This is a genomic window from Streptomyces albidicamelliae, assembly GCF_025642175.1.
In the GTDB taxonomy this organism is placed as follows: domain Bacteria; phylum Actinomycetota; class Actinomycetes; order Streptomycetales; family Streptomycetaceae; genus Streptomyces; species Streptomyces albidocamelliae.
The window spans coordinates 3,883,417-3,940,856 of sequence record NZ_CP106795.1 but is presented as its reverse complement, the minus strand read 5'-3'; the positions used below and the strand labels follow the sequence as shown (position 1 = coordinate 3,940,856).

Genomic DNA, 57,440 nt, shown 5'->3' with positions numbered 1-57,440 from the left:
GCGCCGCCACAGCAGGGGCTCCACGATCCGCACGGTCTGCACCCGGCCGGGCGGCACCGTCTCGTGCGCGCGGTCGAGCAGCCCGTGGTCGATGCGCAGCCCGTCCGGGGACTCGCTCACCGTCCAGTCGAACTCGGTGACGAACCGCCCCACGCTGCTCGCGCCGGCCGCGCCGAGCAGGGGCAGAGCACTGGCGAGCACGCTCCACGGGTTGTGCGTGGTGAACCACAGCACGGCCGGCACCACGAGCGCGGCGCACAGCGAGCCCCAGGTGGCGCCGGTCAGCAGCAGGGCGCGCACCAGCTCGCGAGGAGGCACGTGCACCAGCGCGCGGGCCGGTGCCTCACCGACCTCGGCGGCGCTCTCGGGCGCGAAACCGGCCGCGCGCGCGAGCAGTTCCGCGCGCAGGGCGCGCGCGTCCCGCTCGCCCAGGAAAGCGAGCTCGTCCTTGTCGTCGGTGCCGACGACGTCGATCCGCAGCTTCGCGACGCCCGCCACGCGCGCGAGGAGGGGGCGGGAGACGTCCACGGCCTGGATGCGTTCCAGCCGGATGTGCGCGGTGCGCCGGAACAGCAGCCCGGTGCGGATGCGCAGTTCGGTGCCGGTCACGGCGTAGTGCGTGAACCACCAGGACAAAAAGCCGTACAGGCCGGCCACCGGCACCAGTACGGCCAGGCCCACCAGGAGCATGGTGGAGGTCAGCCGCGCCAGCTGCTCCTGGGTGCCGTTCGGGTCGTGCACCACCCAGCCGGCCAGGACGGTGACCGGCGCCCACGCCCGGCGGAAGGGCGTGACCGGGTGCAGCCGGTGCTCGGTGACGGCCGGGTGCTCCGGTATGCCGCCGGCGCCGTCCGGGGAGCTCACAGCCCCGCCGATCGGGCCTCGCCCAGCTCGGTGAGCCGGTCGCGCAGCCGCTCCGCCTCGGCCGGGTCGAGACCGGGGATGGTCGCGTCGGTCGCGGCCGCCGCCGTGTGCAGCTGCACGGTGGCCAGCCCGAAGCGCCGTTCCAGGGGCCCAGAGGTCACCTCCACCAGCTGCATCCGCCCGTACGGCACGACCGTCTCCTCGTGCCACAGCACACCGCGGCTGATCAGCAGGTCGTCGGCGCGCTCGGCGTACCGCCAGGAGCGCCAGTTGCGCTCCACCAGCCGCCAGCACCAGGCGCCGAGGGCCAGTGGCAGCAGGGCGAGGGACGCCCACGCGGGGCCCGCGAACAGGTTCAGCAGTACCGCCGTCGCGAGCGCGAGCACCCCCGCCCACAGCGCCAGCAGCAGCCGGCGCACCCGCACCAGGGCGGGCCGCAGCCCCCGCCACACCAACTCGTCCCCCGGTATTCCGGTCCCGTCAGGGCTCCCCGTCTCCATGGGGCCAGCGTACGTAGGGGAAACTGGGGCCATGACTCCTACGACGGAGACCACGGTCGGGATCGGCGGCGCCGCGGAGAGCACCGACATGGTGCTGAACATCGGGCCCCAGCACCCGTCCACGCACGGCGTGCTGCGGCTCAGGCTCGTGCTGGACGGGGAGCGCATCGTGCACGCGGAGCCGGTGATCGGCTACATGCACCGCGGTGCCGAGAAGCTCTTCGAGGCGCGCGACTACCGGCAGATCATCATGCTGGCCAACCGCCACGACTGGCTGTCGGCGTTCTCGAACGAGCTGGGCGTGGTCCTCGCCGTGGAGCGCATGCTCGGCATGGAGGTCCCAGAGCGCGCGGTGTGGACGCGCACCCTGCTCGCCGAGCTGAACCGGGTGCTGAACCATCTGATGTTCCTCGGTTCCTACCCGCTGGAGCTGGGCGGGATCACGCCGGTGTTCTACGCGTTCCGGGAGCGCGAGGTGCTCCAGAACGTCATGGAGGAGGTCTCCGGCGGGCGCATGCACTACATGTTCAACCGCGTCGGCGGCCTCAAGGAGGATCTGCCGGCCGGATGGACGGCACGCGCGCGTGAGGCCGTCGCCGCCGTCCGGTCCCGCATGGACGTCTTCGACGACCTGGTGCTCGGCAACGAGATCTTCCGGGGCCGCACGCGCGGGGTGGGGGTGCTCTCGCCCGAGGCCGTGCACGCCTACGGCGTGAGCGGGCCCATCGCGCGCGGCTCGGGCGTCGACTTCGACCTGCGCCGCGACGAGCCGTACCTGGCCTACGGCGACCTCCAGGACACCCTGAAGGTCGTCACCCGGAGCGAGGGCGACTGCCTCGCGCGGTTCGAGGTGCTGCTGGAGCAGACCCACAACGCGCTGGACCTCGCCGACGCCTGCCTGGACCGGTTCGCGCAGCTCCCGCCGGGTCCGATCAACCAGCGGCTGCCGAAGGTGCTGAAGGCGCCCGAGGGGCACACGTACGCGTGGACCGAGAATCCGCTCGGGATCAACGGCTACTACCTGGTCAGCAAGGGCGAGAAGACGCCGTACCGGCTGAAGCTGCGCTCGGCGTCGTACAACAACATCCAGGCGCTGACCGAGCTGCTGCCGGGGACGCTGGTGGCGGACATGGTGGCGATTCTGGGCTCGATGTTCTTCGTGGTCGGGGACATCGACAAGTGATCGACACGTGGGCGACGGCGGCGGGCGCGCCGGCCGGCCTCAGGCGAGCGGATCGGGGACGCCGACCGGCTGGAGCAGCCAGCCGAAGTCGCCGAGGCCGCCCGGGGCGGTGAGCTCGGCGGCCTCGCCGGCACCGGCCAGCGCGCGCACGTAGGCGGCCGGGTCCGTCGAGGCCAGCGCCAGCGGGGGCGTGCGCCGGTGATCTCCAGCGCGCGCAGGGCGTCGCGTTGCGTGAGAAGGCGCGCGGCGGGCAGCCCGCGCGCCGCTTCCGTGTCGCTCCGCGGCTCTCGCGGACTCTGCGGCCCGCCAGGGCCGGCTCGGCGAGGCCGTGCGACGCGCCGGCCGCCGCGCACGCGTCCAGGGCCACGTGCGCGGTGATGTCGCAGGAGCCGTCCGGCACGGGCGCCGTCTCGCGGCCCTCCCGGAAGCCGGTGAGCGTGCCGAACGGGGGGCGCGTGTCCAGGGTGTGCGCGTAGTCCACGGCCACCGCGAGCCCGCGCGCCACCGTGGCGACGGCGTCCGCCCAGGCCCGGTCCCGGGGCAGTCCGATCTCCGCCCGCAGCCCCTCCTCGGCCGGCAGCGGCCACCACCGCGCCAGCCAGTCCGCGTCCGCGCCGTCCACGGGCGCCCCGAGGCGTTCGGAGCCGTCGTCCGCGACCAGCACCAGCCGGGGCACGCCCGCGGAGTCCACCTCGGCGACGTCCACGGGGACGTTGTCCAGCCACTCGTTGGCGAACAGCAGCCCGGTGACGCTCTCCGGGGGCTCGCTCAGCCAGGTGATCCGTCCGTCCGGGCGGGCCGGACGGTGGGCGATCTCGACGGCGTACCCGCGCGCGCGGGCGGCCACCTCGGCGGGCAGGGCGGCCAGCACCCCGGCGACCAGCTCCCCCGCCCGGCCCCCATGTCGACGAAGTCCAGCACCGGGGGCCGGCCCAGCGCCTCGTCGACCCGGCACAGCAGCCGGGCCACGGCACCCGCGAACAGCGGGGAGGCGTGCACGGACGTACGGAAGTGCCCGGCCGGGCCCTCCGGGCGCCGGTAGAAGCCGCCGGGCCCGTACAGCGCCGTACCGGCAGCCGCCCGCCAGCCGCGCGGGCCGTCGCCCGCGCGGGGGCCCTGCGCTCCCGCGGTCGTCCCATCCGTCACCGGAACAGACTAGGCGCACAGATGATCACGTCCTCCACCTTGCGGAGTACACGTGCGGGGTACGGATCGGTCCTCCGGTTGACCCCTGCACACATCTGGTTTCCCTACTCTGGGTTACGTGCAGCGCCTCTACGACTTCCTCCGCCGCCACCCGACCTGGGTCGACACCTTCTGGGCCGTCGTCCTGCTCGGGCTGTCCGGCCTGAGCGTGGTCAATCAGCACGGGGTGGCCGGCCGGCACGGCACGATCGCCGAGGGGATGGCCGTGTCGGCAGTCCTGTGCGTCGTCGTCGCGCTGCGCCGCCGCCACCCCGAGCCGATGCTGCTGCTCGCCCTCGCGACCGGACTGGCCCAGCTGGTCCTGGACGTCGAGACGACCGCCGCGGACTTCGCGATGCTGGTGATCACCTACACGGTCGCGGCGATCGGGGCCCGCTGGGCCTCCCGGCTCGCCCTGGCCGCCGGTCTCTGCGCGGCGGTCCTCGCGCAGATCCGCTGGCCGGACGAGCACAGCAGTTTCGCCGGGCAGATCGCGATAGCCGTCTTCCAGACGGTGCCGTTCGCCCTGGCCTGGGTGCTCGGCGACTCCATGCGCACCAGGCGGGCCTATTTCGCCCAGCTGGAGGAGCGCGCGGCCCGGCTGGAGAAGGAGCGCGAGGCGCAGTCGAAGGTGGCGGTCGCCGCCGAACGTGCCCGCATCGCGCGCGAGCTGCACGACGTCGTCGCACACAACGTGTCGGTGATGGTCGTGCAGGCCGACGGCGCCGCCTACGTCCTCGACGCCGCCCCCGACCAGGCCAGGAAGGCCTTGGAGACGATCTCCTCCACCGGCCGCCAGGCCCTCGCCGAGATGCGCCGCCTGCTGGGCGTGCTGCGCACCGGGGAGCACCAGGAGAGCGGGGAGTACGTCCCGCAGCCCGACGTCGAGCAGATCGACGACCTCGTCGACCAGTGCCGCACCTCCGGCCTGCCCGTCGACTTCAAGGTCGAGGGCACCCCGCGTCCGCTGCCCAGCGGCGTGGAGCTGACCGCCTACCGGATCGTGCAGGAGGCGCTCACCAACACCCGCAAGCACGGCGGCCCCAACGCCGGCGCGAGCGTCCGGCTGGTCTACTTCGACGACGGGCTCGGCCTCCTCGTGGAGGACGACGGCAAGGGCGCCCCGCACGAGCTGTACGAGGAGGGCGGCGCGGACGGCCAGGGGCACGGCCTGATCGGCATGCGCGAGCGGGTCGGGATGGTCGGCGGCACCCTGGACGCCGGCCCGCGCCCGGGCGGAGGATTCCGCATCAGCGTCCTGCTGCCGCTCAAACCCGCCTCCTGACGCGCTCGCGCCGCCGAACGAACGCCCGCCCCGAACGAAAGAGACCCGATGACGATCCGCGTGATGCTCGTCGACGACCAGGTGCTGCTGCGCACCGGGTTCCGGATGGTGCTCGCCGCCCAGCCGGACATGGAGGTCGTCGCGGAGGCGGGCGACGGCGTCGAGGCCCTCCAGGTGCTGCGTGCCGCCGCCGGCGCCGTCGACGTCGTCCTGATGGACGTCCGCATGCCGAAGCTCGACGGCGTGGAGACCACCCGGCGCATCTGCGTCGAGCCCGACCCGCCCAAGGTGCTCATCCTGACCACCTTCGACCTGGACGAGTACGCCTTCTCCGGGCTCAAGGCGGGCGCCTCCGGGTTCATGCTCAAGGACGTGCCGCCCGGCGAGCTGCTGGCCGCCATCCGCGCCGTGCACAGCGGTGACGCGGTGGTGGCGCCCTCCACCACCAGGCGCCTGCTCGACCGCTTCGCGCCGATGCTGCCCTCCAGCGGAAAGCAGCCCCAGCACAAGGAGCTGGAGCGGCTCACCGACCGGGAGCGCGAGGTGATGGTGCTGGTGGCGCAGGGCCTGTCCAACGGCGAGATCGCGGCCCGGCTGGTGCTGAGCGAGGCGACGGTGAAGACCCATGTGGGCCGCATCCTGACCAAGCTCGGTCTGCGCGACCGGGTCCAGGTCGTGGTGCTGGCGTACGAGACGGGTCTGGTGCGCGCGGGCGGCCACGGCTGACGGCCGCCGCCGGCGACCACGCGCGTGGGGGCGTCCGTCAGCGCAGGACGCCCTCGATGAAGTCGCTGCCCAGCCGGGCCACCGCGGACAGGTCCAGCTGGTGCTGCACGTACCGGCCCTGGCGGCAGTCGGTGATCAGGCCCGCCTTCTTCAGCACCGCGAGGTGCCGGGAGATCTCCGGGGCCGACATGCCGTGCGCGTCGGCCAGTTCGCCCGTGGTGTGCGGCCCGCGCGCGAGGTGCCGGCACAGCCGTATCCGCACCGGGTGGGCCAGCGCCTCCAGACGGCGCGTCAGCTGTTCCACGGACGGCGCCTGCGGGCGGACGCCGTGCACCGGATAGGTGATCGAGGGCTGCCAGCCGTAGCGGTGCAGGACCAGCAGGTGCGGGCGCCCGAGGCTGGTGGGCACCAGGACCAGGCCGCCGTCGCCGGTGGCCGTGCGGCCCGCCAGGAGCTTGTCCACCGTGACGAGGCCGGCCTCCTCGTCCACCGAGACGGCCGCCGAAAGCGAGGTCAGCGCCTCGCCGAGGCCCTTGCGGCGGAGCAGTTCGGTCCGGTGCCGGGCGTCCGCGGCGAGCTGCGGCTGGATCCGTGCCCAGGTGTCGGCGAAGAACGCCTCGTCGCAGTCGAGCATCAGCTGCCGGAACCAGGCGCGGACGGCCGGCGGGTCCTCCAGCAGGCGGCGGGTGAACCGCTCCTGCACGGCGCCCCGCGCGGCGGCCAGTTCCAGGGAGCGTCTGCGCAGCCCGGGGTCCTCCAGCGGGCCGTCCGCCCGGAGGTGGTACCGGGGGTGGCAGGTGAACTCCAGTGCCGCGGCGACGAACTGGCCGTCGGTCAGCTTGTCCAGCTGGTCGAGTTCCTCGGCGAGCGTGGCACCCGGGATCTCGCGGCCGCCGGGGATGCCGGCGAATGGGGCGAACACGTCCGAGAACGTCGTACGCCACAGGAAGTCCGCCTCGCACAGCCGGTCGGCCAGGCAGGGTCCCAGCCGCGACGAGACGGCCGTCGCCCAGCCCTGCAGCTCGGGGTGGTGGCCGGGCTCGCTGAGCGCGTGCAGGGCCATCCCGAGCTCCGCGAGCGGGGAGGGCACGACGGACACCCGCCGCCACCTCTCGGCCGTGCTCCCGCCGGCCGCGCCCGTGTCGGCGGCCAGCCCGGTGATGTCGATGGTCACGCTCATGCCCCCATCGTGCACCGGCCCACCGACACCGCCCGCACGGATTGACGGCAGCCGTCAATCCACGGGACATCCGCCCGGTGCGGGAGCAGGCTGATCCGCCATGAGCATCACCCAGCAATACCTCCTCGACACCCACCGCGCCCGTCTGCACGGCGAGCCGGAACCGCCCGCGCCGGGCCGTCACGACCTCGACGTGCTGCGCGCCCTGCGCGACCGCCGCCGCTTCCGCGCGGTGATCGCCGGACGCCCCGCGGGCAAGCGCGTGCGGTACGCGCTGCGTCGTCTGCTGCGTCCGCGCACGCCATAGCGGCGCACGCGGGACCGGTTCGGCGCGCCGCGCGCGGACTACGTGCCGGGCAGCCGGCGCGCGAAGTCGGCGACGGCCGCCCGCACGTCCTCGGCACTCCACTCCAGGCCCTCGGCGCGCACGGACACCTCCGTGCGGGACAGCCCCGGCCCGCTCCGCTCCCAGTGGCCGCCGAAGAGGTACGTCCCCGTCTCCTCGGCCTGGCACAGCGCCGCCTCCGTCAGGACCTCGGAGTCGTACGGCAGCCACACCTGGAACTCGTGCGTGTGCGGCTCCCCGGGGTGCACACGCGCCCACGGCACGCCCGCTGCGGCGAAGCCGTCCCGCAGCGCGCCGGCGACCACGCGCGCGTGCCGGACGTAGTCCGGCAGCCGGGGCAGCTCGCGCTCCAGGCCGATGAGCGCCGACAGCACGGTGGGGAACTGCTGGAAGACCATGCCGCCGTAGCGGTGCCGCCAGGTCTTCGCCTCTTCCACCAGGCTCGCCGGGCCGGCCAGCGCGGCGCCGCCGAAGCCGTCGAGCGACTTGTAGAACGACACGTAGACGCTGTCCGCCAGTGCGGCGATCTCTGCCAGCGGGCGCCCGAAGTGGACCGTGGTCTCCCACAGGCGCGCGCCGTCGAAGTGCACCACCGCGTCGCGCTCCCGCGCGGCCTCGACGGCACCGGTCAGCTCGTCCCAGGTGGGCAGCACGTAGCCGGCGTCCCGGAGCGGCAGCTCCAGCATCAGCGTCCCGAAGGGCTCCTCGAAGTCCCGGATCTCGGCGGCCGTGGGGAGCCGGGGTTCGCTCGTCAACCGGACCGGGTGCAGCCCGCTGACCCGGCTGAAGGCCTGCCGTTCGTGCACCTCGGGGTGGGCGAGGGCGTGCAGGGCGACGGTGTGGTTGCCGGTGCGGTCCGCCCAGCAGCGCAGCGCCACCTGCTGGGCCATGGTGCCGGTCGGGAAGAACGCGGCGGCCTCGGCGCCGAGCAGGGCCGCGACCCGCTCCTCCAGGTCGGCCACGATCCGGTTGCCGTACACGTCCACGAGCCGGTCCGTGTCGTACACCTCACCGGCCGTCTGCTGGAGGTGCGTCAGACGCTCGCCGACCGTGCGGTAGGCACCGGGGCGCGCCAGCACGCGCTCCGCCTTCGCGATCGCGGTGAGGCGCCGCTCCCGCCTGTGCTCCTGCCCGGCCTGCCCGGTCCGCTGTTCCCCGCCCTGTGCCGCCGTATCAGTCATGTACGGATCATGCCTTCGCCGGTGCCCGGCGCACAGCCGGATTTCCCGTGGCGAGCGGCGCCGCGCGCGTGGGGGAGCGGTGCCGTACGCGTGTGCAGAAACCCACAGCCTGTGGACAACCGGCCGCCGTCCGACCCGATAGCGTTAACATGACGAGAAATCGTTCGGTACATCGTCCGGTACCCGAAGCGGACTGGAACGGGAAGGCCGCCGTCGCGTGAGTACAGTCCACCAGCAAGACCTCAAGGACCGCCCCGCTCGGCTCAGCGTAGGCGTCGTGGGCGCCGGACGCGTGGGCCCCGCGCTGGCCGCGTCCCTCCAGCTCGCCGGGCACCGCCCGGTGGCCGTCTCCGGGGTCTCCGACGCCTCCCGCAGGCGTGCCGAGACGATGCTCCCGGGCGTGCCCCTGGTGCCGCCCGCCGAGGTGCTCGTACGCGCCGACCTGGTACTGCTCACCGTCCCCGACGACGCCCTGCCCGGCCTGGTCGCCGGGCTCGCCGACACCGGCGCCGTACGGCCGGGACAGCTGCTGGTGCACACCTCCGGCCGGTACGGCGCGCGGGTCCTCGACCCCGCCCTGCGCGCGGGCGCGCTGCCGCTGGCCCTGCACCCGGCTATGACCTTCACCGGCACCCCCGTCGACGTGCAGCGCCTGGCCGGCTGCTCCTTCGGCGTCACCGCGCCCGAGGAACTGCGCCTGGCCGCCGAGGCCCTGGTCATCGAGATGGGCGGCGAACCGGAGTGGATCAGCGAGGAGAACCGCCCGCTGTACCACGCGGCCCTCGCCCTCGGCGCCAACCACCTGATCACCCTGGTCGCCCAGTCCATGGAGCTGCTGCGCACGGCCGGGGTGGAGGCACCCGACCGGATGCTCGGCCCGCTGCTCGGCGCCGCCCTGGACAACGCCCTGCGCTCGGGGGACGCGGCTCTCACCGGGCCGGTCGCGCGCGGGGACGCCGGCACGGTCGCCGCGCACGTCACGGAGCTGCGCAAACACGCCCCGCAGGCCGTGGCGGGCTATCTGGCGATGGCCCGCGCGACCGCCGACCGCGCGCTCGCGCACGGGCTGCTGAAGCCGGAGCTCGCCGAGGACCTGCTCGGGGTGCTCGCCCACGGCGGCGGCACGAACGGCCCCAGCGGCACGAACGGCACCGACGGCACCGACGGCACCGAGGGGAACGACCGATGACCACCGTCCTGCTCAGCACCGCCGACGAACTGCACGCGCGCGTGCGCCGCGGGCGCCGGGCCGTCGTGATGACCATGGGCGCCCTCCACGAGGGCCACGCCACCCTGATCCGCACCGCGCGGGAGATCGCCGGGCCGGACGGCGAGGTCGTCGTCACGGTGTTCGTCAATCCGCTGCAGTTCGGCGCGGGCGAGGACCTGGACCGCTACCCGCGCACCCTCGACGCCGACCTGAAGCTCGCCGAGCAGGCGGGCGCCGACGCCGTGTTCGCGCCGTCCGTGGACGAGGTCTACCCGGGCGGCGAACCCCAGGTGCGCGTCTCCGCCGGCCCCATGGGCGAACGTCTGGAGGGCGCCTCGCGGCCCGGCCACTTCGACGGCGTGCTCACCGTCGTCGCCAAGCTGCTGCACCTCACCCGCCCCGACGTCGCCCTCTACGGGCAGAAGGACGCCCAGCAGCTGGCCCTGATCCGGCGCATGGCGCGGGACCTGAACTTCGGCGTGGAGATCCTCGGCGTGCCCACCGTGCGCGAGGAGGACGGGCTCGCCCTGTCCAGCCGCAACCGCTACCTCTCGCCCGACGAGCGCCTCACCGCGCTCGCGCTGTCCCGCGCGCTCTTCGCGGGCCGCGACCGGCACGCCGCCCAGGAGGCCCTGCGCGCGCGTGCCAGGGAAGTGCCCTCCACGCACGCGCGTGCCGAGGCGCTCAGCGCCATAGGGGAGTCCCGGGCGGCCGCCGACGCGCACGCGGTGGCCACCGCCGCGCCCGGCGGCCCGGCGGCCGTCCGCGCCGCCGCCCGCCAGGTCCTGGACGAGGCCGTGCGCTTCGACCCGCCGCTCAAGCTGGACTACCTCGCCCTGGTCGACCCCTCCGACTTCACCGACATCGACGACGGCTTCACCGGCGAGGCCGTGCTCGCCGTCGCCGCCCGGGTCGGCTCGACCCGGCTGATCGACAACCTCCCCCTCACCTTCGGATCCCTCGGAGCCGCCTCGTGACCAGCACAGGCATACGACTGCACGCGCCCGCACCCGGGTGGGCCATCTCCGCGGACGTGGTCGTCGTCGGCTCCGGGGTGGCCGGCCTGACCGCGGCGCTGCGCTGCGAGGCCGCCGGACTCACCACGGTCGTGGTGACCAAGGCCCGCCTGGACGACGGCTCCACACGCTGGGCGCAGGGCGGCATCGCCGCCGCCCTCGGCGAGGGCGACACCCCCGAACAGCACCTGGAGGACACCCTCGTGGCGGGTGCGGGCCTGTGCGACGAGGAGGCCGTGCGGATCCTCGTCACCGAGGGCCCCGACGCGGTACGGCGGCTCATCGACACCGGCGCCCACTTCGACGAGTCCTCCGAGGGCCGGCTCGAACTCACCCGTGAGGGCGGCCACCACCGCCGCCGGATCGCGCACGCGGGCGGCGACGCGACCGGCGCCGAGATCTCCCGCGCGCTCGTCGAGGCCGTACGCGCGCGGGGACTGCGCACCGTCGAGAACGCGCTCGTGCTCGACCTCCTCACCGACGCCGAGGGCCGCACGGCCGGTGTCACGCTGCACGTGATGGGCGAGGGCCAGCACGACGGCGTGGGCGCCGTGCACGCCCCCGCGGTGGTTCTCGCCACCGGCGGCATGGGCCAGGTGTTCTCCGCCACCACCAACCCGTCCGTGTCGACCGGCGACGGCGTGGCGCTGGCGCTGCGCGCCGGCGCGGAGGTCAGCGACCTGGAGTTCGTGCAGTTCCACCCGACCGTGCTGTTCCTCGGCACGGACGCCGAGGGACAGCAGCCGCTGGTCTCCGAGGCGGTGCGCGGCGAGGGCGCCCACCTGGTCGACGGCGACGGGGTGCGCTTCATGACCGGACAGCACGAGCTGGCCGAGCTGGCGCCCCGGGACATCGTCGCCAAGGGCATCATGCGGCGCATGCAGGAGCAGGACGCCGAGCACATGTTCCTCGACGCCCGGCACTTCGGCGCCGACATGTGGGAGCACCGCTTCCCGACCATCCTGGCCGCCTGCCGCGCCAACGGCATCGACCCGGTCACCGAGCCCATCCCGATCGCCCCGGCCGCCCACTACGCCTCCGGAGGCGTGCGCACCGACGCGCGGGGCCGTACGACCGTCCCCGGGCTGTACGCGTGCGGGGAGGTCGCGTGCACCGGCGTGCACGGGGCGAACCGGCTCGCCTCCAACTCGCTCCTCGAAGGGCTCGTCTACGCCGAGCGCATCGCCGCGGACATCGCCGCCTCCCACGCGGGGAACGGCCTCCACGCGCGCGTGCCGGAGCCCGTACCGGACCCGGAGCGGCCCGCGCACCCGCTGCTCGCCCCCGAGGCCCGGTTCGCCATCCAGCGGATCATGACCGAGGGCGCCGGCGTGCTGCGCTCCGAGGAGTCACTGGCAAGGGCCGCGGACCAGCTCCAGCGGCTGCACAGCGAGGCCCGCGACGCGCTCGACGAGAACGGCAAGACCGCCGAGCCCGGAGTCGACACCTGGGAGGCCACCAACCTCCTGTGCGTGGGCCGGGTCCTGGTCGCCGCCGCCCGGCTGCGCGAGGAGACCCGCGGCTGCCACTGGCGCGAGGACCGCGCCGGGCGCGACGACACCCGCTGGCGCCGCCACATCGTCGTACGGCTCAACCCGGACCGCTCGTTGGCCGTAGGCACCACCGACACCGCAGACTTCCCCCCTACCCGGACCGACCAGCGCCCCCAGGAGCAGTGACAGACGTGAGCACCGACGACCTTCCCCTCGCCCCGACCGGCGGCTGCGGCGACGGCTGCGCCTGCGGGGCGGAGGGTGACGAGGAGTACCTGGAGTGCGGGCTCGACCCCGCGCTCGCCGAGCTGCTGGCCGCTGCCGGACTCGACCCGATCGAGGTCGAGGACGTCGCCAACGTCGCCATCCAGGAGGACCTGGCCGGCGGCGTCGACGTGACGACCGTGTCGACCATCCCCGAGGACGCGGTGGCCACCGCCGACTTCACCGCGCGCGAGGCGGGCGTCGTGGCCGGCCTGCGGGTCGCCGAGGCCGTGCTCTCCGTGGTGTGCACGGACGAGTTCGAGGTCGAGCGGCACGTCGAGGACGGCGACCGGATCGAGGCCGGGCAGAAGCTGCTGTCGGTCACCACGCGGACGCGCGACCTGCTCACCGCCGAGCGCAGCGCCCTGAACCTCCTGTGCCGCCTGTCCGGCATCGCGACCGCCACGCGCGCGTGGGCGGACGCGCTGGAGGGCACCGGGACGCGGGTGCGGGACACCCGGAAGACGACGCCCGGCCTGCGCTCGCTGGAGAAGTTCGCGGTGCGCTGCGGCGGCGGCGTCAACCACCGCATGTCGCTCTCCGACGCCGCGCTGGTGAAGGACAACCACGTGGTCGCGGCCGGCGGCGTCGCGCAGGCCTTCAAGGCCGTACGGGAGGCCTTCCCCGAGGTCCCGATCGAGGTCGAGGTCGACACCCTGCACCAGCTGCGCGAGGTCGTGGAGGCCGGCGCCGACCTGATCCTGCTCGACAACTTCACGCCCGTCGAGTGCGCGGAGGCCGTCGGCATCGTCGACGGCCGGGCACTGCTGGAGGCGTCCGGACGGCTCACGCTCGCCACCGCGCGCGCGTACGCCGACACCGGTGTGGACTTCCTGGCCGTAGGCGCCCTCACCCACTCCTCGCCGATCCTGGACATCGGCCTGGACCTGCGCGAGGCGGAGTAACGGCCATGCTGCTCACGATCGACGTCGGCAACACCCACACCGTCCTCGGTCTGTTCGACGGCGAGGACATCGTCGAGCACTGGCGCATCTCCACGGACGCCCGTCGCACCGCCGACGAACTGGCGGTCCTCCTCCAGGGCCTCATGGGCATGCACCCGCTGCTCGGCGACGAGCTGGGCGACGGCATCGACGGCATCGCGATCTGCGCGACCGTCCCGTCGGTGCTGCACGAGTTGCGCGAGGTCACCCGGCGCTACTACGGCGACGTGCCCGCCGTCCTCGTGGAGCCGGGGGTGAAGACGGGCGTGCCGATCCTCACCGACAACCCCAAGGAGGTCGGCGCCGACCGGATCATCAACGCGGTCGCGGCCGTCGAGCTGTACGGCGGCCCGGCGATCGTCGTCGACTTCGGTACGGCGACCACGTTCGACGCGGTCTCCGCGCGCGGGGAGTACGTCGGCGGCGTCATCGCGCCCGGCATCGAGATCTCCGTGGAGGCGCTCGGCGTCAAGGGCGCGCAGCTGCGGAAGATCGAGGTGGCCCGGCCGCGCAGCGTGATCGGCAAGAACACCGTCGAGGCCATGCAGGCGGGCATCGTGTACGGGTTCGCCGGACAGGTCGACGGGGTCGTCAGCCGGATGGCGCGCGAGCTGGCCGACGACCCGGACGACGTCACCGTGATCGCCACGGGCGGTCTTGCGCCGATGGTGCTGGGCGAGTCCTCCGTGATCGACGAGCACCAGCCCTGGCTGACGCTGATCGGCCTGCGCCTGGTGTACGAGCGGAACGTCTCGCGGCTGTGACGTGACCGGCGCCCCCTCGGGGGCGCCGGTGCGCCGGGTGGCCCCGGCCGAGGGAAAGCGCGGGCGACACGCCTCGACACAACATCCCGATCCGTAACTTTTGTCCGATTAGCGATAGCGTCGCCGCATGCCCACGCCATACGGATCCCGCGGCGGCATGGCGTTCGGCGTGGAGGAGCTGCGTGTGCTCCGCCGCGCCCTCGCCCTCGCCCTTCACCCCGGCCAGGCGTCCGCCGAGGACGTCCAGGACTGCTTCCGACTCGCCGAGTCCCTCGACGAGGCGACGCGCGAGGGCGTCAGACTGCGCGCCTTCCTGGTGGCCGACCTCGACCGGTACCGCGCCGCCCTGCCGGGCGCGGTCTCCGGCTATCTCGCCCTCCTGGAGGAGGTGCTGGGCACCGGGCACCGGCCGACACCGGACGACCTCGCCGCGCTGCGGGCGCTGCGCGGGAATCCCGCGGCGGCCGCCCTGCTGGACCGCTGCCGCGCGCTGGCCGAGCGGGACGTACGGGCCAGGTTCGCCCAGGGCCCGCGCAAGGTCCCCGCACCGGCCGTACCGGCCGCACGCACCCGTCTGCTGGCCCTCGCGGGCGGTGGAGGAGAGTGCGGGGCCCCTGGGGTCTCCGTCGTCCGGCAGGGCGAGGAACGGCCCGCGGAGCCCCCTCAGGAACCGAAGCCCGCGCCCAAGCCGGCCCCTGCCCCCCGGGAGCGGCCCGCCGGGGAACCGGCCGCCCCGAAGCGCCCCATCCCGACCCCGGGCGAGGTCTTCCCGCGCCGCAAGCCGAACCCCCGTCGGGCGCGACCGCCACCGACCACCTGGCAGCCGGCTGACCCCCTGCGGTCCCGGCCACCGGCCACCTGCCCCGGCGGCCGGGGCGCGCCGAGGGGTGGTTCGGCGTACCCCGCCCCTTTCGTGCCGCCCCGCGTGGCTACCCTGGTCGCATGGACTACGTCTCCGCGCTCGTGCCCCCCATCGTCATGGCCGCCTTCTTCATCGGTGTGGTCAGGGTGATCGTGAAGACCCAGGGCGGGGCCGCCAAGGCCAAGGAGGACGCCGCCGTCGACGCCGCGCTCGCGCGCGCGGAGGGTGCGCGCCAGACACCCGCGGGCAGCGGCGGGGCCTGAGCCCGCGGCGCCCGCGGGCGCCCCTCACCGGCGTACGACTCCGTGCCGCCGTGCCCTCGGCACCTCCGGCACCCTTCGAGTCGTGCGCCCTTTTTGTTCGCATTCGCCGGATTGGTGCACGTCCGGCACGCCATTGCCCGGATCTCCCACTATTGTTCTGAGCGTGCCTCGCCCATTGGGAGAACTCGAAGACGCGGTCATGACGCGGGTGTGGAAGTGGAACCGCCCGGTGACCGTTCGAGAAGTCCTTGAAGACCTCCAGCAGGAACGGTCCATCGCGTACACCACCGTCATGACCGTTTTGGACAATCTCCATCAGAAGGGCTGGGTGCGCCGCGAGGCCGAAGGACGGGCCTATCGATATGAGGCCGTCTCCACACGGGCCGCGTACGCCGCCGCCCTGATGAACGACGCGTGGTCGCAGAGCGACAACCCGGCGGCCGCTCTCGTCGCCTTCTTCGGGATGATGAGCGAGGAACAGCGCCAGGCCCTCCGGGACGCCGTACGGATCGTCCAGGGACCGGAAGAAACCCAGGAAGCGCCCGAAGTCCGGCAAGAGGAGAACCCCGGCTCGGCCGAGGACGGCACCGGGCGATAGCGTCCGCTCATGTCCGCAGAGCGTCCCGAAGTCTCCGCAAATGCCATCACCGTCCGGCGGGCCAGGACCAGCGATGTCCCGGCCGTACGCGACCTCCTCGACGCCTACGTCCGCGGCCGCATCCTGCTCGACAAAGCCACGGTCACCCTTTACGAGGACATCCAGGAGTTCTGGGTCGCGGAACGCGACGACAACGCCGAGGTGGTCGGCTGCGGAGCCCTGCACGTCATGTGGGAGGACCTGGCGGAAGTCCGCACTCTGGCCGTGAAGCCAGGGCTCAAGGGCGCCGGCGTCGGCCACCGCGTGCTGCAGAAGTTGCTCGAGACCGCACGCTGGCTCGGCGTTCGCCGGGTTTTCTGCCTGACCTTCGAAGTCGACTTCTTCGGGAAGCACGGCTTCGTCGAGATCGGCGAGACACCGGTCGACACCGACGTGTACGCCGAGCTGTTGCGTTCCTATGACGAGGGCGTCGCGGAGTTCCTCGGTCTCGAACGAGTGAAACCGAACACCTTGGGCAACAGCCGGATGCTTCTGCATCTGTGATCGTCATTGCCCCGGTGGCCTATGTCCGAAACGCGCATGTTTCCGGACGTCGGCAGTCCGCCGGTCCTCTCCCAGGGGTTTGTGTTTTTCCGGCAAAAGCGGTTTGCTTTCCGACGTACTGCAGTACTGCATATAACAGGGGTGGCGAAACGGCGGACGCTGCACAACCCCCTGACCCTGAACGTTATCGATGAAAGGAAATCCGGTGGCACAGAAGGTTCAGGTCCTTCTTGTCGACGACCTCGACGGCGGCGAGGCGGACGAGACCGTGACGTTCGCGCTGGACGGCAAGACCTACGAGATCGACCTCACGACCGCCAATGCGGACAAGCTGCGCGGCCTTCTCGACCCGTATGTGAAGGGTGGCCGGCGTACCGGTGGCCGTGCTTCCGGAGGCCGTGGAAAGGCCCGTGCCGCTTCCGGTGGCAACCAGGACACCGCGGCGATCCGCGCCTGGGCCAAGGAGAACGGTTTCGAGGTCAACGACCGGGGCCGTGTTCCCGCGTCGATCCGCGAGGCCTACGAGAAGGCCAACGGCTGATTCCGCGGGACCCGTGGGAACGCCTAGGGCCGGCCTCGCCGGCGAGCGGGCGGTACGGCGCACGCGCGCCGCAGCCGGATCCGGTGACATCGCGCTGCCACCGTGTCCACCAGTCGTACGAGATCGGGGGCGCTCCCCTCGCGCCCCACGGCCGACAGAGCCGGCAGCGGGGCCTCGACCCCGCACCCCGGCTTGGGGGGCCGCAGCCACACGGCGGCCCCCTGCACGGAACCACCCCGCTGGGCGGTCATGAGCGCGGTCGGCGCCAGAGGGGCGGCCATCGAGCCGCCCGCCCCCAGGGCCCGCAGGTCGAGAGCTACGGCGCTCCACTCCAGCCAGTCCAGCAGTCCCGGCAGTTCCTCGGAGCTGCCCGCGGCCACCAGCAGCCGCATCCGGTCCCCCCACAGGGCCACCGGTGAGTCCGGAGCGAGATGCCGGAGCGCGCCCGCGCCCGCCTCGGCCGGAACGTCCAGCACGTCGAACCGCACCCCCGTGCGCAGCCGCAGCGGCCGCCCGGGCACTGTCGGCCACCCCAGATCGTTCTCGTACCAGAGCCGGGCCCGGGTGTCCGGATCGGCCGGCTCGGACACCCGGGCCGGGACCGGTTCCGGCCCCGCGTCGAGGGGCCGCCGGGGAAAGGGGAGCGTATGGATCGTGCGGGCCGAGCCAGCCATGCCCCATGCAACCTCGGAAAGGGGCCCCGGGTTACGCTGAGTGCCCTTCCGGGCGCGAGGAGTGCCGACCGAGGGGGCGCGTGGGGCACGGGGGAGGCGCAAGGTTGTTCGCCCATAGCGGAGCGAACCGGTGCGCGCGGCATGGAGTGTCCGTCCCAGCGGGTAAGACATGCCTAGTGGGAGGGGGCGACACGCAGGCCGGGGCGTCTCACGTTCGCCATCGGCGTACTGGCGACTGGGGTAACTGCCTGGCCTGCGGGAACATCGTCTCGCACCATCGGGTTGGAGCAGATGTCGGCGTTCGGGGTCAGGAGGCCATCGACGGTGTCGGCAGTTGGAATGAGCGGTCCCCGCTTGCGGGACTAAGCTGCGGAAGGACAGGGAGGGGAAGTTCCCCCCACTGCCTGACCGCTCTGAGGAGCGATTAACGATGTTCGAGAGGTTCACCGACCGCGCGCGGCGGGTTGTCGTCCTGGCTCAGGAAGAAGCCCGGATGCTCAACCACAACTACATCGGCACCGAGCACATCCTCCTGGGTCTCATCCACGAGGGCGAAGGTGTCGCCGCTAAGGCCCTGGAGAGCCTCGGCATTTCGCTTGAGGCGGTCCGCCAGCAGGTGGAGGAGATCATCGGCCAGGGCCAGCAGGCCCCGTCCGGGCACATCCCCTTCACCCCCCGTGCCAAGAAGGTCCTGGAGCTGTCGCTCCGCGAGGCTCTTCAGCTGGGCCACAACTACATCGGCACGGAGCACATCCTGCTCGGCCTGATCCGTGAGGGCGAGGGCGTCGCCGCCCAGGTCCTGGTCAAGCTCGGCGCAGACCTCAACCGGGTGCGGCAGCAGGTCATCCAGCTGCTCTCCGGTTACCAGGGCAAGGAGACGGCCACCGCCGGCGGCCCGGCCGAGGGCACCCCCTCGACCTCCCTCGTCCTGGACCAGTTCGGCCGGAACCTCACCCAGGCCGCTCGTGAGTCCAAGCTCGACCCGGTCATCGGGCGCGAGAAGGAGATCGAGCGGGTCATGCAGGTGCTGTCCCGCCGTACCAAGAACAACCCGGTGCTGATCGGTGAGCCCGGCGTCGGCAAGACCGCCGTCGTCGAGGGCCTCGCCCAGGCCATCGTCAAGGGCGAGGTGCCCGAGACGCTCAAGGACAAGCACCTCTACACGCTGGACCTTGGCGCCCTGGTCGCCGGCTCCCGCTACCGCGGTGACTTCGAGGAGCGCCTGAAGAAGGTCCTCAAGGAGATCCGCACCCGCGGCGACATCATCCTGTTCATCGACGAGCTGCACACGCTGGTCGGTGCGGGCGCCGCCGAGGGCGCCATCGACGCGGCCTCCATCCTGAAGCCGATGCTGGCCCGCGGTGAGCTGCAGACCATCGGTGCGACCACGCTGGACGAGTACCGCAAGCACCTGGAGAAGGACGCGGCCCTCGAGCGCCGCTTCCAGCCCATCCAGGTCGCCGAGCCGTCCCTGCCGCACACGATCGAGATCCTCAAGGGTCTGCGCGACCGGTACGAGGCGCACCACCGCGTCTCCATCACGGACGAGGCGCTGGTCCAGGCCGCCACCCTGGCCGACCGGTACATCTCGGACCGCTTCCTGCCGGACAAGGCGATCGACCTGATCGACGAGGCCGGTTCCCGGATGCGCATCCGCCGGATGACCGCGCCGCCGGACCTGCGCGAGTTCGACGAGAAGATCGCCGCCGTCCGCCGGGACAAGGAGTCCGCGATCGACTCGCAGGACTTCGAGAAGGCCGCCTCCCTGCGCGACAAGGAGAAGCAGCTCCTGGCCGCCAAGGCCAAGCGGGAGAAGGAGTGGAAGGCCGGCGACATGGACGTCGTCGCCGAGGTCGACGGCGAGCTGATCGCCGAGGTCCTCGCCACGGCCACGGGCATCCCGGTCTTCAAGCTGACCGAGGAGGAGTCCTCCCGCCTGCTGCGCATGGAGGACGAGCTCCACAAGCGGGTCATCGGCCAGGTCGACGCCGTCAAGGCGCTGTCGAAGGCGATCCGCCGTACGCGTGCCGGTCTGAAGGACCCGAAGCGTCCCGGTGGCTCGTTCATCTTCGCCGGCCCGTCCGGTGTCGGTAAGACCGAGCTGTCCAAGGCGCTCGCCGAGTTCCTCTTCGGTGACGAGGACGCGCTGATCTCCCTCGACATGTCGGAGTTCAGCGAGAAGCACACGGTGTCGCGTCTCTTCGGTTCGCCCCCCGGATACGTGGGCTACGAAGAGGGCGGCCAGCTGACCGAGAAGGTCCGCCGCAAGCCGTTCTCCGTCGTCCTCTTCGACGAGGTCGAGAAGGCCCACCCGGACATCTTCAACTCGCTGCTGCAGATCCTGGAGGACGGTCGCCTGACCGACTCCCAGGGCCGGGTCGTGGACTTCAAGAACACGGTCATCATCATGACGACCAACCTCGGCACCCGGGACATCTCCAAGGGCTTCAACCTCGGCTTCGCCGCCGCGGGTGACACGAAGACCAACTACGAGCGCATGAAGAACAAGGTGTCGGACGAGCTCAAGCAGCACTTCCGCCCCGAGTTCCTCAACCGCGTCGACGACGTGGTCGTCTTCCCGCAGCTGACGCAGGAGGACATCCTGCGGATCGTCGACCTGATGATCAGCAAGGTGGACGAGCGCCTGAAGGACCGGGACATGGGCATCGAGCTCTCCCAGTCCGCCAAGGAGCTGCTGGCCAAGAAGGGCTACGACCCGGTGCTGGGCGCGCGTCCGCTGCGCCGCACGATCCAGCGCGAGGTCGAGGACACGCTCTCCGAGAAGATCCTCTTCGGCGAGCTGCGTCCCGGTCACATCGTGGTCGTGGACACCGAGGGCGAGGGCGACGCCCGGACCTTCACGTTCCGCGGTGAGGAGAAGTCGGCGCTGCCCGACGTCCCGCCGATCGAGCAGGCGGCCGGCGGTGCCGGTCCGAACCTGAGCAAGGACGCCTAGGCGTCCGGGCGATGCCCCAAGGGGCCGGTGCTCTCGCACCGGCCCCTTTCGCATGCCCGGGTGATACGCCGCCCTGCGGCTGCCTCAGATGTGTGGCTCTACGACAACTGGCCGTTGTAGTCGGGCAGTTTGTACGTCTTCTCGGCGTGGCCGCCCGAGAGGTCGGTGGCGCTGTTGCCGATGTTCGCGATGATCGTGTAGCCCTGGTTCTCGATGCCGACGCGCTGGGCGGTCTTGTAGGAGGCGACGTCCTTGAAGAGGTCGAGGAGACCGCGCACGTAGAGCCCGGAGACGTCGTAGCCGTCGTGTTCGAGGTTGTACTCGGTGGGCCAGTAGACGATGCCCGGCCGGGCGGTCACGAAGAACAGCTTGACGCCGTGCTCCTGGGCGTAGCGGGCGACGTTCAGCACCGGCTTGTTGGCCGGCTGCGGGAAGCTGAAGCCGAAGTCGGTCTCCAGCGTGGTGTTGTCGATGTCGAAGACGATCGCCTGCTTCTCGCCGGGCTTCGCGGCGGCGATGCGCTGCTTCAGATAGGGCAGGGCGTCGCTCATGACGGTCTGGCAGTCCTGCTGCCAGGTCGCGTAGTCGACCTTCGCGGCAGCGCCGGCGGTGCTGCTCGTGGTCGCTGCCTCGGCCGGGGCGGCCATCGCGGCCAGGGCGGCCACGGAGACGGTGGTCACGGATATGCGGCGCGCCCGGGGGCGTCTGGTCATCGGTGGGGGTCCTCTCACGTCCGTACACGTGCCTGAATGTCAGGGGCATGATCTGAGGTGAGGATGGCGCGAGAGGAACCGTAGGGTTACCGATGGGTAGGCGCCTAGGGGTCTGCGGCACTTTTCTCCGGGCGAATCGCGGAGACCTGGGTCACCTTTCCCACGCATTTACGCGACCTGGGTCACGTTTGCCCGGATGCATTCGCGAGGCCCAGGTCACATTCTCCGGCCGGACACGGAGAGGTCCAGGTCACATTCCCCGCCTCTGCGCCCGGCTGGCCGGTGACATGGCGCACAGGACAAATGCCCCGTACTAAGCCGGATAGTGTCATACATAATCGGGCAAAACGGACAGGATAAAGAGGTCGGAGGGGAAACAGCCTGTTCACCCGGGTGGCGGAACGTGTCGGGTATGTCAAGAAGTGGGCGAATTAGCCGACATCTACTACAGACTGCCGTAGAACAGGCCTTTGTGGCGGGATGGGAAGTCGGGTTACCAATGAATGGCCCCACCGGCGAAAGTCAGTACGCCGGATGGCCGTTCCGTCCCCGAGCCCACGAGGTTTCGTATGTTCCAGCGCGTCACGTCCCGTTCTTCCCGTACGTCCTCGCTCCGCAACCGCGTGGCCGTCGTGGCTGCCGGCATCGGCGCCACGGCCGTCCTGGGGGCCGGGGTCGCGAGCGCCGCCGCGCCGTCCGCCGCCTGGGTGGACCCGGTGAAGAAGTACACGCTCTCGGCCAGCTTCATGCAGGCGGGCAGCCACTGGGTCGCCAAGCACAGCGGCCAGGACTTCGCGGTTCCGACCGGCACCGAGGTCATCGCCGCGCACGGCGGCACCGTCGTCAAGGCCGGCCCCAACGGCGCCGGTGACGGTCCCGCGTACGGCAACGCCGTCGTGATCAAGCACGGCAACGGCACGTTCTCGCAGTACGCCCACCTGTCGCGCATCGACGTCAAGGTCGGCCAGATCGTGAAGACCGGCCAGCACATCGCCCTGTCCGGCTCCACCGGCAACTCGACCGGGCCGCACCTGCACTTCGAGATCCGCAAGACCCCGAACTACGGCTCGGCCGTCGACCCGGTCTCCTTCCTGCGCGCCCAGGGCGTGAAGGTCTGATCTAACCCTTGCCGTGGGCGCGCTCGTGCGCCTGCGTGACGAGGTCCAGGGCGACTTCGAGAACGGCCTCGCGCTTCTTCTCGGAGTCGCCTTCGAGGTCCTGCATCACGAACATCCCGGCGTGCAGCGTGAACATCGCGCTGATGGACCGCACCTGGTCCACGAGTTCGGCCTCGGGGTCGATCAGGATGTCCCGCAGGCCGCGCATCCGGTCCTTGAAGGTGTCGCCGATGCGCAGTTCCCGTACCGTCGCCTGGTTCTCCTGCATGAAGCGGAAGAGCGGTTCCGCTCCCGCGAGCGCCTGGCTGTAGCGGCGGACGATCTCCTGCTTGGTCTCCAGCGTGTGCGGCTGCTGTCTGCCCCATTCGATCAGGTCGAGGATCGGCTTCGTCAGGTCCTCGAAGAGGCTGACGATGATCTCTTCCTTGGTCTTGAAGTGGTAGTACAGAGCCGCCTTCGTGACGTCGAGGCGCTCGGCGATCTCGCGCAGGGAGGTCTTCTCGTACCCCTGCTCGGCGAAGAGCTCGAGTGCGACGTCCTGGATGCGCTGGCGGGTGTTTCCGCGGCGCTGCTGCTTGGTGCCGTCCATGGTGCCGCCCATCCTCGTACTCCTCGCGCTCCCAGGAAAACTTACTTGACGCCCGGCTAGTTACAGGTCTACCTTCCCAGTGTAGTGAACTAGCCGGGCGGCAAGTAAGTGCGCGCCGCAGGGGGAGTGGGAAGAGATGGCTGACACGGTGGAGAGTGTCGAGGGCAAAAAGCCCAGGAGCGTGCGGGTCGTCCTGCTCGCGCTCATGATCGCGATGATGCTCGCGATGCTGGACAACATGATCGTGGGTACGGCGATGCCCACGATCGTCGGTGAGCTGGGCGGCCTGGAGCACCTGTCGTGGGTGGTCACCGGTTACACCCTGGCCACCGCGGCCTCGACCCCGATCTGGGGCAAGGTCGGCGACATGTACGGGCGCAAGGGCGCCTTCCTCAGCTCGATCGTGATCTTCCTGATCGGCTCCGCGCTGAGCGGCATGGCCCAGAACATGGGCGAGCTCATCGGCTTCCGGGCCGTGCAGGGTCTCGGCGCGGGCGGCCTGATGGTCGGCGTCATGGCGATCATCGGTGACCTCATCCCGCCGCGCGAGCGCGGCAAGTACACGGGCATGATGGCCGGCGTCATGGCGCTGGCGATGATCGGCGGCCCCCTCGTCGGCGGCACCATCACCGACAACTGGGGCTGGCGCTGGTCCTTCTACATCAACCTGCCTCTCGGCGCGGTCGCCCTCGTCCTGGTCAGCGCCGTGCTGCACCTGCCGAAGAAGCGGGCCAAGGCGCGCATCGACTTCCTCGGCGTGGCACTGCTGACCGTCGGCATCACCTCGATCGTGCTGGTCACCACCTGGGGCGGCACCGAGTACGCGTGGACCTCCGCGCGGATCATGGAGCTGACCGGCATCGGCGTGGCCAGCCTGGTCGGGTTCGTGTTCTGGCAGACCAGGGCCGCCGAACCGGTGGTGCCCCTGCACATGTTCCGCAGCCGCAACTTCACCCTGATGTCGGTCATCGGCTTCATCACCGGCTTCGTGATGTTCGGCGCCACGCTGTTCCTGCCGCTGTACCAGCAGGCGGTGCAGGGCGCCTCCGCGACCAACTCGGGTCTGCTGCTCCTGCCCATGCTCGGCGCGATGCTCGTGACGTCGATGGTCGCCGGCCGGGTCACCACCAACAGCGGCCGCTACAAGATCTTCCCGATCGCCGGCGGCGCCCTGATGATCGTCGGTCTGTACCTGCTCTCGCTGATGGACACCGACACCACCCGGTTCACCTCCGGTGTCTACATGGCCGTGCTGGGCCTCGGCATGGGCTGCCTGATGCAGACCACCATGCTGGTGGCGCAGAACAGCGTGGAGATGAAGGACATGGGCGTCGCGTCCTCGTCCACCACCCTGGTCCGTACGCTCGGCTCCTCCTTCGGTGTCGCCATCATGGGCGCGCTGTTCAACCACCGGGTCCAGGACGTCATGTCCGAGCGGGCCGGCACCCTGGGCTCGAAGATCACCGAGCAGTCGGCGCAGCTGGACGCGGCGAGCCTCGCCAAGCTGCCGGCGGTGGCGCGGGAGGCGTACCAGCACGCGGTCTCCGCGGGCACGCACTCGGCGTTCGTGCTGGGCGCGGCCGTCGCGATCCCCGTGCTGATCGCCGCGTTCTTCGTGAAGGAAGTGCCGCTGCGCAGCGGTCCGCAGAAGCCGGCTCCCGCCGAGGGCGGCGAGGACGTCGCCCCGGCCGCGGTGATCGAGACCGTCTGAACAACCCCCCGGTGATCGAGCGCGTCCGACGATCGCCGACGAAGGCCCCCGGCTGGTGTCCGCCCCGGGGGCCTTCGCCATGCGGTGCGGACGGGCGCCACCCCGGCCACCGGTGTCCCGGCCGGCCTTCGACGCCATGGATCGGATCCGCCGGGTGAGCAGGGCCATGGACGTGACGGACCGGGATCGAGCCTGATGTGGCCGGTGACGTGACGAACCGGGATCGGCTCCGCCGGTGCGCGGGGCCGGGGTCGCGACGGACCCGGACCGGGTCTCATGTGGCTGGGGACGCGGCGGGCCGGATCGGGTGCGTGGGGCCGAGGGTGCGACGGGCCGGGACCGGGTCTCATGTGGCCGAGCACGCGACGGACCAGGACCGGGTCCTATGTGGCTGGGGACGGGACGGGACGGGCCGGGATCGGGTCCGTCGGGTGTGTCGGGCGGGGACGCTACGGAGCTGGACCGGGTCTCATGCGGCTGGGGACGCGGCGGGCCGGAGCGGGTCCGCCGGGTGCGCCGGGCCGAGGTCGCGACGGACTACGACCGGGTCTCATGCGGCCAAGGACGCGTCGGACTTCGACGGGGTCCTATGTGGCCGGGGACGTGGCTAACCTGGACGGGGTCCTATGTGGCCGACGATGCGACGGACCGGAACGGGGCCTGCGTTGCCCGGGACGCTCGCGTCGGGGTGGCGTACCCCGGGTCGTGCCCGGGCGGTCGCGTCACCCGCCTCCCGACGGCGGCATCACCGGGTAGCTGCCCGTGTTCGTCGGGGCGTGCTCCGGGAGCCACAGCACGGCCACCGCGCCCTCCGCGGGGATGTGCGCGGGGACCCCGGCGGGCCGTACGTTCCGGAACGTCAGGCGGGCGCCGAGCACCCGTGCCTGGCCGGCCGCGATGGTCAGGCCGAGCCCGTGTCCGGTGCCGGCGCGGTCCATGCTGCCGGTGCGGAACCGGCTCGGGCCCTCGGCGAGCAGTGCCTCGGGGAAGCCGGGGCCGTGGTCGCGAACCCGGATGACCCGGCCCTCCACGGTCACCTCGATCGGCGGCCGGCCGTGCCGGGCCGCGTTGGCCAGCAGGTTGAACAGGACCCGCTCCAGGCGTCGCGGGTCGGTGGTGACCTCCGACTCGTGCACCACCCGTACGACGATGTCCGGGTCCTTGGCCGCCACCCGGCGGGCCACGAACTCGCCGAGCATGAGGTCCTGCAACTCCGCCCTTTCCGAGGCCCCGTCCAGCCGGGCCACCTCCAGGACGTCCTCGACCAGGGTCCGCATGGCCTTGGCGCGGTCCAGGACCAGCTCGGTAGGCCGGCCCGGGGGGAGCAGTTCGGCCGCGGTCAGCAGACCGGTCACCGGGGTGCGCAGCTCGTGCGCGATGTCGGCCGTGACCCGCCGCTCGGCCTCGATCCGCTGCTGGAGCGCGTCCGCCATGGCGTCCACCGCCCGCGCGAGATCGTCCGTCTCGTCGCGTACGACCCCGCCGATGGCCTTGCGCACCCGGACCTCGGCCTCGCCCTTGGCGACCTGGTTCGCGGCGGCCGCCGCCTTGCGCAGCCGCCGGGAGAGCTGACCGCCGATCAGCACGCCCAGCGCGCTGCCGCCCAGCACGACCGCCACGGATCCGATCACCAGGGCCTGGTCCAGGTCCTTCATCATGTCGGTGCTGCGGTCCGGCATGTGGAGGTGCACGGACAGCACATGACCGCCCTTGACGGGTACGGCCGCCCAGATGTCCGGCACCCCGTCGTGCTCGGCCACGTCACTGGCCCGGCGGCCCTCTTCGACCTTCTCGCGCAGGGTGGCCGGCAGTCCGGCGTCGTCGATCTTGATGTAGGGGAAAGTCGGTCCCCGGTTCAGCTCGTAGTTGCGCTGGGCCAGCAGCAGGCGTTCGTTGGCCAGTTCGCGCGCGTTGTCCAGCATCGAGACACGGGCCGCGTTGTGCACGACCAGGCTCAGCACGATCGCCACCAGACCGGCCACCAGCGCGATCGCCGCGCTGAGCTTCCATCTGAGTCCGGTGCGCAGACCGGCCCGCTCCATGTGCCGGACCGGGTGCCGAAGGATCCCCCGCATCATGCCGCTCCGCTCAGGCCTTCAGCTTGTAACCGAAGCCGCGGACCGTCTCGATCCGGTCCTGGCCGATCTTCTGCCGCAGCCGCTGCACATGCACGTCGACGACCCGGGTGTCCCCGCCCCAGCCGTAGTCCCACACCCGCTCCAGCAGCTTGTCGCGGGAGAGCACGGAGCCGGGCGCGGAGGAGAACTCCAGCAGCAGCCGCATCTCGGTCGGGGTCAGCGCCACCGGCCGGCCGGCCCGGCGCACCTCCATGCCGTCGGTGTCGACCTCCAGGTCGCCGAAGGCGAGCGTGCCGCCGTTCACCGGGTCGGAGGACTCCCCGGCCTGCGCGGCCCCGCCGGCGTGCCCGAAGCGCCGCAGCACCGCGCGGATCCGCGCGACCAGCACGGCACCGTCGAACGGCTTGGTCACGTAGTCGTCCGCACCCGCCTCCAGGCCGAGGACCACGTCGATGGAGTCGGCGCGCGCGGACAGCATGATCACCGGCACGGTCGACTCGTCCCGGATGCGGCGGCACAGGCTCACGCCGTCCAGGCCCGGCACCATGACGTCCAGCAGCGCGATGTCGGGACGGTCCGCCCGGAACGCCTCCAGTCCCGACAGGCCGTCGGGCATCGCGGTGACCGCGAAGCCGTCCCGCTCCAGCGCGAGTTGGGTGGCCTCGCGGATGACGTCGTCGTCCTCGACGAACAGGACGTGGGTCTGGTCTGCCATCCCGGTGCTCTCAGTCCTCGTGATCGTGTGGGGGGTCAGTCGTCCGCCGCGCCGGAGTCGGCGCCGGTCTTGCTGTAGTCGGTCTCGTGGATCTGCGTCTGGACGAAGCGTCCGGACCGCCAGCCGTACGTGATCACGGTCTCCCTCGACGGGTTCGACACCGGATTGTCGGTGTCGTAGACCTGCTTGGTCACGGTCAGGTCGGCGCCGTCGATCTCCGCGTAGACCGGCGACTCCTCGTTCTTGAAGACGTTCGTGAACGTGCCGTTCTCCTCGCGGTACACGTACGCGGCGATGCCCACGTAGTCACCGCAGGTCGTCACGTTGACCAGGACGTCGTTGACGGATCCGCCGGTCAGGTCGCCGTAGGTGACGTCCACCGGGTAGTCGTCTCCGCTGCACGGCTTCAGCTCGCGCTTCACCGTCCCGGACACCGCCGGATCCTTCTTGATCAGGTCGACCGCGTCCACCCGCCGGTACTTCTTGGACGGGCTCGGCGAGGGGGAGGCGACGGCGCCCGCCACCGCGGACGCGTGCGCCGGGCCCTCGTCCCGGGGCCCCGTCCCCCCGGCGCCGCAGGCGGCGACGAAAAGGGCGAGGGCGGCGATCGAGGCCACCGCCGCGATCACCGCCAATGAACTCCCTCGGGCCCGGTCGGGCCCGGCCCCGGTCAGGCCGCGCAACGCTCCTGCTCCTCACGCTCCAGCGCGCGTGCGTCCAGATCGCGGGCCTCCAGCTCCTCGCGGAGCCGGGCGAGCGCCCGGTGCAGCGTGCTCTTGACCGTACCGGCCGACATGCCGAGGGCGGCGGCCGTCTCCTCCGTGGACATCTGCTCCCAGTGTCGCAGCACCACGACACTGCGCTGCTTCGGTGCCAGTACCTTCATGATGTCCATCAGCAGGGCCCGGTCGGCGTGCTGCTCGGTGGAGTCGTCCACGGACGCGTCCGGCAGCTGCTCGGTCGGGACCTCTTCCAGCTTGCGCGCACGCCACCACTCGGTCCGCGTGTTGATCATGACCCGGCGCAGGTAGGCGTCGGCGAGCCGCTTGTCGGCGATGCCGTCCCAGCGGCCGTACGTCCGCACCAGCGCGGTCTGGAGCAGGTCCTGGGCGTCGACCGGGTCCGGCACCAGTCGGCGGGCGCTGCGCAGCAGCGCGTCCTGCCGGGTGCGGACGTACTCCTCGAATTCGAGCACCTCGCCCTGCGCCATGATCAACCGCCTCCGTTCCCCGTTCACCCCGGATCGCGTCCGGAGTCCTTCAGTCCCCGTGTCCCGTGGTCTGCCGGGCACGGAGAAGAAGCTACGGAGCGGTTGTCACGGGGCTGTGCGGACCAGCCTTCGGCTAGCAATCGGCTGTCCGTCGGTTGTGTAACGGAAGGAGGAAACGGGTAAAGCGAGTGACCTGTATGTCCCTTTATGTAGCGCTTTGTCGGGCTGAGGGCTTCGTAACGAACCCCTCTCGGCCGTGACTTGGCCGCCCGTCAGGTCGACGGCAGCCGGTACAGACCGCCCGCCAACGGCTCCACCAGACCGTCGGTGACAAGCCCGTCGAGCGCGCGGGCGCGCTGCACCGGCTCGTGCCACACCCGGTCCAGCAGCGCCTGCGGCACCGGCGCGTGCGCCTCCCGCAGTACGGCGAGCAGCTTGCCGCGCACCTGCCGGTCGGTACCCGCGTACGTCTGCCCGCGGCGCGGCGGCCCGGCGTGCTCGGGCTTGCCGGCGAGCCGCCAGGCGCACTGCGCGGCGATCGGGCACCGGGCGCAGCCCTCGTTCCGCGCCGTGCACACCAGCGCGCCCAGCTCCATGGAGGCGGCGGCCCAGCGGGCTGCGGTCCCGTCCTCCTCCGGGAGCAGTTCCCGGGCCAGGCGCCGTTCGGCCGCCGTGGTCGCGTTCGGCGGGTACTGCACCCCGGTCACCGCCCGGGCGAGGACCCGGCGCACATTGGTGTCCAGCACCGGGTGCCGCTGCCCGTAGGCGAACGAGGCGACGGCGGCGGCCGTGTACTCGCCGATGCCGGGCAGGGCCAGCAGCTGCGCGTGGTCCGTCGGTACGTCGCCGCCGTGCCGTTCCGTTATGGCGACCGCGGCTCCGTGCAGCCGCAGGGCCCGGCGGGGATAGCCGAGCCGGCCCCAGGCGCGCACCGCCTCGCCGGGGGCCTCCTTCGCGAGGTCGGCGGGGCGGGGCCAGCGGGCCAGCCACTGCTCGTAGACGGGCAGCACCCGGCTGACGGGGGTCTGCTGGAGCATGAACTCGCTGACCATCACACCCCACGGCCCCGCCTCCGGGCGGCGCCAGGGGAGGTCGCGGGCGTGGGCGTCGAACCAGGCGATCACGGGGACGTGAAGCTTCTCAGTCATGGCCTTCCGATCCTGCCACGGCTCGGCGGGTGCCGGGTGTGACGGCGCGGTGACCGAACGTCGCGAAAGGTGAAGAAGCCCGCCGCCGACGGCAGTTGCCGGGATGATGATCCGGAAAAGTTGGTGCGGGCGCGGCGGGTGGCGCCGGTAAGCGTCACGATCTCTCGTAAAGTTTGCGCCGTGGGATCTCTGCGCAATCCGGTCGGGCCGCTTCCCTCCACCATCTACTGGCGTCGGAGGGCCGTACTGCTGTCCGTGGTCGCCCTGTTGGCGCTGCTGGTCACGTGGATCGTGACCTTCGGCGGCGGTGGCGGCAAGAAGGGAGCCGACGGGTCCGACGGCAAGAATCCCCAGCACACCATCACGCCGGGCCCCACCCCCTCGGGGTCCGCGATCAGCCAACACCCGGGCGGGCGCGACGAGTCGGGCGGCGGGGACTCCGCCGGGAGTGGGTCCGGCACCGGTGGCGACGGCGGCGGTGGCACGGACGCCGGGTCGTCGGGCTCCGCAGGTTCCGCCGGGTCCGGGGGTTCCGGCGACGGCTCGGGGTCCGGCTCCGGTTCAGGCTCCGGTTCCGGTTCCGGGAACGTCGGCACGGGCGACGCCATCCCGGCGTCCTCCTCGCTGCGCAACTGCTCGGCCGGATCGCTGGTGTTGAGCCTGCGCAGCCTGCACAACTCCTACTCGCCGGACCAGACGCCGACCTTCGAACTCACCGCGAAGAACAGCTCGCCCGAGGACTGCAAGGTCGATCTCGGCCCGAAGAACGCGGTGTTGACTATCACCCCGGCGGACGGGGACGACGCGTACTGGGCGTCGGACGACTGCCCCAAGGGCGCCGGGAGCCTGCTGTTCCGGGTGACCGCGGGCAAGAGCATCACGTACACCGTGACGTGGGACCGCAAGCCGAGCGCCGCCCACTGTGCGACACCCCCCGCGGGCTCGGCGAAGGCGGGCACCTACCTGCTGGAGGCCAAGGCGCCGGGCTTCACCAAGACCCAGGCGTCCTTCGTCCTGTCCGCGGACTAGGGCCTGTCGTTTGGATCTTGCCGACAAGGCACCGTGGGCCAGGCCGGCCTGATCCAAACGACAGGCCCCAGCCGCCACCGCGGCGCCCCGCAGGGGCGCGGGGAACCGTGCGACAGGCCACGACGCCCCCGCGGCCGCGGGGGCGGCAAGGTACCCGGAGCCCGGTGGGCGCCCCGGACGGGCCTCAGACGTACCGCTCGAGGATGGACGACTCCGCCAGCCGCGACAGGCCCTCGCGCACGCTCCGCGCCCGGGCCTCGCCCACCCCGTCCACGGTCTGCAGGTCGTCGACGCTCGCGGCGAGCAGCTTCTGCAGACCGCCGAAGTGCTCCACCAGGCGGTCGATGATCGCGCCCGGCAGCCTCGGCACCTTGGCCAGCAGCCGGAAGCCGCGCGGGGACACCGCGGAGTCGAGCGTCTCGGGCGAGCCGGTGTAGCCCAGCGCCCGCGCCACCGTGCCGAGTTCGAGCAGCTCCGCGTGGGTCAGGGCGTCCAGCTCGGCGAGCGCCTCGTCGACCGTGCGGGAGCGCTTCGCCGTCGGCTCGGGGACGTAGTCCCGGACGACCAGCTCGCGGTCGGGCTCCACCCCCGCGATCAACTCCTCCAGCTGCAGTGCGAGGAGACGTCCGTCCGTGCCCAGTTCGACCACGTATTCGGCGATTTCGGTGGCGATGCGCCGGACCATCTCCAGTCGCTGGGCGACCGCCGACACGTCCCGGACCGTCACCAGGTCCTCGATCTCCAGCGCCGACAGCGTGCCCGCGACCTCGTCCAGGCGGAGCTTGTACCGCTCCAGCGTGGCGAGCGCCTGGTTCGCGCGGGACAGGATCGCCGCGGAGTCCTCCAGTACCCGGCGCTGACCGTCCACGTACAGGGCGATCAGCCGCATCGACTGGGAGACGGACACCACCGGGAAACCGACCTGCTTGCTCACCCGGTCCGCCGTGCGGTGCCGCGTGCCCGTCTCCTCCGTGGGGATCGTCGGGTCCGGCACCAGCTGGACGCCCGCGCGCAGGATCTTTGACAGGTCGGAGGACAGCACGATGCCGCCGTCCAGCTTGCACAGCTCCCGCAGCCGGGTCGCGGCGAACTCGACGTCCAGCACGAAACCGCCCGTGCACATCGCCTCGACCGTCTTGTCCGAGCCGAGCACGATGAGACCGCCGGTGTTGCCGCGCAGCACCCGCTCCAGGCCGTCACGCAGGGCCGTACCCGGAGCCACGGCACTCAGCGAGGCGCGCATCAGGCGATCGGAACCGGCACTCCCACCGGACTTTCCGGGAGCTGCTGCCCGGTCATTGGCTGCCACTGCACTCCTCCGGTCGCAGGTTCTGGGCGCTGCCGTCGTGCGCACTCTGTTCGTACGGACGGGCGAGACCTGGGCAAAGTCTACCGGCGCTCCTCCGACTCCCGTGGGGCCTCTCGGCGACGGGAGCGCGGCAGCACCCGGAGCGCCTCTCCCATGTCGGCGACTTCCAGCACCTTCATACCGGCCGGCACCTTGCCCGGATCGGTCGGTACGAGCGCGTGCGTGAAGCCCAGCCGGTGCGCCTCGGCGAGCCTGCGCTGCACCCCCGTGACCCGTCTGACCTCCCCGGCGAGCCCCACCTCGCCGATGGCCACCAGGTTCTTCGGCAGCGGGGTGTCGCTGGCGGCGGATGCGAGCGCGAGCGCGACGGCGAGGTCCGCGGCCGGCTCCGACAGCTTCACCCCGCCGACCGTCGCGGAGTAGATGTCGCGCTTGCCCAGCGCGCTGATCCGGCCGCGCTGCTCCAGCACGGCGAGCATCATCGACACCCGGGAGGTCTCCAGGCCCGACGTCGTACGGCGCGGGGAGGGGATCTGTGAGTCGACGGTCAGCGCCTGCACCTCGGCCACCAGCGGGCGGCGGCCCTCCAGGGTGACCGTCAGGCAGGTGCCGGGGACCGGTTCGGCGCGGCGGGTGAGGAAGAGACCGCTCGGGTCGGCGAGACCCGTGATGCCCTCGTCGTGCAGCTCGAAGCAGCCGACCTCGTCCGTCGCCCCGTAGCGGTTCTTCACGCCGCGCACCAGGCGCAGCCGGGCGTGCCGGTCGCCCTCGAAGTGCAGGACGACATCGACCAGGTGCTCCAGCAGGCGGGGGCCGGCGATCGCGCCGTCCTTGGTGACGTGGCCCACCAGGAGCGTGGACATGCCGCGTTCCTTGGAGGCGCGGATGAGGGCGCCCGCGACCTCCCGGACCTGGGCCATGCCGCCGGGCGCGCCCTCGATCTCCGGGGAGGCCACCGTCTGCACCGAGTCGAGGATCAGCAGCGACGGCTTCACCTCGTCCAAGTGGCCGAGGACGGCGGACAGATCGGTCTCGGCCGCCAGATAGAGGTGGTCGTCGAGGGCGCCGATGCGGTCGGCGCGCAGCCGCACCTGGCTCGCGGACTCCTCACCGGTGACGTAGAGGGTGGGGTGCTCGGCGCTCGCGGACTTGGCGGCCACGTCCAGCAGGAGGGTGGACTTGCCGACGCCGGGCTCGCCCGCGAGGAGCACCACCGCGCCGGGCACGAGGCCGCCGCCGAGCACCCGGTCCAGCTCGGGCACGCCGGTGGAGCGGGCGGTGGCCCGGCGGCCGTCGACCTGGCCGATGGGCAGCGCGGAGCTGGTCACCCGGCCCGGCGCCGTCGTGCGGACCGCGGGCGCGCCGTACTCCTCGACCGTGCCCCAGGCCTGGCACTCGGGACAGCGGCCGAGCCACTTGGCCGTCTGCCAGCCGCACTCGGTGCAGCGGTAGGACGGGCGGTCCTTGGTGGTCTTGGTACGGGCAGCCATGCGGAAACCGTAGCCGGGAGCACTGACAACGGGACCGGGGGCCGCGTGTGAGTGGTCGGGTATCGGCCACCGTCCGCCGGGATCCGGCCGCGGAATAAAGGGTTCCTGTCCCCTTATGAGGGATCGTTTCACCCGTACGGATTAAAAGTGCTCAAGGTTCCAGAAGGGGCACTCCGCCGCCGCCTACGGTCGCACGGGTGATGAGCAGCAGTCCGCAGACGACGACCCGCACGACCGGCGCGCACCGGGCGCACCGCGAGGCGCGCGACCGCGCCGCCGCGCGCACCCTGGCCCAGCGGCCGCCGGCGCGCTACGAGCCGTACCTGGACGGTCTGTTCACCTACTGTCTGTCGGTGCTGTGCGACCACGACACGGCCACCGCCGCCCTCGGTGACGTGCTCGCCCTGGCCGAACGCCGCGGGACCCGCGTCCCGGAGGCCGCGGGAGACCGCAGGGCCTGGCTGTACGCGCTGGCCCGCTGGGCGTGCCTGCGCAAGCTGGCCGAGGCCAAGCAGAAACGTCAGGCCTCCCACGCGGCGGGCCGGACGCCGGCCGGGAAGACGGTGCCGGAACCGCCCGTCGCCGCGGAGGTCCAGGAGCAGCGGCGCCGCGAACTGGGGCTGCTGGCCTGGCCGGAGGCGGCGGGGACCACCCCGGAGCAGCGCGAGGCCCTGGAGCTCGCCGTCCGCCATCGTCTCGCCGCCCACGAGGTCGCCGCCGTCCTCGGCATGGAACCCGCGGCCGCGCGCGAACTGCTCGCCACGGCCGCCTGCGAGGTGGAGCGCACCCGGGCCGCCCTCGCCGTCGTCGAGACCGGCGGCTGCCCGAGCGTGGCCCACCTCACCGGGGACAGCCGGCTCGTCCTCAGCACCGCGCTGCGCCGGGAGCTGGTGCGGCACGTCGACGACTGCCCGCGCTGTCGCCGCACGGCCGAGCGCGCCGTACCCGGCCGCTGGCCCGGTGCCACGGTCACCCCGGCGGAGCTGCCCGTCCTGGAGGCCCCCCGCGCCGCCCTGCACATGGCCCTCGCGCACCACTCACGCGCGCGCGGTGCCGACGTGCCGCGTTTCGACCGGCGCGGCTTCCCGATGGACCCCAAGGACCGCGCGGCCCGCCGCGACCGCATCCGCGCGCGTGCCGTCACCACGACCGTCGTCGCCACGGTCGTCGCTGCACCCGTGCTGGCCCTCTGGGCGGCCTACCGGGGCGCCCCGGTAGGTGACGAGGAGGGCCCGTCCGCCACCGCGCCGGAGGCGCAGGGCCCCGACGTCCTCGGCGGCGACACGGCAGGCGGCTACGAGAACGCGGGCAACGCGCGCGTGAAGCCCGGCGCCCGCGCCGGCAAGGACGGCAAGCCGGACGTCTCCGTGGAGGTCGTGAGCGTCTCCGACGACGGCAAGGGCGCGGCGCGGCTCACGGTCAGCGCGGCGAACGCCGGCGACACCACTCTGATCACTCTGACCGCGTCCGGTTCCGGGAAGGTGCGCTGGTCCGCGGCCACCTCGGCGGCCTGGCTCTACTTCAGCCGGTCCGCGGGGACCCTCGCCCCCGGCGAGACGGCGACGATCAAGGTGTACGTGGACCATCTGCGGGAGCCCTCCGGGCACTGGCGCGCGCGGGTGGCGATCTCCCCGGCCGGTGCCGTGGTCACGATCGACGGTTACGGGACCGCGCCGAGCCGTCCCACGCCCCCGCAGTCGTCCGCGAGCCCCGGTCCGACGCCGTCCGGCACGCCCCCCACCGACCCGCCCACCAGCGAGTCCCCCGCACCGTCCGCCCCGCCCACGACTCCCAGCGACCCACCGCCGTCCGGCTCCCCGACCCCGACGCCCCCGCCGAGCGACAGTGAGCCGCCGAGCCCGTCGGACGGCTAGCGGTGGACGGCTAGCGGTGGACAGCCAGTGGTGGACGCGACGGGCCGGCCGGGGCCGCCGGAACGCCCTCCGCCCGACCGGGACGGCCGGGCGGCAAGCCGCGCGGCCGGCCGAGCGGGAGGGCCGGCTCCGCCGTTACGGCGCCGGGTCGGCCGGGTGCGGTGCGACCAAGGGCAGCTGCGACGCCAGCCGCTGCTCGCACAGCTCGACGAGGCGGTCGTAGCCGGCCTTGCCCATCAGCTCGGTCAGCTCGGCCCGGTAGGAGACGTACACGGGATCGCCCGCGCCGTGCGCCGAGGTCGCCGAGGTGCACCACCAGTGCAGGTCGTGGCCGCCCGGGCCCCAGCCCCGGCGGTCGTACTCCCCGATGGAGACCTGCAGCACGCGCGTGTCGTCCGGCCGATCGATCCAGTCGTACGTCCGCCGGATCGGCAGCTGCCAGCACACGTCCGGCTTGGTCTCCAGCGGCTCCCGGCCCTCCTTCAGGGCGAGGATGTGCAGCGAGCAGCCCATGCCGCCCGCGAACCCGGGACGGTTCTGGAAGATGCAGGACCCCTGGAAGGGACGCGTCTGCCGGGACCCCTCCTCGTCCTCGGAGATCCAGCCGCCGCGTACGCCCTCGTCGTGGTGCTGCCAGATGTCCGGGGTGAGCCTCGCCACGTGCTCGGCCACCCGCTTCTCGTCGTCCTCGTCGGAGAAGTGGGCGCCCAGCGAGCAGCACCCGTCGTCCGCGCGGCCTGCCTGGATGCCCTGGCAGCCGCTGCCGAAGATGCAGTTCCAGCGGGAGGTCAGCCATGTCAGATCGCAGCGGAAGACCTGCTCGTCGTCCGCCGGATCAGGGAACTCCACCCAGGCGCGTGCGAAGTCGAGCCCCTTCTCGTCGCTCACCTTCGGCCCCTTGGACTTGCCGCCCTTGCGGACCTTGTCCGCCTTTTCCGCTTTGTCGGAGTTCGCCTTTTTCGTCTTTGGCACCCGTCCAGGGTAAGTGGCCGGAGCCCGCTCCGGGGACCGAGCAGCGGCGTTCTGGCAGTAGCGTTCCGTATATGAGACTCGGTGTCCTGGACGTGGGTTCGAACACGGTGCATCTGCTGGTGGTGGACGCCCACCCCGGCGCGTGCCCGTTGCCCGCGCATTCGCACAAGGCCGAACTTCGGCTCGCCCAACTCCTCGACGACAGCGGTGCCATCGGCGAGGCAGGCATAGAGAAGCTGATCGCCGTCGTGCGGGACGCGCTCCAGGCCGCGGAGGACAAGGGCGTCGAGGACCTGCTGCCGTTCGCCACCTCCGCCGTGCGCGAGGCGGAGAACGCCGACGACGTCCTCGCGCGCGTGGAGGCCGAGACCGGCGTGCGCCTCCAGGTGCTCAGTGGCGAGGAGGAGGCCCGGCTCACCTTCCTCGCGGTCCGCCGCTGGTTCGGCTGGTCCGCCGGAAAACTGCTGGTCCTGGACATCGGCGGCGGCTCTCTGGAGATCGCCTACGGCATGGACGAGGAACCGGACACCGCAGTCTCCCTCCCGCTCGGTGCCGGCCGGCTCACCGCCGGCTGGCTGCCCGAGGACCCGCCCAGCCCGGACGACGTCCGCGCCCTGCGCCGCCACGTCCGCGCGGAGATCGCCCGCACGGTCGGTGAGTTCAGCCGCTCCGGTACTCCCGACCACGTCGTCGCCACCTCCAAGACCTTCAAGCAGCTGGCCCGCATCGCAGGCGCCGCCCGCAGCGCCGAGGGCCCCTACGTCCAGCGCGAGCTCAAGCGCGAGTCCCTGGAGGCCTGGGTCCCGCGCCTGGCCGGCATGACCACGGACCAGCGCGCCGAACTCCCCGGTGTCTCGGAGGGCAGGGCCAACCAGCTCCTCGCCGGCGCCCTGGTGGCCGAGGGCGCGATGGACCTGTTCGGGGTGGAGAACCTGGAGATCTGTCCATGGGCGCTGCGCGAGGGCGTGATCCTGCGGCGTCTCGACCACATGGGCTCCGCGTAGCGTCCCGGGAGGGGCACGGGGGGCCGCGCGGGAACCCGCGGCCGCCCGCATGGCAAACCTCACAACGGCGAACAGGCACCGAACATGGGCCCCACCCGACGCCGTATGGTGACGGACGTGGCTGAAGCAAAGGACGTGCGCGTCGCCCTGTCGACGGCCTCCGTGTATCCGGAGTCGACGGCGACGGCCTTCGAGATCGCCGCGCGCCTCGGCTACGACGGCGTCGAGGTCATGGTGTGGACCGATCCGGTCAGTCAGGACATCGAGGCGCTGCGCCGCCTGTCGGACTACCACGCCGTCCCGATCCTGGCCGTCCACGCCCCCTGTCTGCTGATCACCCAGCGGGTCTGGTCCACCGACCCCTGGGTCAAGCTCCAGCGGGCCCGGTCGGCCGCGGAGAAGCTCGGCGCCTCCACCGTCGTCGTCCACCCGCCCTTCCGCTGGCAGCGGCAGTACGCCCGGGACTTCGTCGACGGGATCTGGCGGATGGCGAACGAGACGGACGTACGGTTCGCCGTCGAGAACATGTACCCGTGGCGCTACCGCGACCGCGAGATGCTCGCCTACGCCCCCGACTGGGACGTCACCCAGCACGACTACCGGCACTTCACGATCGACCTCAGCCACACGGCGACGGCCCGCACCGACGCCCTGGACATGATCGACCGCATGGGCGACCGCCTCGGGCACATCCACCTCGCCGACGGCCGCGGCTCCGCCAAGGACGAGCACCTCGTGCCCGGCCGCGGCACGCAGCCCTGCGCCGAGCTGCTGGAGCGCCTCGCGTTCACCGGGTTCGACGGCCACGTCGTGATCGAAGTCAACACCCGGCGGGCGATGTCCAGCGCCGAGCGCGAGGCCGATCTCGCCGAGGCCCTGGAGTTCACGCGCAAGCACCTCGCCTCGGCGGCGGTGCGGGTGCCCCGGCGATGAACGGCACCACGCGACCGCCGGCGGACGGCGGCACGCCCCCCGCGGGGAACGGCACCACGGCACGCCGCCGGGGCCGCCCCCGCGCGCCGAGTCCGCCGACACCCGCGACCGCATCCTCGCCGCGGCCCGTGCGGAGTTCTCCGAGCGCGGATACGAGAAGACGTCCGTACGCGGCATCGCCAAGGCCGCCGGGGTGGACTCGGCGCTCGTCCACCACTATTTCGGTACCAAGGACCAGATCTTCGAGGCGGCCATCGAGGTCGCCTTCGCGCCCGCGCTGAACGCGCCGAACGCGCTGGCCGACGGACCGCTGGACGGCGTGGGGGAGCGGCTGACCCGCTTCATCTTCGGTGTCTGGGACAATCCCACGACCCGTACCCCGCTCCTCGCGATCGTGCGGTCCGCCGTGAACAACGAGACCGCCGCCGCGGTCTTCCGCCGCCTCGTCGCCGCCCAGCTGCTGCGCCGCGTCGCCGCCCAGGTGGACCTGCCGGACGCGGAGCTGCGGGCCGAGCTGGCCGCCGCGCAGCTGGTCGGGGCGGCGATGATGCGCTACGTGATCAAGCTGGAGCCGCTGGCCTCCGCGGACCTGGAGCAGATCATCGCCCGGGTCGCTCCCGTCGTGCAGGGGCATCTGACCAACCCCTGAGCGGTGCTGCCGCCGCTCCCCGGCACCGGCCGCACCCGCGGTCCATGGGACACGTGTCCCGCATTCCGGACAAGCGTGTCCAGTCCTTGGAGGCGCGGCGTACGCTCGTAGACAGTCAGAACTCACTGGCAGTAGGTCTTCGAAGGAGCGAGCGACGATGCCCGAGCTGAGGTCCCGCACAGTCACCCACGGCCGCAACATGGCGGGCGCCCGCGCCCTTATGCGCGCCTCCGGTGTACCCGGTGCGGACATCGGCCGGAAGCCCGTCATCGCCGTCGCGAACTCCTTCACCGAGTTCGTGCCGGGCCACACCCACCTCCAGCCCGTCGGCCGGATCGTCAGCGAGGCGATCAAGGAGGCGGGCGGCATCCCCCGCGAGTTCAACACGATCGCCGTCGACGACGGCATCGCCATGGGCCACGGCGGCATGCTCTACTCGCTGCCCTCTCGCGACCTGATCGCGGACTCGGTGGAGTACATGGTCGAGGCCCACTGCGCCGACGCCCTGGTCTGCATCTCCAACTGCGACAAGATCACCCCGGGCATGCTGATGGCCGCCCTGCGCCTGAACATCCCCACGGTCTTCGTCTCCGGCGGCCCCATGGAGTCCGGCCGGGCCACGCTGGTCGACGGCACGGTCCGCACCCTCGACCTGGTCGACGCGATCTCCGACGCCGTCAACGACAAGATCTCCGACGAGGACATCCTGCGCATCGAGGAGAACGCCTGCCCCACCTGCGGCAGCTGTTCCGGCATGTTCACCGCCAACTCGATGAACTGCCTGACCGAGGCCATCGGCCTCTCCCTGCCCGGCAACGGCTCGGTCCTCGCCACCCACACCGCCCGCCGCGCCCTGTACGAGAACGCGGCCCGCACGGTCATGGACCTCACCCGCCGCTACTACGAGCAGGACGACGACACCGTCCTGCCGCTCAACATCGCCACCTTCCAGGCCTTCGAGAACGCCATGGCCCTGGACATCGCGATGGGCGGCTCCACGAACACGATCCTGCACCTGCTGGCCGCCGCCCAGGAGGCCGGCGTCCCCTTCGGCCTGGAGCAGATCGACGCCGTCTCCCGCCGGGTGCCCTGCCTGGCCAAGGTGGCGCCCAACGTCGCGAAGAACCGCACGTACTACATGGAGGACGTGCACCGCGCCGGCGGCATCCCGGCCCTCCTCGGCGAACTGCACCGCGCGGGCCTGCTGAACGAGGACGTCCACGCCGTCCACAGCCCCTCCCTGTCGGACTGGATGAAGACCTGGGACGTCCGCGGCGGCTCCCCCTCGCCCGAGGCGGTGGAACTCTGGCACGCGGCCCCCGGCTGCGTCCGCTCCGCCGAGGCCTTCTCCCAGTCCGAGCGCTGGGACTCCCTCGACGACGACGCGGAGAACGGCTGCATCCGCTCCGCCGAGCACGCCTACTCCAAGGACGGCGGTCTGGCGGTCCTCAGGGGCAACCTGGCGGTCGACGGCTGCGTCGTGAAGACCGCCGGCGTCGACGAGTCCATCTGGACATTCGAGGGACCGGCCGTGGTCTGCGAGTCCCAGGAGGAGGCCGTCCAGCGCATCCTCACCCAGGAGGTCAAGGACGGCGACGTCGTCGTCATCCGCTACGAGGGCCCCAAGGGCGGCCCCGGCATGCAGGAGATGCTGTACCCGACCTCGTACCTGAAGGGCCGCGGCCTCGGCAAGAGCTGCGCGCTGATCACCGACGGCCGCTTCTCCGGCGGCACCTCCGGGCTCTCCATCGGCCACGCCTCCCCGGAGGCGGCCTCCGGCGGCACGATCGCCCTCGTCCGGGACGGCGACCGAATCCGCATCGACATCCCGAACCGCACGATCGAGCTGCTGGTCGACGAGGCCGAACTGGCCCGACGCGAGCAGGCCCTCGACGGCGTGTACGCCCCGAAGGCCCGCGACCGCAAGGTCTCCGTCGCCCTGCGCGCCTACGCCGCCATGGCGACCAGCGCGGACAAGGGCGCCGTCCGTGACGTGAGCAAGCTCGGCTGACCCGGACTCCCGCGCGGGGGCCGCTCCCACCGGGGGCGGCCCCGCGCCGTCTCACCAGGTGGCGGGGGTACGGCCGTCCACGGCGAAGACGCTGCCGTCGGGCGCCGTGGCGTACACCTGGGCGCCCTCGGCCAGCGGAGCCGGCAGGGTGCCGGCGACCTGGCCCGAGCCCGCCCCGAGCCGCGGCGGTGTCTGCCCGAGCAGGCGTCCGTCCCGGGCGGCCACGGCGAGCAGGCGGCCGTCGGGGGCGCTGAAGTAGACGTGATCGGCGGTGGCGACCGGCGCCGAGCCCCGGCTCACCGCCGTCTCCAGGTGCCAGAGCCGCTTGCCGGTGCGCAGGTCGACGGCCTCCAGCGAGCCGCCGGCCGCCAGCAGGTGGAGCACCCGGCCGTGCACGGCCGCCTGCGGAGCCGTGAGCGGCACGGTCAGCTTCGTCCGCCGGGTCGTGCCCGAGGCCGGCGAGTAGCGGACCACCGCGTCCGTGACCGCCGCCGCGTTGTCGTCGGACAGCAGGACCAGCGCACCGCCGTCACTGCCGACCGGCCGCAGCGCACCCCGCAGCCGCGCCGTCCAGCGCGTGCCACCGGTTCCCGCGTCGAACTCGGTGACCTGCGTGGACGCCCCGTCCGGCGAGGTGGTGGCCGCGTGCACCAGGGTGCCGCCGGCGTCGGCGGTCAGGGCCGGGGTGCCGCGGCCGGGCAGCCTGCGGTGCCAGGTCTCGCGCCCCGACGCTCCGTCCACGCCCGTCACCGCGCCGTCCGCGCCGGTGACGAGGAGCATGTCGCCCGCGATCCGCGTCTCCGTGCCGGCGGGCTGCTCCCGCTGCCAGCGGGTCCGGCCGGAGGCCGGATCCAGGCCGACCAGCCGCCGGCCCCCGTCCGTCGGCAGCACCAGCACCCCGCCGGCCAGCGCGGGCGCGCCGTTCGCGTCCGGACCGCCGACCGCGCGCCGCCACAGCCGCGTGCCGTCCGCCGCGTCGAGCGCGTACGCCGACCCGGACCGGAAGCACAGCAGCCGCCGGCCACCCTCCGTGCACCGCGGTATCCCGGACCCCGGCCCACCGGCTTCGCCCGCCACGCCGCGGCCCCCGGCACACCGGCCCGGGCACCGGTCTCCTTGACCTCCGGGCCGTCCGCGCCGCGCGGCCACAGCAGCGCCGTGCACACCCCGCCCACGACCAGGACGACGGCCACGGCCGCGACGAGACCCCGCCGTACGACCGGACGGGCGGGAAGCAGCCGCCGGGCCCAGCGGCCGGGGAGCGACCGCCGGGACGGTCGCCCGCCGCCCTCCGGCGCGTCGGCACCGGCCGAGGACCGCAGCCGCTCCCCGTCGGCGCCGTCCCGCCGTCCGGCCCGGGCACCCGCCGGGGGACCCGCGGTGCCACCGGCCCGCGGCTCCCGGTCGTTCCCGGCCCGCGGCTCCCCGTCGTTCCCGACCCCCGGCTCCCCGTCGCTCCCGGCCCGCCGCCCCGCGGCGTCACCGGTCCGCTGCGCCGGTATGAAGGCCTGGGTGTCGTACGAGGCCGCCACCGAGCGCAGCTCCCGCATCAGCTCGTCGGGCGTCGGCCGCTCGTCGGGCTCCTTGGCGAGACAGCGCGCCACCAGTGGCGCGAGGCTCTCCGGCACACCCGTCAGATCGGGCTCGTCGTGCACCACCTGGTACGCCACCACGTACGGGCTGTCGGAGTCGAACGGCCCCCGCCCGGTGGCCGCGTGGACCATGACGGAGCCGAGCGCGAAGATGTCCGCCGCGGGCCCCACCTCCCGCGGCCGCCGGAACTGCTCGGGCGCCATGAAGGGCGGAGTGCCGATCAGCTTCCCGGTCTCGGTGCGCAGTTCACTGTCCTTCGGACGGGAGATCCCGAAGTCGATGACCTTCGGTCCGTCGTCCGCGAGCAGGACGTTGCTCGGCTTGAGGTCCCGGTGCACCACACCGACCCGGTGGATGTCGCGCAGCGCCTCCGCGAGCCCCGCCATCAGCCGCCGCAACTGCTCCGGTGCCAGCGGCCCATGACGCTTCACCTGGTCGGAGAGGGTCGGACCGGGAATGAACAGCGTGGCCATCCAGGGCCGTTCGGCCTCCGGATCGGCGTCGACGACGGGCGCGGTGAACGCACCGCTGACCCGCCGGGCGGCGGCCACCTCCTGCCGGAAGCGGCCCCTGAACTCGGGATCCCGCGCGAACTCGGCGTGCACGACCTTCACCGCGAGCCGCATCCCCGAGGTGCTGCGGGCGAGATGGACGACCCCCATGCCGCCGGAACCCAGGCATGACTGAAGGCGGTAGTGGCCGGCGTACTCGGGAAGTTCCGCTTCCGCGCCCGTTCCGCTGCTGCGCTGTGGCGCCATGGACCGCCCCCCGTGCTCGTCGTCCGCGCGCGACGCACGGAGCCTAGTCGATGACTCGTGCGAGACAGAGGCGGCTTGCTAGCCTCCGCGTGCGAGTCGCGCACAACTGTTCAGCGACTCGTTTCTGTCGCCCCGGTCACCGTGACCGGGGGAACGACGGTCCCCATGACAGCCGTGGGGGCCGAGGGGGGAAGTCTCATGTCCGTCGACTCCGTCGACCACCCGGAAGCGGTCCAGGGCCCCGGCGAGCGGGAAGCCCTGACGGCGGAGGCCGCCGTGCGCACCTTCGCGGTCGCCCCGGGCGTCAGCCTGAACGTCCGCAGCGGACCCGGCACCGAGTACGGCATCGTCCGCGTACTCCCCGAGGGCTCACGCGTGGCGATCTTCTGCCAGGCGCCCGGCACCACGGTCACCGGCCCGTACGGCACCACCAAGATCTGGGACAACATCGACAACGGCCAGTACGTGTCCGACGCCTACGTCCACACGGGCAGCGACGGCTACGTCGCCTCGCGCTGCGCGCTCTGACGCCACCCGCGACGGCCGACCCGGCCGGGAGCCCGCCGGGGCCCGGCGCCATAATCGTCCCGTGAGCGACGAAACCGGCACCCCGGACACCCCGGCGGGCTCCGCGGGCGAGACGGCCCCGACCAGCGGCGCCCGCCCGGAACCGCTGCGCTTCTTCGGCACCTCCTGGGTGAACCACGACGCCGGCTACGCGGCCCGCCGCGCCGGCGTCGCCGCCGGCTCCCTGGTCGCGGCCGCCGCCTCCTGCCTGGTGCTGCGCTTCGCCTACGAGGGCATCGCGATCGCCGACACCGGCTCCTTCGTGACCGTGCTGATCATCGCCATGTTCGCGATCTGCAGCGCGCTCGCCTTCCGCAACACCTGGGAGGGCTTCGGCAGCCGGCACGACCCCGGGCGCCAGGCCTCCCTGCGCGGCCTGCTCGCCATCGGCTTCGTCGGCTCCCTCCTCGCCTACTTCTTCCGCTCCCTCACCGAGGCCCCGGGCGAGAGGCTGCACCGCGAGGAGTACGAGAAGGCCCGCGAGGAGTACGACCGCCGCACCACCCGCCGCACCGGCAACCCGGCGAAGCGGAAACGGCACCGCTGACCGGCGGCTGCCACCGGTACCGGCTCCCCGGCCCGCCCACTGCCGCCCGCCTCCGCGCCGGGCCCGCACCCCGCCGCGTACGCCTCGGCGTCCGGCACGGTGATCCGCCCCGCCCCCGGCAGGCGCGTCGACCGGGCGCGGCCGCCGGTCGGGATCACCGCGCCGGCCGCGCCCCGTCGCACGCGGCGCCGGCCCACGCCGGGCACCGGTCCGGTCGCCCGGGCGCGGTCACCCGGCCGCCGTCGCGCCTGATCACCGCACCGACCGCGCCCCGTCGCGCGCGTCGCCGGCCCACGCCGGGCACCCGGTCCGGTCGCCCGGGCGCGGTCACGGAAATGCGGTGCCACCGGACGCCGCGCTCACCGAGCATGGTCGTATGACCACGACGCAGCCGCCCTCGCACGCCGCCCGCGCCCACTCCTTCAACGCCGCGGCGGCCCAGTACGCCGCGAACCGCCCCTCCTACCCGCCCGCGCTGTTCGACACCGTCGAGGAACTGGCCGGCCGCTCCCTGTCAGGCGCCCGGGTCGTGGACGTCGGCGCCGGTACCGGGATCGCCACCGCCCTCCTGCACGGCCGCGGCGCCGACGTCCTCGCCGTCGAACCCGGCGCGGGCATGGCCGCCGAGTTCCGCCGCGCTCTGCCGCACATCCCGATCGTCCGGGGCAACGGCAACGCCCTCCCCGTCGCCGGCGCCCACGCCGACTTCGTCACCTACGCCCAGGCCTGGCACTGGACCGACCCGGCCCGCGCGGTGCCGGAGGCGTTGCGGGTGCTGCGGCCGGGCGGCTCGCTCGCGCTGTGGTGGAACGGCGACGCCCTGGACGTGCCCTGGCTCGTCGAGGCCGCGGGCCGTATCGGCCGCTTCCTCGGTACGGACATCGTCGCCCAGCAGCGGGACGGCACCCGCCCGGAACTGGCCGACCCGAGCGGCCGCCTGGGCTTCAGCCGGCGGGTGGTCCGCTGGAGCCGCCGCGTCCCGGTCGACACCCACCTCGCGAACATCGGCAGCCACTCGGCGTTCCTCCTCACCCCCGAGGACTCCCGGAACGCCTTCCTCCAGGAGGAGCGCGGCCACCTGCTGGAGGTCTTCCCCGACGGCGTGGTCGAGGAGGTCTACGACGTGCTCCTGCTCCTCGCCACCAAGTCCTGACACCCGGGCTCCCACAGCCGGGGGAGCGGCGGCCGGGTCCATCCGGCCGCCGCTTTCGCATGTCCGGTGCACTCAGGCGCCGATCTCCGGTACGCCCAGAAGCCCCCGCCGACCCGCACCGAGAACCGTCGAGGCCCCGCCCGCACCGAGAACCGTCGAGGCCCCCCTTGACGACCCTCGTCCGCGGCGCAATTATTCATCACATGATGAATTACGTGCCGGACCCACCACACCCGGCCCCGACCCCCGCCGTCCACGCCGAGGACCTCACCGTCCGGCGCGGCCCCCGCACGGTTCTGCACCAGCTCCGGTTCACCGTCCCCCGCGGTCAGATCACCGGCCTGCTCGGCCCCTCCGGCTGCGGCAAGTCCACCCTCATGCGCTCCGTCGTCGGCACCCAGGCCAAGGTCACCGGCACCCTCGACGTCCTCGGCCGGCCCGCCGGCCACCCCGGCCTGCGCAACCGCATCGGGTACGTCACCCAGGCGCCCTCCGTCTACGACGACCTGACCGTCCGCCAGAACCTCGAGTACTTCGCCGCGATCCTCGACCCCGGCCGCACCGCCGACGAACGCCGCCAGGAGCACGTCACCCGGGCCATCGCCGACGTCGACCTCACCAGCCACGCCGACGCCCTCGCCGGCAACCTCTCCGGCGGCCAGCGAAACCGCGTCTCCCTGGCCGTCGCCCTCCTCGGGACCCCCGAACTCCTCGTCCTCGACGAGCCGACCGTCGGCCTCGACCCCGTCCTGCGCCGCGACCTCTGGCAGCTCTTCCACGAACTCGCCGGCCGGGGCGCCACCCTCCTCGTCTCCTCCCACGTCATGGACGAGGCCGAGCGCTGCCACCGCCTCCTCCTCATGCGCGAGGGCGAGATCCTCGCCGACGACACCCCGGACGCCCTGCGCACCCGTACCGGCACCGACACGGTCGAGGCCGCCTTCCTTCACCTCGTCGACCAGGCCGTCACCGCGGGCCGCAGCAAGGAGAGCACCCGATGAGCACGACCGGCCCCGCGCACAGCACCGCACCCACCAGCGTCTTCAGCGCCGCCCGCAGCGGCGCCACCGCGGCCCGGGTACTGCGCCAGCTCCGCCACGACCCGCGCACCATCGCGCTGATGGTCCTCATCCCGTGCCTGATGCTGATCCTGCTGCGCTACGTCTTCGACGCCAGCCCCCGCACCTTCGACGACATCGGCGCCTCCCTGCTCGGGATCTTCCCGCTGATCACGATGTTCCTGGTCACCTCGATCGCGACCCTGCGCGAACGCACCTCCGGCACCCTCGAACGCCTCCTCGCCATGCCCCTCGGCAAGGCGGACGTCATCGCCGGCTACGCCCTCGCCTTCGGCGCCCTCGCCATCGTCCAGTCGGCCCTCGCCACCGGCCTCTCCGTGTGGCTGCTCGGCCTCGACGTCACCGGCTCGCCCTGGCTGCTCCTCCTCGTCGCCCTCCTCGACGCCCTCCTCGGCACAGCCCTCGGTCTGTTCGTCTCGGCCTTCGCGGCCTCGGAATTCCAGGCGGTCCAGTTCATGCCGGCGGTGATCTTCCCCCAGCTCCTCCTCTGCGGCCTGTTCACTCCCCGCTCCGCCATGCACCCCGCCCTGGAGGCCGTCTCCGACGTCCTGCCGATGTCGTACGCCGTGGACGGCATGAACCAGGTCCTGCACCACACCGACATGACCGCGACCTTCGTGCGCGACGTGCTGATCGTGGCCGGCTGCGCCCTGCTCGTCCTGGGACTGGGCGCGGCGACCCTCAGGCGCCGCACGGCGTAGGCACCGCGGCGGTGTTCCGCCTGCCGGACAACCCCGCCCACCGTCCGGAGCCGGTGCGAGGATGACTCCATGAGCCAGAAAGTCGCAGTCCTCGGCACCGGCAAGATCGGCGAAGCCCTGCTCAGCGGAATGATCCGGGGCGGCTGGGCCCCGGCCGACCTCCTGGTCACCGCACGCCGACCCGAACGCGCCGAGGAACTCCGCACCCGGTACGGAGTCACCCCGGTCGCCAACGCCGAGGCCGCCAAGACCGCCGACACCCTGATCCTCACGGTCAAGCCGCAGGACATGGGCACCCTCCTGGACGAGCTCGCCCCGCACATCCCCGCCGACCGCCTGGTCATCAGCGGCGCGGCCGGCATCCCCACCTCGTTCTTCGAGGAGCGCCTGGCCGCCGGCACCCCGGTCGTCCGCGTCATGACCAACACCCCGGCCCTCGTCGACGAGGCCATGTCCGTCATCTCCGCCGGCACCCATGCCACCGGCGCGCACCTGGCCACCGCCGAGGAGATCTTCGGGGCCGTCGGCAAGACCCTGCGCGTGCCGGAGTCCCAGCAGGACGCCTGCACCGCCCTGTCCGGCTCCGGCCCGGCGTACTTCTTCTACCTGGTCGAGGCCATGACCGACGCCGGCATCCTGCTCGGTCTGCCCCGCGACAAGGCCCACGACCTCATCGTCCAGTCCGCGATCGGCGCCGCCGTGATGCTCCGCGACAGCGGCGAGCACCCCGTCAGGCTCCGCGAGAACGTCACCTCGCCGGCCGGTACGACGATCAACGCCATCCGTGAACTGGAGAACCACGGCGTACGCGCCGCCCTGATCGCCGCCCTCGAAGCCGCCCGCGACCGCAGCCGCGAACTCGCCTCCGGCAAGAAGGACTGAGCAGAGCCCCACCCGACCGACGGGACCGAGCCGGTGCCGCACGGGGTCTCCCCGCCCGGCACCGGCCGACCGCTCCCGGGCCCCCGGGCCGCCCGACGGCCTACGCGGTCAGGGCCGTCTCGAACACCGGAGGCAGCAGCCCGATCGCCCGGTACGCGGCATCGACGGTCGGTCGCGCCATCTCCCGTGCCCTCCGAGCTCCGTCCCGGAGCACCCCCTCCACGTGAGCGGGGTCCGCGCACAGCTCCCGGTGCTTGGCCCGCACGGGCCGGAGGACCTCCACCACGGCCTCCGCGGTGTCCTTCTTCAAGGCGCCGTACGACGCGTACGCGCCGGCCAGCGCCTCGGGGTCCCCGTCCGTGCACGCGGCGAGGATCTCCAGCAGATTCGCCACGCCCGGCCGGCTCTCCCGGTCGTACACGACGTCCCGCCCGCTGTCGGTGACGGCCCGCATCACCTTCTTGCGCACCACGTCGGGCTCGTCGAGCAGATAGACGATCCCCGGCCCCGAGTCCTCCGATTTCCCCATCTTCGACGTCGGGTCCTGCAGGTTCATCACCCGCGCCGCCACGCCCGGCCGGGTCGCGCGCGGCACCACGAACGTGTGGCCGTACCGCTGGTTGAACCGCACCGCCACGTCCCGCGCCAGCTCCACGTGCTGCACCTGGTCGTCGCCGACCGGCACCTCGTCCGTGCCGAACGCCAGGATGTCCGCCGCCATCAGCACCGGGTACGTCAGCAGCGACAGCCGGACGCTGCCACCCCGCTCACGCTCGCGCGCGGCCTTCTCCTTGTACTGGACCATCCGCCGCATCTCGCCGTCGGTCGCCACGCACTCCAGCAGATAGGACAGCCGGGTGTGCTCGTCGACATGGCTCTGCAGGTAGACCGTGCAGACCTCCGGGTCGAGCCCGGTCGCCAGCAGCAGCGTCGCCGCCTGCCTGCTGAGTCTGCGTACCCGCGCCGGATCGTGGTCCACGGTCAGCGCGTGCAGATCCACGATGCAGAACAGCGAGTCCGCCCGGTGCTGGTCCACCTGGGCCCACCGCCGCATGGCGCCCAGGTAGTTCCCGAGGGTCACGTGTCCGGTCGGCTTGATCCCGCTGAAGACCCGCGTCATCTCCACTCCACCTCCTGATCGGGACCGCCGCTCCTGCGGCCGGCCCCCGGAGTCCCGGAGGAGATACGCAAACGGCCGCCGAAGCGGCGGCCGTTGAGTGCATACGTGTGTGCGGCCGCCGTCAGGCGGCCCACCAGAGCTGGGTACACGTACGCGTAGACATGCCGACCAGCGTACGCCGCCGGAGCGCCGTGCGGGCGGGGGTTGACACTCCCCAGGCCGATGCGTAGTGTTCTCCGAGTTGTCCGACGTGAGCACCGACTCCGGTCGGTCCCCGGACAGCCATTCCACAGGTACCAACCACACTCTCGTCGCTTCGGCGTCGAATGTTTTGGCGTGCGTATTTGCGAAATGAGGAATCCGCGTTCGAAAGGGCGCCGCCCCCCGATTAGCTCGGGGGCGAGGAATCCGCTAAAGTCTCACTCGTCGGAACGGCCCAAGGCCGGGAAGACAAACCCCGCCGACCGGGGATCGGACGCCGAAAGGATCTGATAGAGTCGGAACCGCCGGAAAGGGAAACGCGAAAGCGAGAACCTGGAAAGCACCGAGGAAATCGGATCGGAAAGATCTGATAGAGTCGGAAACACCGAAGGGAAGCCCGGAGGAAAGCCCGAGAGGGTGAGTACAAAGGAAGCGACCGTTCCTTGAGAACTCAACAGCGTGCCAAAAATCAACGCCAGATTAGTTGATACCCCGTCTCCGGTCGCATGATCGGGACGAGGTTCCTTTGAAAAAACACAGCGAGGACGCTGTGAACCATCGGACTATTCCTCCGGTGGTTCCGCTCTCGTGTGTGTGCACCGGATTACCGGTAAACATTCACGGAGAGTTTGATCCTGGCTCAGGACGAACGCTGGCGGCGTGCTTAACACATGCAAGTCGAACGATGAACCACTTCGGTGGGGATTAGTGGCGAACGGGTGAGTAACACGTGGGCAATCTGCCCTTCACTCTGGGACAAGCCCTGGAAACGGGGTCTAATACCGGATATCACTCCTGCAGGCATCTGCGGGGGTCGAAAGCTCCGGCGGTGAAGGATGAGCCCGCGGCCTATCAGCTTGTTGGTGAGGTAATGGCTCACCAAGGCGACGACGGGTAGCCGGCCTGAGAGGGCGACCGGCCACACTGGGACTGAGACACGGCCCAGACTCCTACGGGAGGCAGCAGTGGGGAATATTGCACAATGGGCGAAAGCCTGATGCAGCGACGCCGCGTGAGGGATGACGGCCTTCGGGTTGTAAACCTCTTTCAGCAGGGAAGAAGCGAAAGTGACGGTACCTGCAGAAGAAGCGCCGGCTAACTACGTGCCAGCAGCCGCGGTAATACGTAGGGCGCAAGCGTTGTCCGGAATTATTGGGCGTAAAGAGCTCGTAGGCGGCTTGTCACGTCGGGTGTGAAAGCCCGGGGCTTAACCCCGGGTCTGCATTCGATACGGGCAGGCTAGAGTGTGGTAGGGGAGATCGGAATTCCTGGTGTAGCGGTGAAATGCGCAGATATCAGGAGGAACACCGGTGGCGAAGGCGGATCTCTGGGCCATTACTGACGCTGAGGAGCGAAAGCGTGGGGAGCGAACAGGATTAGATACCCTGGTAGTCCACGCCGTAAACGGTGGGAACTAGGTGTTGGCGACATTCCACGTCGTCGGTGCCGCAGCTAACGCATTAAGTTCCCCGCCTGGGGAGTACGGCCGCAAGGCTAAAACTCAAAGGAATTGACGGGGGCCCGCACAAGCAGCGGAGCATGTGGCTTAATTCGACGCAACGCGAAGAACCTTACCAAGGCTTGACATACACCGGAAACGTCTGGAGACAGGCGCCCCCTTGTGGTCGGTGTACAGGTGGTGCATGGCTGTCGTCAGCTCGTGTCGTGAGATGTTGGGTTAAGTCCCGCAACGAGCGCAACCCTTGTCCTGTGTTGCCAGCATGCCCTTCGGGGTGATGGGGACTCACAGGAGACCGCCGGGGTCAACTCGGAGGAAGGTGGGGACGACGTCAAGTCATCATGCCCCTTATGTCTTGGGCTGCACACGTGCTACAATGGCCGGTACAATGAGCTGCGATACCGTGAGGTGGAGCGAATCTCAAAAAGCCGGTCTCAGTTCGGATTGGGGTCTGCAACTCGACCCCATGAAGTCGGAGTTGCTAGTAATCGCAGATCAGCATTGCTGCGGTGAATACGTTCCCGGGCCTTGTACACACCGCCCGTCACGTCACGAAAGTTGGTAACACCCGAAGCCGGTGGCCCAACCCCTTGTGGGAGGGAGCTGTCGAAGGTGGGACTAGCGATTGGGACGAAGTCGTAACAAGGTAGCCGTACCGGAAGGTGCGGCTGGATCACCTCCTTTCTAAGGAGCACTTCTCACCAGCTTCGGTTGGTCAGAGGCCAGTACATCGGCGAATGTTCGATGCTGGTTGCTCATGGGTGGAACGTTGATTATTCGGCCGGATGTCACGGGTCGGAGGCTGCAAGTACTGCTCGCAAGAGCGTGGAAAGCATGATCTCCGGACGGGATCCGGTCGGGCACGCTGTTGGGTGTCTGAGGGAATGAGTTTCCTTCAGTCGCCGGCCCCGGTAAAGCATCGCGTAAGTGGTGTGTGACGGGTGGCTGGTCGTTGTTTGAGAACTGCACAGTGAACGCGAGCATCTGTGGCCAAGTTTTTAAGGGCGCACGGTGGATGCCTTGGCACCAGGAACCGATGAAGGACGTGGGAGGCCACGATAGTCCCCGGGGAGTCGTCAACCAGGCTTTGATCCGGGGGTTTCCGAATGGGGAAACCCGGCAGTCGTCATGGGCTGTCACCCGCTGCTGAACACATAGGCAGTGTGGAGGGAACGAGGGGAAGTGAAACATCTCAGTACCCTCAGGAAGAGAAAACAACCGTGATTCCGGGAGTAGTGGCGAGCGAAACCGGATGAGGCCAAACCGTATGCGTGTGAGACCCGGCAGGGGTTGCGCATGCGGGGTTGTGGGATCTCTCTTCTGCGGTCTGCCGGCCGTAGGACGAGTCAGAAACCGTTGATGTAGGCGAAGGACATGCGAAAGGTCCGGCGTAGAGGGTAAGACCCCCGTAGTCGAAACGTCAGCGGCTCGTTTGAGAGACACCCAAGTAGCACGGGGCCCGAGAAATCCCGTGTGAATCTGGCGGGACCACCCGCTAAGCCTAAATATTCCCTGGTGACCGATAGCGGATAGTACCGTGAGGGAATGGTGAAAAGTACCGCGGGAGCGGAGTGAAATAGTACCTGAAACCGTGTGCCTACAAGCCGTGGGAGCGTCGGGATCTTCGGATCCTCGTGACTGCGTGCCTTTTGAAGAATGAGCCTGCGAGTTTGCGGTGTGTTGCGAGGTTAACCCGGGTGGGGAAGCCGTAGCGAAAGCGAGTCCGAATAGGGCGTTTCAGTAGCACGCTCAAGACCCGAAGCGGAGTGATCTAGCCATGGGCAGGTTGAAGCGGAGGTAAGACTTCGTGGAGGACCGAACCCACCAGGGTTGAAAACCTGGGGGATGACCTGTGGTTAGGGGTGAAAGGCCAATCAAACTCCGTGATAGCTGGTTCTCCCCGAAATGCATTTAGGTGCAGCGTCGTGTGTTTCTTGCCGGAGGTAGAGCACTGGATAGGCGATGGGCCCTACCGGGTTACTGACCTTAGCCAAACTCCGAATGCCGGTAAGTGAGAGCGCGGCAGTGAGACTGTGGGGGATAAGCTCCATGGTCGAGAGGGAAACAGCCCAGAGCATCGACTAAGGCCCCTAAGCGTACGCTAAGTGGGAAAGGATGTGGAGTCGCACAGACAACCAGGAGGTTGGCTTAGAAGCAGCCACCCTTGAAAGAGTGCGTAATAGCTCACTGGTCTAGTGATTCCGCGCCGACAATGTAGCGGGGCTCAAGCGTACCGCCGAAGTCGTGTCATTCATACAGATAGCCCCAACGGGTGTATGGATGGGTAGGGGAGCGTCGTCTGCCGGGTGAAGCAGCACCGGAAGGTAGTTGTGGACGGTTGACGAGTGAGAATGCAGGCATGAGTAGCGATACAAACGTGAGAAACGTTTGCGCCGATTGACTAAGGGTTCCTGGGTCAAGCTGATCTGCCCAGGGTAAGTCGGGACCTAAGGCGAGGCCGACAGGCGTAGTCGATGGATAACCGGTTGATATTCCGGTACCCGCTGTGAAGCGTCAAACATCGAGCATCGTGATGCTAAGGCCGTGAAGCCGCCCTGATCTCTTCGGAGTTGAGGGGAGTGGTGGAGCCGCCGAACCAAGCGGTTAGTAGGTGAGTGATGGGGTGACGCAGGAAGGTAGTCCATCCCGGGCGGTGGTTGTCCCGGGGTAAGGGTGTAGGACGCAAGGTAGGCAAATCCGCCTTGCACATAGTCTGAGACCTGATGCCGAGCCGATTGTGGTGAAGTGGATGATCCTATGCTGTCGAGAAAAGCCTCTAGCGAGTTTCATGGCGGCCCGTACCCTAAACCGACTCAGGTGGTCAGGTAGAGAATACCGAGGCGTTCGGGTGAACTATGGTTAAGGAACTCGGCAAAATGCCCCCGTAACTTCGGGAGAAGGGGGGCCACACTCGGTGATCCGATTTACTCGGTGAGCTGGGGGTGGCCGCAGAGACCAGCGAGAAGCGACTGTTTACTAAAAACACAGGTCCGTGCGAAGCCGTAAGGCGATGTATACGGACTGACGCCTGCCCGGTGCTGGAACGTTAAGGGGACCGGTTAGCTCCATTTCGGTGGGGCGAAGCTGAGAACTTAAGCGCCAGTAAACGGCGGTGGTAACTATAACCATCCTAAGGTAGCGAAATTCCTTGTCGGGTAAGTTCCGACCTGCACGAATGGCGTAACGACTTCTCGACTGTCTCAACCATAGGCCCGGTGAAATTGCACTACGAGTAAAGATGCTCGTTTCGCGCAGCAGGACGGAAAGACCCCGGGACCTTTACTACAGTTTGATATTGGTGTTCGGTTCGGCTTGTGTAGGATAGCTGGGAGACTTTGAAGCAGCCACGCCAGTGGTTGTGGAGTCGTCGTTGAAATACCAGTCTGGTCGTGCTGGATGTCTAACCTGGGTCCGTGATCCGGATCAGGGACAGTGTCTGATGGGTAGTTTAACTGGGGCGGTTGCCTCCCAAAGGGTAACGGAGGCGCCCAAAGGTTCCCTCAGCCTGGTTGGTAATCAGGTGTTGAGTGTAAGTGCACAAGGGAGCTTGACTGTGAGACCGACGGGTCGAGCAGGGACGAAAGTCGGGACTAGTGATCCGGCGGTGGCTTGTGGAAGCGCCGTCGCTCAACGGATAAAAGGTACCCCGGGGATAACAGGCTGATCTTCCCCAAGAGTCCATATCGACGGGATGGTTTGGCACCTCGATGTCGGCTCGTCGCATCCTGGGGCTGGAGTCGGTCCCAAGGGTTGGGCTGTTCGCCCATTAAAGCGGTACGCGAGCTGGGTTTAGAACGTCGTGAGACAGTTCGGTCCCTATCCGCTGTGCGCGTAGGAATATTGAGAAGGGCTGTCCCTAGTACGAGAGGACCGGGACGGACGAACCTCTGGTGTGCCAGTTGTTCTGCCAAGGGCATGGCTGGTTGGCTACGTTCGGGAGGGATAACCGCTGAAAGCATCTAAGCGGGAAGCCTGCTTCGAGATGAGTATTCCCACCTCCTTGAGAGGGTAAGGCTCCCAGTAGACGACTGGGTTGATAGGCCAGATATGGAAGCCGGGTAACCGGTGGAGTTGACTGGTACTAATAGGCCGAGGGCTTGTCCATTGATGCTCGCGTTCACTGTGTTGGTTCTGAAACCACGACCAGGTCGCCGCCGTGTGGTGGCGTTTCGGTTGAGAGTTTCATAGTGTTTCGGTGGTCATAGCGTGAGGGAAACGCCCGGTTACATTCCGAACCCGGAAGCTAAGCCTCACAGCGCCGATGGTACTGCAGGGGGGACCCTGTGGGAGAGTAGGACGCCGCCGAACAATTCTTGGGAAAACCCCCGCATCCACGGATGCGGGGGTTTTCTGCGTTTAGGGTCGACGTATGCGCTACGACCTCATCATCTTCGACAACGACGGAGTCCTCGTCGACAGCGAGCCGATCTCCAATCGACTGCTCGCCACCTATCTGACCGAGCTGGGGCACCCGACGTCGTACGAGGAGTCGATACGGGATTACATGGGGTCGGCGATGCACCGGATCCACGAACTCGTCCTGGAGCGGACCGGGCGGCGGCTGCCGGACGACTTCGACGACGTCTTCCACGCGCGCGTCTTCGCGGCCTTCGAGCGGGAGTTGCAGCCCGTGGCCGGCGTCGGAGGCGTGCTGGAGAAACTGGCCGCCGACGGGGTGCCGTACTGCGTAGGCTCCTCCGGGAGCCACGAACGGATCAGGGTGGGGCATCGGACCACCGGACTCGACCGGTGGTTCACCGAGGACCGCGTCTTCAGCTCGCAGGACGTCGGGCGGGGCAAACCGGAGCCCGACCTCTTCCTGTACGCGGCCCGGCGCATGGGAGTCGCACCCGAGAGGTGCCTGGTGGTGGAGGACTCCCCCCTCGGCGTCCAGGCCGCCGTGTCGGCCGGGATGGACGTGTACGGCTTCACCGCGATGACGCCGGCGAGCAGGCTGGCGCAGGCCGACCAACTCTTCGCCGACATGGGAGAATTGGCTGACCTGCTGGTATGACGCGGGCCACCGGTCCGCTCCTGACATTTGTCATGCGGACCTCCGGACGATCGTTTCTACAGCCGACCCCCCTTTGTCGGCGAAGCTGAACGCATGACGAAGAACACGGGGGCCCAGGGCCGGAGCGAACAGCACAAGCGCCACCCGAGCGTGCTCGACAACTTCAAGCCGCTGCTCCTCGACGTGGCGGTGCCGCTCGGCTCGTACTACCTCCTCAAGGAGGCCTTCGGGATGAGCGTCTTCGCGGCGCTCGCCTGGAGCAGCGTGGTGCCGGCGCTGCGGACCGTGTGGAGCCTGGTGCGGGAGCGCAGGACCAACGGGCTCGCGGGCCTCATCCTCGTCGTGAACGTCGTCTCGCTGCTGCTGAGCTTCGTCTCCGGCGACCCCCGGCTGATGCTCGCCAAGGACAGCGGCATCAGCAGCACGGTCGCCATCGGCATCCTGGTCTCCGTACGGCTCGGGAAGCCGATGATGACCGCCGGTATGAAGCCCTTCCTCATCAAGGGCGACGCGGCCAAGGAGGCCGCCTGGGAGCGCCTGATGACCGGGGAGGCGGCCGCCTCCGCGGCCTTCCGGCGGAAGGAGAAGGTGTTCTCCGTCGTCTGGGGCGTGGCGCTGTTCGCCGAGTGCGTGGCGCGGGTCGTGGGCGCGTACACCGTCCCGGTGGACACCATGGTGTGGCTCGGGACGGTCGTCATGATCGGTACGGTCGCGGTCGCCATGGTCGTCAGCGGCGGCCTGGCCGTCGCGCCGATGGAGGGGATGCTGGCCGCAGAGGTGGAGGCCGGCGCCGACCGGGCGCAGCCCGAGGTCGCCGTCGCGGCCTGACACCGCGCTGGTAAAGCTGAAGGAAATTCATCTTTGGCTGGATCTACCCACAGGTAGTCCGGGGCCCTACGCTCGCCGCCATGACTGATGTGCTGCGGCGCGGTAGGGCCTCGCTGGCGTTCAGCTTCTTCGCCCAGGGCGCCGCCTTCGCCCTGCTCGTGACCCGCATCCCGGCCGTCCAGGACCGGTACGGCGTCTCCGACGCGCTGCTCCCGGCCTTCCTGGCCGCCGTACCGGTCCTCGCCGGTGTCGGCAGTGTGACCACCGAGCAGCTGGTGAAGCGGGTCCGGCCAAGCCGGCTGCTGCGCTGGTCGCAGCCGGTGGTGCTGCTGGCGCTGCTCGGGGTGGGGGCCGGCGGGCAGGGGCAGGTGGCCGCGCTGGCGGTGGCGCTCGGCGTCTTCGGGCTC

Annotated in this window: 46 protein-coding genes, 3 rRNA genes and 4 pseudogenes (2 of these 53 only partly in view); 35 read left to right on the top strand and 18 right to left on the bottom strand. The window is 70.9% G+C overall.

Features of this window, described 5'->3' with window-relative positions; translation table 11 throughout:
• Positions 1–864 carry the 5' portion of a PH domain-containing protein gene (locus tag N8I86_RS18190; RefSeq protein WP_263278232.1) on the bottom strand. Its footprint begins 468 nt before the window's first position, so the window shows 864 of its 1,332 coding nt (coding positions 1–864); it begins with the start codon at positions 862–864; its stop codon lies off the left edge, out of view.
• Positions 861–1,364 carry a PH domain-containing protein gene (locus N8I86_RS18185; RefSeq protein ID WP_073901083.1) on the bottom strand — a complete coding sequence of 168 codons (504 nt, stop codon included), beginning with the start codon at positions 1,362–1,364 and terminating at the stop codon, positions 861–863. The genes N8I86_RS18190 and N8I86_RS18185 overlap by 4 nt, the downstream gene beginning before the upstream one ends.
• Positions 1,365–1,395: 31 nt before the next feature.
• On the opposite strand from N8I86_RS18185, the gene N8I86_RS18180 reads away from it, so the two are divergent.
• Positions 1,396–2,547 (top strand): NADH-quinone oxidoreductase subunit D, encoded by a 1,152-nt coding sequence (locus tag N8I86_RS18180; protein ID WP_073901081.1) that lies wholly within the window; start codon positions 1,396–1,398, stop codon positions 2,545–2,547.
• 48 nt (positions 2,548–2,595) lie between these two features.
• Here the strand turns inward: N8I86_RS18180 and N8I86_RS18175 are convergent.
• Positions 2,596–3,693: pseudogene (locus tag N8I86_RS18175) on the bottom strand (SAM-dependent methyltransferase); the annotation flags it as partial.
• Between the two features lie 118 nt (positions 3,694–3,811).
• Here N8I86_RS18175 and N8I86_RS18170 point away from each other — a divergent pair.
• Together N8I86_RS18170 and N8I86_RS18165 are read left to right on the top strand one after the other, a co-directional pair.
• Entirely contained in the window at positions 3,812–5,017 is a 1,206-nt protein-coding gene (locus N8I86_RS18170; protein ID WP_123437498.1) for a sensor histidine kinase, read from the top strand.
• Positions 5,018–5,065: 48 nt separating this feature from the next.
• Complete coding sequence (locus N8I86_RS18165) at positions 5,066–5,743, top strand: response regulator (RefSeq protein WP_073901077.1); 678 nt, start codon at positions 5,066–5,068, stop codon at positions 5,741–5,743.
• Between the two features lie 37 nt (positions 5,744–5,780).
• On the opposite strand, the gene N8I86_RS18160 is transcribed toward N8I86_RS18165, so the two are convergent.
• Complete coding sequence (locus tag N8I86_RS18160) at positions 5,781–6,923, bottom strand: DUF5937 family protein (RefSeq protein ID WP_263278231.1); 1,143 nt, start codon at positions 6,921–6,923, stop codon at positions 5,781–5,783.
• 100 nt (positions 6,924–7,023) lie between these two features.
• Here N8I86_RS18160 and N8I86_RS18155 point away from each other — a divergent pair, with 100 nt between their 5' ends.
• A complete protein-coding gene (locus N8I86_RS18155) occupies positions 7,024–7,230 on the top strand; it encodes a hypothetical protein (protein ID WP_073901075.1) in 207 nt (68 codons plus the stop codon).
• A gap of 38 nt (positions 7,231–7,268) precedes the next feature.
• On the opposite strand, the gene N8I86_RS18150 is transcribed toward N8I86_RS18155, so the two are convergent.
• Positions 7,269–8,450 (bottom strand): threonine aldolase family protein, encoded by a 1,182-nt coding sequence (locus N8I86_RS18150; protein ID WP_263278230.1) that lies wholly within the window; start codon positions 8,448–8,450, stop codon positions 7,269–7,271.
• A gap of 217 nt (positions 8,451–8,667) precedes the next feature.
• On the opposite strand from N8I86_RS18150, the gene N8I86_RS18145 reads away from it, so the two are divergent.
• The 10 genes and pseudogenes from N8I86_RS18145 to N8I86_RS18100 all read left to right on the top strand — a co-directional run bounded on the left by N8I86_RS18145 (position 8,668) and on the right by N8I86_RS18100 (position 16,948).
• Entirely contained in the window at positions 8,668–9,639 is a 972-nt protein-coding gene (locus N8I86_RS18145; RefSeq protein WP_263278229.1) for a Rossmann-like and DUF2520 domain-containing protein, read from the top strand.
• Positions 9,636–10,637: a pantoate--beta-alanine ligase gene (gene panC / locus N8I86_RS18140; protein WP_073901071.1), complete on the top strand. Its 1,002-nt coding sequence runs from the start codon at positions 9,636–9,638 to the stop codon at positions 10,635–10,637. Before N8I86_RS18145 ends, panC begins: the two co-directional genes overlap by 4 nt.
• Positions 10,634–12,355 (top strand): L-aspartate oxidase, encoded by a 1,722-nt coding sequence (locus N8I86_RS18135; RefSeq protein ID WP_073901069.1) that lies wholly within the window; start codon positions 10,634–10,636, stop codon positions 12,353–12,355. Before panC ends, N8I86_RS18135 begins: the two co-directional genes overlap by 4 nt.
• Positions 12,356–12,360: 5 nt before the next feature.
• Complete coding sequence (gene nadC, locus N8I86_RS18130) at positions 12,361–13,338, top strand: carboxylating nicotinate-nucleotide diphosphorylase (protein WP_123437502.1); 978 nt, start codon at positions 12,361–12,363, stop codon at positions 13,336–13,338.
• Between the two features lie 5 nt (positions 13,339–13,343).
• Complete coding sequence (locus N8I86_RS18125) at positions 13,344–14,141, top strand: type III pantothenate kinase (RefSeq protein WP_053656451.1); 798 nt, start codon at positions 13,344–13,346, stop codon at positions 14,139–14,141.
• A 157-nt stretch (positions 14,142–14,298) separates the two neighbouring features.
• Positions 14,299–14,949 (top strand): annotated as a pseudogene (locus N8I86_RS18120) (hypothetical protein); the annotation flags it as partial.
• Between the two features lie 134 nt (positions 14,950–15,083).
• A complete protein-coding gene (locus N8I86_RS18115) occupies positions 15,084–15,266 on the top strand; it encodes a hypothetical protein (protein WP_073901063.1) in 183 nt (60 codons plus the stop codon).
• A 199-nt stretch (positions 15,267–15,465) separates the two neighbouring features.
• On the top strand, positions 15,466–15,864 hold the full coding sequence (locus N8I86_RS18110) for a BlaI/MecI/CopY family transcriptional regulator (protein ID WP_107423860.1): 399 nt from the start codon (positions 15,466–15,468) through the stop codon (positions 15,862–15,864).
• Between the two features lie 9 nt (positions 15,865–15,873).
• On the top strand, positions 15,874–16,407 hold the full coding sequence (locus N8I86_RS18105; protein ID WP_073901059.1) for an amino-acid N-acetyltransferase: 534 nt from the start codon (positions 15,874–15,876) through the stop codon (positions 16,405–16,407).
• 205 nt (positions 16,408–16,612) lie between these two features.
• Complete coding sequence (locus N8I86_RS18100) at positions 16,613–16,948, top strand: histone-like nucleoid-structuring protein Lsr2 (protein ID WP_073901057.1); 336 nt, start codon at positions 16,613–16,615, stop codon at positions 16,946–16,948.
• Between the two features lie 23 nt (positions 16,949–16,971).
• Here N8I86_RS18100 and N8I86_RS18095 read toward each other — a convergent pair whose 3' ends face one another.
• Positions 16,972–17,622: an SCO3374 family protein gene (locus N8I86_RS18095; RefSeq protein WP_263278227.1), complete on the bottom strand. Its 651-nt coding sequence runs from the start codon at positions 17,620–17,622 to the stop codon at positions 16,972–16,974.
• A gap of 430 nt (positions 17,623–18,052) precedes the next feature.
• Here N8I86_RS18095 and N8I86_RS18090 point away from each other — a divergent pair, with 430 nt between their 5' ends.
• Positions 18,053–20,578 carry an ATP-dependent Clp protease ATP-binding subunit gene (locus N8I86_RS18090; protein WP_073901053.1) on the top strand — a complete coding sequence of 842 codons (2,526 nt, stop codon included), beginning with the start codon at positions 18,053–18,055 and terminating at the stop codon, positions 20,576–20,578.
• Between the two features lie 98 nt (positions 20,579–20,676).
• Here N8I86_RS18090 and N8I86_RS18085 read toward each other — a convergent pair whose 3' ends face one another.
• The gene (locus N8I86_RS18085) at positions 20,677–21,291 is read right to left on the bottom strand and encodes an HAD family acid phosphatase (RefSeq protein ID WP_263278226.1); all 615 of its coding nucleotides are present in this window, start codon (positions 21,289–21,291) and stop codon (positions 20,677–20,679) included.
• A 569-nt stretch (positions 21,292–21,860) separates the two neighbouring features.
• On the opposite strand from N8I86_RS18085, the gene N8I86_RS18080 reads away from it, so the two are divergent.
• A complete protein-coding gene (locus N8I86_RS18080; protein WP_073901049.1) occupies positions 21,861–22,409 on the top strand; it encodes a M23 family metallopeptidase in 549 nt (182 codons plus the stop codon).
• Position 22,410: 1 nt separating this feature from the next.
• Here the strand turns inward: N8I86_RS18080 and N8I86_RS18075 are convergent, their stop codons facing one another.
• Positions 22,411–23,010 (bottom strand): TetR/AcrR family transcriptional regulator, encoded by a 600-nt coding sequence (locus N8I86_RS18075; protein ID WP_073901047.1) that lies wholly within the window; start codon positions 23,008–23,010, stop codon positions 22,411–22,413.
• A gap of 124 nt (positions 23,011–23,134) precedes the next feature.
• Between N8I86_RS18075 and N8I86_RS18070 the strand changes: the two genes are divergently transcribed.
• Positions 23,135–24,709, top strand: coding sequence for an MDR family MFS transporter (locus N8I86_RS18070; protein ID WP_073901046.1), 1,575 nt, complete (start codon positions 23,135–23,137; stop codon positions 24,707–24,709).
• 722 nt (positions 24,710–25,431) lie between these two features.
• Here the strand turns inward: N8I86_RS18070 and cseC are convergent.
• The 5 genes from cseC to N8I86_RS18045 form a co-directional block, all read right to left on the bottom strand.
• Complete coding sequence (gene cseC / locus N8I86_RS18065; protein WP_073901293.1) at positions 25,432–26,784, bottom strand: two-component system sensor histidine kinase CseC; 1,353 nt, start codon at positions 26,782–26,784, stop codon at positions 25,432–25,434.
• Positions 26,785–26,797: 13 nt separating this feature from the next.
• A complete protein-coding gene (gene cseB / locus N8I86_RS18060) occupies positions 26,798–27,502 on the bottom strand; it encodes a two-component system response regulator CseB (protein ID WP_073901044.1) in 705 nt (234 codons plus the stop codon).
• A gap of 35 nt (positions 27,503–27,537) precedes the next feature.
• The gene (locus N8I86_RS18055; RefSeq protein WP_263278225.1) at positions 27,538–28,131 is read right to left on the bottom strand and encodes a hypothetical protein; all 594 of its coding nucleotides are present in this window, start codon (positions 28,129–28,131) and stop codon (positions 27,538–27,540) included.
• Positions 28,132–28,172: 41 nt separating this feature from the next.
• Positions 28,173–28,712 carry a SigE family RNA polymerase sigma factor gene (locus tag N8I86_RS18050; RefSeq protein WP_073901040.1) on the bottom strand — a complete coding sequence of 180 codons (540 nt, stop codon included), beginning with the start codon at positions 28,710–28,712 and terminating at the stop codon, positions 28,173–28,175.
• A 272-nt stretch (positions 28,713–28,984) separates the two neighbouring features.
• Entirely contained in the window at positions 28,985–29,860 is an 876-nt protein-coding gene (locus N8I86_RS18045) for an HhH-GPD family protein (RefSeq protein ID WP_073901038.1), read from the bottom strand.
• Between the two features lie 180 nt (positions 29,861–30,040).
• Between N8I86_RS18045 and N8I86_RS18040 the strand changes: the two genes are divergently transcribed.
• Complete coding sequence (locus N8I86_RS18040) at positions 30,041–30,889, top strand: hypothetical protein (RefSeq protein ID WP_263278224.1); 849 nt, start codon at positions 30,041–30,043, stop codon at positions 30,887–30,889.
• A 184-nt stretch (positions 30,890–31,073) separates the two neighbouring features.
• Here N8I86_RS18040 and disA read toward each other — a convergent pair whose 3' ends face one another.
• Positions 31,074–32,198, bottom strand: coding sequence for a DNA integrity scanning diadenylate cyclase DisA (gene disA / locus N8I86_RS18035; protein WP_073901036.1), 1,125 nt, complete (start codon positions 32,196–32,198; stop codon positions 31,074–31,076).
• A gap of 80 nt (positions 32,199–32,278) precedes the next feature.
• A complete protein-coding gene (radA, locus tag N8I86_RS18030) occupies positions 32,279–33,688 on the bottom strand; it encodes a DNA repair protein RadA (protein ID WP_073901035.1) in 1,410 nt (469 codons plus the stop codon).
• Positions 33,689–33,885: 197 nt separating this feature from the next.
• Between radA and N8I86_RS18025 the strand changes: the two genes are divergently transcribed.
• A complete protein-coding gene (locus tag N8I86_RS18025; RefSeq protein WP_263278223.1) occupies positions 33,886–35,562 on the top strand; it encodes a BACON domain-containing protein in 1,677 nt (558 codons plus the stop codon).
• A 135-nt stretch (positions 35,563–35,697) separates the two neighbouring features.
• On the opposite strand, the gene N8I86_RS18020 is transcribed toward N8I86_RS18025, so the two are convergent.
• Complete coding sequence (locus tag N8I86_RS18020) at positions 35,698–36,534, bottom strand: hypothetical protein (RefSeq protein WP_263278222.1); 837 nt, start codon at positions 36,532–36,534, stop codon at positions 35,698–35,700.
• 71 nt (positions 36,535–36,605) lie between these two features.
• On the opposite strand from N8I86_RS18020, the gene N8I86_RS18015 reads away from it, so the two are divergent.
• The 4 genes and pseudogenes from N8I86_RS18015 (at position 36,606) to ilvD (ending at position 41,131) form a co-directional block, all read left to right on the top strand.
• Positions 36,606–37,538, top strand: coding sequence for a Ppx/GppA family phosphatase (locus N8I86_RS18015; RefSeq protein WP_263278221.1), 933 nt, complete (start codon positions 36,606–36,608; stop codon positions 37,536–37,538).
• Between the two features lie 105 nt (positions 37,539–37,643).
• Complete coding sequence (locus N8I86_RS18010) at positions 37,644–38,471, top strand: sugar phosphate isomerase/epimerase family protein (protein WP_123437510.1); 828 nt, start codon at positions 37,644–37,646, stop codon at positions 38,469–38,471.
• A pseudogene (locus N8I86_RS18005) lies at positions 38,468–39,120 on the top strand (TetR/AcrR family transcriptional regulator). Before N8I86_RS18010 ends, N8I86_RS18005 begins: the two are co-directional and overlap by 4 nt.
• 157 nt (positions 39,121–39,277) lie before the next feature.
• On the top strand, positions 39,278–41,131 hold the full coding sequence (gene ilvD, locus N8I86_RS18000; protein ID WP_263278220.1) for a dihydroxy-acid dehydratase: 1,854 nt from the start codon (positions 39,278–39,280) through the stop codon (positions 41,129–41,131).
• A 51-nt stretch (positions 41,132–41,182) separates the two neighbouring features.
• Here ilvD and N8I86_RS39365 read toward each other — a convergent pair.
• Positions 41,183–43,482: pseudogene (locus N8I86_RS39365) on the bottom strand (protein kinase domain-containing protein).
• Between the two features lie 198 nt (positions 43,483–43,680).
• Between N8I86_RS39365 and N8I86_RS17990 the strand changes: the two are divergent.
• The 6 genes from N8I86_RS17990 to proC all read left to right on the top strand — a co-directional run bounded on the left by N8I86_RS17990 (position 43,681) and on the right by proC (position 48,411).
• Positions 43,681–44,010, top strand: coding sequence for an SH3 domain-containing protein (locus tag N8I86_RS17990; RefSeq protein ID WP_073901021.1), 330 nt, complete (start codon positions 43,681–43,683; stop codon positions 44,008–44,010).
• 61 nt (positions 44,011–44,071) lie between these two features.
• Positions 44,072–44,596 (top strand): EamA/RhaT family transporter, encoded by a 525-nt coding sequence (locus N8I86_RS17985; RefSeq protein WP_263278219.1) that lies wholly within the window; start codon positions 44,072–44,074, stop codon positions 44,594–44,596.
• A gap of 376 nt (positions 44,597–44,972) precedes the next feature.
• Positions 44,973–45,749, top strand: coding sequence for a class I SAM-dependent methyltransferase (locus tag N8I86_RS17980; protein WP_263278218.1), 777 nt, complete (start codon positions 44,973–44,975; stop codon positions 45,747–45,749).
• A gap of 203 nt (positions 45,750–45,952) precedes the next feature.
• Entirely contained in the window at positions 45,953–46,750 is a 798-nt protein-coding gene (locus tag N8I86_RS17975; RefSeq protein WP_123437514.1) for an ABC transporter ATP-binding protein, read from the top strand.
• Positions 46,747–47,529 carry an ABC transporter permease gene (locus N8I86_RS17970; protein WP_073901015.1) on the top strand — a complete coding sequence of 261 codons (783 nt, stop codon included), beginning with the start codon at positions 46,747–46,749 and terminating at the stop codon, positions 47,527–47,529. Before N8I86_RS17975 ends, N8I86_RS17970 begins: the two co-directional genes overlap by 4 nt.
• 69 nt (positions 47,530–47,598) lie before the next feature.
• A complete protein-coding gene (gene proC, locus N8I86_RS17965) occupies positions 47,599–48,411 on the top strand; it encodes a pyrroline-5-carboxylate reductase (RefSeq protein WP_073901013.1) in 813 nt (270 codons plus the stop codon).
• Between the two features lie 100 nt (positions 48,412–48,511).
• Here the strand turns inward: proC and trpS are convergent, their stop codons facing one another.
• Complete coding sequence (gene trpS, locus N8I86_RS17960; RefSeq protein WP_263278217.1) at positions 48,512–49,531, bottom strand: tryptophan--tRNA ligase; 1,020 nt, start codon at positions 49,529–49,531, stop codon at positions 48,512–48,514.
• 818 nt (positions 49,532–50,349) lie between these two features.
• On the opposite strand from trpS, the gene N8I86_RS17955 reads away from it, so the two are divergent.
• The 6 genes from N8I86_RS17955 to N8I86_RS17930 form a co-directional block, all read left to right on the top strand.
• Positions 50,350–51,875, top strand: a 16S ribosomal RNA gene (locus tag N8I86_RS17955).
• 304 nt (positions 51,876–52,179) lie between these two features.
• Positions 52,180–55,296: ribosomal RNA gene (locus tag N8I86_RS17950) — 23S ribosomal RNA — on the top strand.
• A gap of 86 nt (positions 55,297–55,382) precedes the next feature.
• Positions 55,383–55,499, top strand: a 5S ribosomal RNA gene (gene rrf / locus N8I86_RS17945).
• The 16S, 23S and 5S rRNA genes sit together here, the layout of an rRNA operon.
• Before the next feature lie 61 nt (positions 55,500–55,560).
• Entirely contained in the window at positions 55,561–56,205 is a 645-nt protein-coding gene (locus N8I86_RS17940) for an HAD family hydrolase (protein ID WP_263278216.1), read from the top strand.
• A 93-nt stretch (positions 56,206–56,298) separates the two neighbouring features.
• Entirely contained in the window at positions 56,299–57,033 is a 735-nt protein-coding gene (locus tag N8I86_RS17935) for a VC0807 family protein (RefSeq protein WP_263278215.1), read from the top strand.
• An 80-nt stretch (positions 57,034–57,113) separates the two neighbouring features.
• Positions 57,114–57,440, top strand: partial view of an MFS transporter gene (locus tag N8I86_RS17930; protein WP_263278214.1) — the beginning only. 891 nt of this gene lie beyond the right edge of the window; only the first 327 of its 1,218 coding nucleotides appear in the window; it begins with the start codon at positions 57,114–57,116; its stop codon lies beyond the right edge, outside the window.

Bases quoted from the DNA above. Each gene is read 5' to 3' on its own strand.
- N8I86_RS18185 (WP_073901083.1), bottom strand. From the start codon at position 1,364: ATGGAGACGGGGAGCCCTGACGGGACCGGAATACCGGGGGACGAGTTG.
- N8I86_RS18180 (WP_073901081.1), top strand. From the start codon at position 1,396: ATGACTCCTACGACGGAGACCACGGTCGGGATCGGCGGCGCCGCGGAG.
- N8I86_RS18165 (WP_073901077.1), top strand. From the start codon at position 5,066: ATGACGATCCGCGTGATGCTCGTCGACGACCAGGTGCTGCTGCGCACC.
- N8I86_RS18160 (WP_263278231.1), bottom strand. From the start codon at position 6,923: ATGAGCGTGACCATCGACATCACCGGGCTGGCCGCCGACACGGGCGCG.
- N8I86_RS18155 (WP_073901075.1), top strand. From the start codon at position 7,024: ATGAGCATCACCCAGCAATACCTCCTCGACACCCACCGCGCCCGTCTG.
- N8I86_RS18150 (WP_263278230.1), bottom strand. From the start codon at position 8,450: ATGACTGATACGGCGGCACAGGGCGGGGAACAGCGGACCGGGCAGGCC.
- panC (WP_073901071.1), top strand. From the start codon at position 9,636: ATGACCACCGTCCTGCTCAGCACCGCCGACGAACTGCACGCGCGCGTG.
- N8I86_RS18125 (WP_053656451.1), top strand. From the start codon at position 13,344: ATGCTGCTCACGATCGACGTCGGCAACACCCACACCGTCCTCGGTCTG.
- N8I86_RS18115 (WP_073901063.1), top strand. From the start codon at position 15,084: ATGGACTACGTCTCCGCGCTCGTGCCCCCCATCGTCATGGCCGCCTTC.
- N8I86_RS18110 (WP_107423860.1), top strand. From the start codon at position 15,466: ATGACGCGGGTGTGGAAGTGGAACCGCCCGGTGACCGTTCGAGAAGTC.
- N8I86_RS18105 (WP_073901059.1), top strand. From the start codon at position 15,874: ATGTCCGCAGAGCGTCCCGAAGTCTCCGCAAATGCCATCACCGTCCGG.
- N8I86_RS18095 (WP_263278227.1), bottom strand. From the start codon at position 17,622: ATGGCTGGCTCGGCCCGCACGATCCATACGCTCCCCTTTCCCCGGCGG.
- N8I86_RS18090 (WP_073901053.1), top strand. From the start codon at position 18,053: ATGTTCGAGAGGTTCACCGACCGCGCGCGGCGGGTTGTCGTCCTGGCT.
- N8I86_RS18085 (WP_263278226.1), bottom strand. From the start codon at position 21,291: ATGACCAGACGCCCCCGGGCGCGCCGCATATCCGTGACCACCGTCTCC.
- N8I86_RS18080 (WP_073901049.1), top strand. From the start codon at position 21,861: ATGTTCCAGCGCGTCACGTCCCGTTCTTCCCGTACGTCCTCGCTCCGC.
- N8I86_RS18075 (WP_073901047.1), bottom strand. From the start codon at position 23,010: ATGGGCGGCACCATGGACGGCACCAAGCAGCAGCGCCGCGGAAACACC.
- N8I86_RS18070 (WP_073901046.1), top strand. From the start codon at position 23,135: ATGGCTGACACGGTGGAGAGTGTCGAGGGCAAAAAGCCCAGGAGCGTG.
- cseC (WP_073901293.1), bottom strand. From the start codon at position 26,784: ATGCGGGGGATCCTTCGGCACCCGGTCCGGCACATGGAGCGGGCCGGT.
- cseB (WP_073901044.1), bottom strand. From the start codon at position 27,502: ATGGCAGACCAGACCCACGTCCTGTTCGTCGAGGACGACGACGTCATC.
- N8I86_RS18050 (WP_073901040.1), bottom strand. From the start codon at position 28,712: ATGGCGCAGGGCGAGGTGCTCGAATTCGAGGAGTACGTCCGCACCCGG.
- N8I86_RS18045 (WP_073901038.1), bottom strand. From the start codon at position 29,860: ATGACTGAGAAGCTTCACGTCCCCGTGATCGCCTGGTTCGACGCCCAC.
- radA (WP_073901035.1), bottom strand. From the start codon at position 33,688: ATGGCTGCCCGTACCAAGACCACCAAGGACCGCCCGTCCTACCGCTGC.
- N8I86_RS18015 (WP_263278221.1), top strand. From the start codon at position 36,606: ATGAGACTCGGTGTCCTGGACGTGGGTTCGAACACGGTGCATCTGCTG.
- N8I86_RS18010 (WP_123437510.1), top strand. From the start codon at position 37,644: ATGGTGACGGACGTGGCTGAAGCAAAGGACGTGCGCGTCGCCCTGTCG.
- ilvD (WP_263278220.1), top strand. From the start codon at position 39,278: ATGCCCGAGCTGAGGTCCCGCACAGTCACCCACGGCCGCAACATGGCG.
- N8I86_RS17990 (WP_073901021.1), top strand. From the start codon at position 43,681: ATGTCCGTCGACTCCGTCGACCACCCGGAAGCGGTCCAGGGCCCCGGC.
- N8I86_RS17980 (WP_263278218.1), top strand. From the start codon at position 44,973: ATGACCACGACGCAGCCGCCCTCGCACGCCGCCCGCGCCCACTCCTTC.
- N8I86_RS17975 (WP_123437514.1), top strand. From the start codon at position 45,953: ATGATGAATTACGTGCCGGACCCACCACACCCGGCCCCGACCCCCGCC.
- N8I86_RS17970 (WP_073901015.1), top strand. From the start codon at position 46,747: ATGAGCACGACCGGCCCCGCGCACAGCACCGCACCCACCAGCGTCTTC.
- proC (WP_073901013.1), top strand. From the start codon at position 47,599: ATGAGCCAGAAAGTCGCAGTCCTCGGCACCGGCAAGATCGGCGAAGCC.
- trpS (WP_263278217.1), bottom strand. From the start codon at position 49,531: ATGACGCGGGTCTTCAGCGGGATCAAGCCGACCGGACACGTGACCCTC.
- N8I86_RS17940 (WP_263278216.1), top strand. From the start codon at position 55,561: ATGCGCTACGACCTCATCATCTTCGACAACGACGGAGTCCTCGTCGAC.
- N8I86_RS17935 (WP_263278215.1), top strand. From the start codon at position 56,299: ATGACGAAGAACACGGGGGCCCAGGGCCGGAGCGAACAGCACAAGCGC.